The following is a 55,378-nucleotide window of genomic DNA, read 5'->3' as shown; positions in this document are numbered from 1 at the left end:
AGAGCGGTGAGAACGGAGGGTTCCGCTCGGTAACGGTTGGGCGCGGTGGATTTGTGAACAATGGCCATGAGGCCTCCAGAAACGGGACCTCAGGGAGAAGCCAGATGGATGGGAGTGGCGATTGGGGCGCCGGTTTCACGCGTCTCGCCACTGGGGCGCGGTGTGATGAGAGTCGACCCGAAGGAGAATATTTTTTCCCGTCGAAACACTCAGCCATCGCAACGTTACCTGAACGTGAGGGTTTAAGCCCCTTCGCGCACAAATAGGCCGGGCCCCGAAAGGAGGCAGAGCCCGACCCGGTTAGGCAAGGAAGTGGGATGGATTAGTGGCCCGAGCCCATATTTCCGGCGAGGCGGGCATGGAGCAGGCTGCTGGATTCGTTGAGTCCGTCGATGGTCACGACCTTGTCGTGCCGCTGGTACTTGTACTTGATGTCGTCGAGGGTAGCGACGGTGGAGGCATCCCAGATGTGCGAGTTCGTCATGTCGATGACGATGCGGTCAGGATCGTCGAGGTAGCTGAACTGCGTCTTCAGATCGTTGCTGGAGGCAAAGAATAGTGCGCCGGTGACGGTGTAGTAGGCGACCGGGCCCTGGTCATCCACGGTCAGGCTGCGTTCGACCTGTGCGAGGTGGGCGACGCGGCGGGCGAAAGCGACCATAGCGATGACGACACCGATCACGACGCCGACGGCGAGGTTGTGGGTGGCGACGACGGCGATGACCGTGGCTACCATGACCGTGGTCTCGCTCTTGGGCATTCGCTTCAGCGTGCTCAGACGGATGCTGTGCCAGTCGAAGGTCAGCACGGACACGATGATCATCACCGCGACCAGAGCAGCCATGGGCACGACGGACAGCACATCGCCGAGGCCGAGTACGAGAACGAGCAGAAAGGCGCCGGCGAGGAAGGTGGAGATGCGGGTGCGGGCCCCGGAAGCCTTGACGTTGATCATGGTCTGGCCGACCATCGCGCAGCCGCCCATGCCGCCGAAGAAGCCCGAGAGCATGTTGGCAACGCCCTGAGCCCAGGACTCACGGGTTTTGTTGGAGTGGGTGTCGGTGCTCTCGTCGACGATCTTGGCGGCCATCAGCGACTCGAGAATTCCGACCATCGCCATTCCGAAGGCGTAGGGAGCGATGATCGTCAACGTTTCCAGGTTGAGCGGGACGTTGGGGAAGAATAGCTGCGGAAGCGTCGTGGGCAGTTCGCCCTGGTCCCCAATGGTGGGGACATTGATCGACACCACGACGGTCAACACCGTGAGTACGACGATCGCGACGAGCGGCGCGGGAACCACCTTGGTGAAGCGCGGCATGACGACCATGATGATGATGCCGACCGCGACAAGCGGGTAGACCATGAACGGGACGCCCAGCAGCTGCGGCAGCTGCGAGGTGAAAATCAGGATACCGAGGGCGTTGACGAAACCGACCATGACGCTGCGGGGAATGAACCGCATGATTTTGGCAACGCCGATGAACGCGAAGACAATTTGGAAGACACCCGCCAGGATCACAGTAGCGATGAAGTAGTCGATGCCGTAATCCCGCGCGACCGGGGCGATTACAAGCGCGATGGCAGCGGTCGCACCGGTGATCATGGCGGGGCGGCCACCGAGAACTGCGATCGACACGGCCATGATGAAGGTCGAAAAGAGGCCGACACGCGGATCGACGCCGGCGATGATAGAGAATGCAATCGCCTCGGGAATGAGGGCCATGGCCACAACGAGGCCAGCGAGCACCTCCCGGGTGAGGATGCGCGGTGTGCGCAGAGCTTTCATCACGGTGGGATCGGCTTTGTACCGATTCTTCTCCGTGGTTTTTTCAATGATGGCCATGGGGCCTTCCTGGAGCGGGACACACGTTTGGTGTCGGATGAGTAGAAGAAGTGAGTGTGGGCGCCCCGTCGCGCACCTCCACCAGTCATCAGGGACAATGGTGGGAGAGTGGGCTCACATGACAATGTCAGCCAACTTCTGCAACACTACTCTAACGTTAGGGTTGATTGCGAATCCGTTCGAGAAAAGGTATCAACTATGACTTCCCCAGCCACCACGGCCACCACGGGCACCATGCACATTGGAGAGCTCGCCGAGAAGACCGGCCTCTCACTGCGCACCATTCGTCACTATGACGAAATCGGGCTACTGAAGGCCTCTGGTCGTACCGAGGGCGGTTTTCGCCTCTACACGCAGGAAGATCATTCTCGACTGATCTTGATTCGCCGCATGAAGCCGCTGGGGTTCTCTCTCGAAGAGATGATGGCGCTGTTGAAGATCATCGACACGCTGCAGGGCGGCGTGGCTGGTTCGGACAATCCGGATGTCCGCGCGGAGCTTGACACTTTCATTGCGCAAGCGGTTGAGCGTCGGCAAAAACTCCAGGACCAGCTGGGAATGGCCGACGAGTTTCTTGAGGTTCTGCGCACTCAGTAGAGCTGAGCGGTCGCGCTAGGCTCGCTGCGGCGGTCGCACGAAGAGGGCGACGCCGATGATGATGACGGGAATAAGTGCCAGCGCCAGCGCCGGTGTGGTGAAGCTGCCGGTCAGGTCGAACCCGAGCGAGAGCGCGACCGGGCCGAAAGCCGTCGACGCGAGGCCGATTGCCGTAGCTACTCCGCGGATATTGCCAATGTGTGCCAAGCCGTAATAGCGCACGTATGAGGCGGCTTCCATTCCGCGCAGGCTCCCTCCGGCGGCACCAAGAACGAGGCCGTAGACGATGGCCGCCATTCCGCTGGTCACCCACGGCAGCATAACGAGAGCCGCGGCCAGCGTCACCATGGAAAACACGATGAAAACCTTGGGGCTAACCCGGTCGACGAGGCTTCCCGTGAGCAGGGTGGCTAAGATCCCGGTAACGGTCTGCGGTAGAAAGTTCGCCGCCGCTTCTAACGGGGTCAGGCCTTGGGCGCCTAAAATGGCGATTTGGTGAAACGCCAGCGCCGTTGTCAGCATGCCCGAGGTTGCCAGGCTTGCGGCGATAACCCAGAACATGCCCGATCGGATGGCCTCCGGCAGCGTCCACGATTCCTTCTGAATAGTGAGCTGAGCCGTGGAGGGGGTCGACTCCGGATCGACGGCGGGGGCGCGCCTGGGAAAGACCAACGCCAACGGAATGACCACCACGGCCACAAGCACCGCTTCCCACCGCCACGCATCATAAATGCCAACAGACGCGATCAGCCGCTCTACAAAGATCGGTGCGAGTGAGATGCCGGCCGAGCCGATGGCACTCGCAATACCTAAGGCCAGCCCGCGCCGATGGTGGATGGCCCGGGCAACCGCGGTGGTCGCGGCCAGGGTGAGCGCACCCTGGCCGGCCATCCGAACACCGGTGAAGCCGGCGGTGAGCCCGATGATCTCACCAACGAAGCTGAAGGCTAGGAGGATGACGGCAAAGCTGAGGCCAATCACGACCGTGACGGACCGTGCTCCCCATCGGTCCAACGCCCGCCCAATAAACGGCTGCACGGACGCGCCAACGAGCGTGCCAATGAGGTAACTGAGCGAGACATCCGTTCGCGACAGTCCCAGGTCGACAATCAAGGGATCTGTAAAGACGGAGAGACCGGCAGTCTGGCCGGGGGCCGTCATGACCGAGATCAGTCCGGCGGCACCGATGAGGGCCAGCCAGGACCATGAGATTCGCGGACTCGGGCGCGGCGCTGTCCTTCGGTCGGACGGCGCGGGGGAGTGGGGGAAGTGTGGGGAGTGTGGTGTAGAAGACGACACGGAAGCTTTCACAAGAATGGGGCGGACGGCGCGCCAGCAGTGCGCTGGCTGCGACGTGCAAAAAGAGCGCATCTGGAAGGTTCGAACAGCTTTCGAATGGTGAGCGACACGCAAGCCCACCTACACTCTACTCTCACGTGAGAGGAAGGTGACCGATAGTGGATAGGAAATGGCCTTCAATTCATACTCTTCCCTTACGTTACGGTAGAGTTGCTGTAGGTGGTTGACAGAAAGCCGCTCACGCGGTCCCTGACCCGATCGCGGCCCCTACTTTTCCGTTCTAGGTTCCCGAGAGGAGCACTTCATGTTCGTTCATCCCCTCGCTCGTACCGACCAGCACCTGATTCAGGATTTCATGCTGACCAAGATCACCCTCCTGCTGGCCCGCCACGCGGAACATGCGGAGTGGGAGTTTGAACTCACAGCCATGGACGACAAGTCCCGCGAAGGATCGTCGCAGGGACACGCATTCCTCTTCATTTACACCGTCGCTCGGTATTACGTCGCGGTCACGCGCGCCTACGCGGAGTCCAACACCTCCGAGACCGGTTCCGATCGCGACGATTCAACATTCTTCGGCGACTTCATTGATGCTGTCGCCAGCAACGACCCCAAACGAGCGTCGACACGGTGGTTCTCCACCGAGATCAGCGCCGAAACCGATATCGCCGCTCCGGCAATCCGACAACTCGCCTTTGAATTTCTCGACCGGCTCATCATGCCGGCCTCGGATTTCATTGCCAGTGACGTGGCCGATTTCCTGCCCGACCCATACGAATCTGACCATTCCGTGGGCTGACGCCCGCGCCCCAAGAAAAGAGCTCAATGAGCACCCATCCACTGTCCCTTACTGCACCGCCCGTACTTCCGGCGCGCGGCCTGCGCATCATCCCGCTCGGCGGTCTCGGCGAAATCGGCCGTAATATGACCGTGTTTGAGCACAAAGGCAAACTGCTCGTCATCGACTGCGGGCTGCTGTTCCCGAAAGACATTCAGCCCGGCATCAACGTGATCCTGCCCGATTTCTCGATCTTGCGTGATCGGCTTGATGACATCGAAGCCATCGTCCTCACCCACGGCCACGAAGACCACATCGGCGCCGTGCCCTACCTGCTCAAGGAACGCGGTGACATTCCCGTCATCGCCTCCAAGCTGACCCTCGCCTTCGTCGGAGCAAAATTTCAGGAACACCGTCTGCATCCCCCGGTCGTTGAAGTTAAGGAAGGCGAACGCCGCTCTGTTGGTCCCTTCAACCTTGAATTCCTGGCCGTGAACCATTCCATCCCCGACGGCCTCGCCATCGGCATCCGCACAGAAGCCGGGCTGGTCGTGCACACCGGCGACTTCAAAATGGATCAGTTCCCCCTCGACAACCGACTCACCGACCTGCCCGGTTTCGCCCGGCTCGGCGACGAAGGCATCGACCTGCTGCTGATCGACTCGACCAACGCCGTTGTGCCCGGATTCACCACACCCGAAGCCGACATCGGCCCCGCCATCGACACCGTGTTTCGCACCGCGCCACGACGGATCATTGTCTCCAGCTTTGCCAGTCACGTCCATCGCATCCAACAGGTGATCGATGCGGCTGTACGCCACAACCGCAAGGTGGCCTTCGTCGGCCGATCCATGGTGCGCAACATGGGTATGGCCGCTGAGCTGGGGTATCTGCACGTCCCGAAGGGACTGCTCGTAGATGTCAAGGCCCTGGAGCGGATGCAAGACGACAAGGTCGTTCTTATCTGCACCGGTTCACAGGGAGAACCGATGGCGGCTCTGGCCCGTATGGCGAACCGTGAACACACCATTCGCATCGGGGAGGGCGACACCGTTCTCTTGGCCAGTTCGGTCATTCCGGGAAATGAGAACTCCATCTACCGGGTCATCAACGGACTGACCCGCTGGGGTGCCAACGTCGTGCACAAGGCCAATGCCAAAGTCCACGTGTCCGGGCACGCCAGCGCGGGCGAACTCGTCTACTGCTATAACGTGATGCGCCCAACCAACGTGATGCCCGTGCACGGTGAATGGCGCCACCTCACCGCCAACGCGGACCTGGCCGTGCGCACCGGAATCAGTAAAGACCACGTTCTCGTCGTCGAAGATGGCATCGTGGTCGACCTGGTCGACGGACGCGCCACCGTCGTCGGCCGAGTGCCAGCCGACTACGTCCTCGTCGACGGCATGACCGTCGGAGGAGATGCAGCGGAAGCGATGGAAGACCGTCGACTCCTCGCCGAGGACGGTGCCATTACCGTTCTGGGAATTCTCAACACCAAGACGGGACGCCTGGCCGAACCGGTGGAATTCATCTCCCGCGGCTTCACTCACGATGCCGACTGGGCAGCCAATGCCGCGCAGGTCATCGACAAGGCCATGGTTGCAGCAACCCAGAACAACGCGCTCGACGGAGCAGCCCTCGAGCGCATCTTCTCCGAGAGCGTGACCCGCTGGATGCAACGCAAGTATCGGCGCAACCCGGTGATCACGGCGGTCGTCGTTGACGCCTAGACGATAGCCAGCACAGCAGCGGCCCGGCGCATCATGTGTGCCGGGCCGCTGCTGTTCTCGCCGGTGACGCACCTTCAGCGGCGTTTATCGCCGCGGGCTGCGCCCTCGACGGACTCCGTCTCGACGGACGGGCTGAGGTCTTCCAGCACGATATCCGGGAACTCCCGAGCGACAGCCTGAAACCGCCAGGGGGTGCTGAACAAGGCCAAGAGGGTGTTGTCGGATCGAGTGAGCACTTCCACCTGGCGTAGCGACCCCAGTCTGCCCGCGCTTGCTCGATCGGTGCAGCGCGCGACTTGGTAGGGCAACGTTTCCATGCGGATATCAGCACCAAAATCGTGCGTCATGCGTTCCTCAACGACGTCGAACTGCATCGGACCCACCGCCCCGAGTGCTGGAGCCTGGTCGCCCCGCAGGTCAGACCGCATGACTTGAATGACCCCCTCATGGTCGAGTTGATCGATTCCGCGACGGAATTGCTTGTGCCTGCTGGTGTCGGCGGGGCGTACGGCACGAAAATACTCGGGGGCGAACACCGGCAGGGGCGGGTATTCAACGGGTTCGGAATCATAGAGTGAATCGCCCACCCGAAGAGAGGCTGCATTGATCAACCCCACGATGTCGCCGGGCCAGGCCTGCTCCGCCATGGTGCGTTCCCGTCCGAACATCTGTTGCGCATACTTCGTGGCAAACGGACGGCCGGTCGATGCCTGCGTCACAACCATCCCGCGGTGGAACATGCCCGAACACACCCGCACGAATGCGACGTGGTCACGGTGCGAGGCGTTCATGCCGGACTGAACCTTGAAGACAAATCCGGAGAAGTCACCGTTGACGGGCCGTTGTCGACCGGTGATATCTGCCCGGGCCAGAGCGGGCGGAGCGAATTCCACGAGAGCATCCAGCAGCTGGTGAACACCAAAATTGAGAACGGCAGCGCAAAACAGCACCGGCGTGGTCGTCGCGCGAAGAAAAAGTGCCTCGTCGTGGTCGTGCCCTTCGGCATGGAGCAGTGCTGATTCTTCGGCAGCATTAGTCCAATCCTGACCGAGTTCCGCGGCAGCGGCCGTCGCCGTGGTACGAGCTTCAATGGCGGCGGTCGCGCCTCCCGGGGTTCGAGTGAAACGCACAAATCCGGGGGATTGTCGATCTAGAACTCCGCGAAATTCGCCGGCGAGCCCGACAGGCCAGGTGAGCGGTGTGGGCACAAGCCCGGTGCGGTCATGGATCTCGTCCATGAGATCCAACGCGGACTTTCCAGGTCGATCCCATTTATTGATGACCGTGATCACAGGCAGGCCGTGTTGTCGGCACACCTCAAACAGCTTCATAGTTTCTGGTTCGAGGCCCTTGCTGGCATCGACGAGCATCACAGCGGCATCAACAGCGGAGAGGACCCGGAAGGTGTCTTCGGAGAAATCGGCGTGACCGGGGGTGTCAACGAGATTGATCACGGTGTCGCGATACTCAAACTGGATAGCGGCGGACGTCACGGATATGCCACGGGCCTGCTCCATGGCCATCCAGTCAGACACGGTGCCCCGCCGGCCAGCTTTGCCGTGTACCGCACCCGCCCGATCAATCGCGTGCGCGTGCAGCAAGAGTGCTTCGGTCAGCGTGGACTTGCCGGCATCAGGGTGAGAAATAACGGCAAAGGTGCGCCGTTTGTGGGCTTGGGCGAGGATATCGAGGTTAGAGACGGTAGGGGTGGTTTGATGCGTCACGGTATTCCTGTCTGAGCGTGATCACCAGGTGGGCGTGGTTGATTCACAGACTCCGCAGCAGGTCGATGAACCCGCTGGCTACGCGAACCTGTTCGCGCAGTGAGCATTCACGCGCTTCGACATCGCTGATCAGGATGGCGAGATCGCGCCGGATTGTTGACACCGTCGCGTCCGGGTCGGAGTCGACCAGATCAAGCGTCGCCAGGGCTTCCTTGATTTCCGGATGGGTGAGAGACAATGCTCGGAGGCTGCGGATGATGCGTGCCCGGTCGAGGTCGGCCGGGGCATAGAGCCGATAGCCAGATCCGCTGCGCCCCGACGCTTGCAACACTTGGATCTCGTCGTAGTGCCGCACTGTGCGCTGGGAGAGCCCAGTCCGTTCGGCGAACTCACCGATAAGCATGAATGCCACCTCGTTTCGTACGGGAATAATCGTACATCTCTACGCTAACGTAAGAGTAGAGTTAGTGGAAACAGGCATGAGCAAAGCGTGCGCTCTTCAGCGAGTAATTCAACGGCAGCGTCAGCGGCCAACAGAAATGACAACCGAGTTTCATTCACACTCATCGCTATGCCAGCAAGCGGCACGAAAACCTTCAATGATCACTGGACAGATCGCCGACTCAGGCCGGGTGAAGGACGACCGGAGTCTTCCAGTAGCGGGAATTACTCTCGATGCGTGCGCGATGGACCTGACAGCGAAACCCTGGACGCATCGCCGGAAATCACGATCACCGTTTCCGGTGATCCAATCCGGAAGATGTCAACCTATATGAGGTTCTCTTTCGAATGATGCTACGAATTCATCTCGCCGGGCGTCTTGACATGATTTCTGGGGCGGGGATACCGTGAAGACGGTTACCCACCGAGAGCATCTGCTGCGAGGATTACAACTGTGAGTTTATCAGGAAAGACACAACAACCGCCCTTGATTGCCAGCGCGCGGCCACAGCGTGAAATGTGGTCCGGGCGGAGAGTGTTCATTCTTGCCGCCATCGGGTCCGCCGTGGGACTGGGCAATATCTGGCGCTTCCCCTACGTTGCCTACGAAAACGGCGGCGGGGCATTCATTATCCCGTATCTGGTCGCCTTGCTTACTGCCGGAATACCGCTACTTTTCCTCGATTATGCCATCGGGCACCGATTCCGTGGTTCGCCTCCGCTGGCAATGCGGAGACTGCATCCCAAAGCCGAAGCCATTGGCTGGTGGCAAGTAGGAATCTGTTTCGTCATTGCCGTGTACTACGCGGTGATCATTGCCTGGGCGGGCATGTACTTCATATTCTCCTTCACCACCGCTTGGGGCGAGGACGCCGCGGGTTTCTTTACCGGCGAGTTCCTCCAGGTCAGCGATCAGGTGAACCTGGGCTTCGACTTCGTGCCCTCCGTGCTCATTCCGCTGATTCTCGTGTGGGGCGTGGTTATCGCCATCCTGGCTATGGGCGTGCACAAGGGGATTGCCCGATCCTCCATCGTGTTTATGCCGTTGCTGTTGATCATGTTTCTCATTCTGGTCGTCCAAGCGCTGTTCCTTGAGGGTGCCTGGACCGGACTGGACGCGTTCTTCACGCCGGACTGGACCCGGCTCGGTGACAGTTCTATCTGGGTGGCTGCCTATGGGCAGATCTTCTTCTCGCTGTCGGTGGCCTTCGGGATCATGATCACGTATTCCTCCTACCTGCGGCGGAAAACTGATCTGACCGGTTCCGGGTTCGTCGTCGGCTTCGCTAATTCCGGCTTCGAGCTGCTGGCCGGCATCGGGGTCTTCGCTGCCTTGGGATTCATGGCGGCATCGAGCGGGGTTGGTGTGGACGAAGTCGCTGTCAGCGGTATCGGTCTGGCATTCATTGCGTTCCCGACCATCATTGCGCAGGCGCCGGCGGGCGTTCTGTTGGGAGTGCTGTTCTTCGGTTCGCTTGTGTTCGCCGGTCTAACGTCGTTGATCAGTATCGTCGAAGTCATCATTGCCGCCGTTCAGGACAAGTTAGGCTGGCGGCGGGTGAAGGCAACGCTGGTCGTGGGCATCCCTATGGCCCTGATATCGATCGTGCTGTTTCCAACGACGACGGGTCTGAACCTGCTCGATGTGACCGATGCCTTTGTCAATAGCTTCGGAATTGTAGCCGTCGCACTGGTGGCCGTGGTGGCGATGTCTGCTGGGTTCAGCGCACTTCCCCGGCTGCGCGAACACATCAATGCAACGTCCTCGGTCAAGCTGGGGCGCAGTTGGCAGATTTTCATCGGCGGTGTCACTCCGGTGGTCCTGGGGTACATCCTGATCGACACCCTCACCACTAGGATCAGCGAGGGCTACGGCGGTTTGCCGGACTGGTTTGTCGGTGTCTTCGGCTGGGGCATGGTGATTGCCTTGGTACTGATCGCCTACCTGCTCTCGAAGATTCCGTGGAGCCATCGATCCGCCGCTTATGAGAAAAATGTCCATGGACCGATCCTGGACGCCGAGCTCGATGCGAATGAATCCGCCACGGATAAGACCAAGGGTGGCGAAACTGGCCTATCCGAAACCGCCGCATCAGGATCCGTAGCCGGGGAAAGGAAGAAGCCATGAGTACCTCCGCAGTTGTCATGATGATCATTGCTCTGTTGGCCGTATGGGGAGGTCTGGGGGTGGCCCTGCTCAATCTCAAGCGGCATCCGGAAGCGATCGACGACGAGGAAGCGGATGCCGTTTTGCACGACGGCGCATCCGTGACACCAGGACGATAAGGTCGTGAGCCTCAAAGTGACGTTGATTCGCCCGCGGCTGTGTCGGTTCGCCAGATCGGCTGTTCGCGGATAGGTCAAGCACGCCCTGCTGCCCGGAGCGGGCCACCTGTGCACGGGCAGGAGGATGCGCGCTCGCGCGACGACGGCCGCGAGCAGTAGATTTTCCGAGAGCGGCGACGCAGTGCCGGCGACGCAGTGCCGGCGACGCAGTGCCGGCGACGCAGTGCCGGCGTCGCAGTGCCGGCGTCGCCACCGCCGAGGTTCAGTACGCGAAGGCCAGCACCGCGGCCGCGGAGCTCTTCAGTGAATGCGAGCATGTTCTGCGTTGACCGGCCCAGCCGGTGTCGCGTCGTGATGACGCAGGTGTCCCGTCCTCGAGAGCGTCGAGCGCGCGATCGACGCGAGACTGTGACTCGCAAGCTTCACTGCCACCGACGTCATCGCGCTGGCTACATTTATCGTGGCCGGTCAGGCCATTCCACGTAACCTACGGACGGCCTCCGTAGCCGCCGAACGCGAGCTAATCTTCGCGATGGGAATGGACGGAAATATGGACGGCGACATGGGTGGGGGCATGATGTCGGCCACGATCAACGGCCTGGTATTCGATGCCACCCGGGTCGACACGACCGTGCAATTCGACAGCGTGGAGGACTGGTTGCTGACAAATACCAGCCCGCTCGATCACCCCATGCACCTGCACGTGTGGCCGATGCAGATCATCGAGCAGTCAGGCCAGCCCGTCGACACCATCATGTGGCAGGATGTCGTGAACATCCCGGCACGCAGCTCCATGCGCGTGCGTATCGCCTGTGACGACTTCAGCGGACGTATCGAATACCACTGCCACATCCTTGACCACGAAGACAGCGGAATGATGGGAAGCATCACCGCAAACTGACACCAGCCGCAACCATCAATTCACGAAAATGGATCAGGAGAAACCAATGAACTACGCACACACCATCACCGTCTCGCTGCCTTACGAAAAAGCCGTCTCCAGAGTGCGGGAAGAACTCGCCAACCAGGGATTTGGTGTTCTGACTGAAATCGACGTTCATGCGACCTTTGAAACGAAACTTGGCGTGGAAAGCGCGAATACACTGGGCAACTACCTGATCCTGGGCGCTTGCAACCCGGCCCTCGCCGAACAAGCACTCACCGCAGAGCCAGACATGGGCTTGCTGCTTCCGTGCAACGTCGTCATCCGACGAAGCTCATCAGCGAATACCACCACGGTTCAAGCTATCAACCCACAAACCATGGTCCAGCTCAGCAACTCCCGAGCTATACAGAACGTTGCTGATCAAGCCGATGAACGCCTTCTCGCCGCGCTAGCCGCTCTACAAGACGAAAACAGCAACACGTAACACGCGATCCGCTCTCCGCTCTCCGAAGGCACGGTCAGGACTTTGTCGCTGAATCTGTGCACCGCAACACTGAGCGGCGCTGCTCTTGTGGGTGGAGAGCGCTGTCAGGGTTTATGGCGCCAGCACCGCTCCGAAGTAACATACCGCCCCCACTTTACAGGCGATCGCCGTTCTAACCGGTTGCTGCCGGATCACCTGTCAGACACGTCAGGAATCAGCATCGAAACAGGGCCATCGCGTTGCGGCCGGCCGCAGGCGCTTCGGGCAAGCCTGAGAAGATGATGACGCGGATCGCGCCGTTAGCGTCCGAGCAGCCGGGACCAGAATGATCCGGTCGGTTTTTCCTTCACATGCCCGGCGCACTGTTGGTTGCGCGGCACACCGCGCATTACCTGATCAATGTGCTGACCGCAGCCCGCCCATGTTGTCTTTTGGCACACTTTGCACGTTACGGCACGACACATGAGGGATCTCCATTCGACGAGGTGAACTTTCGATATTAATTATACCCCAGGGAGTATTAAGGGTGAGGCGTGCACCGCACGTTCATTGAAGACGGGAATGTCGCTGACCTCCACTCGCTCACCCAAAGCGGGTGGCGCCGCCGGAGGTGGAGGAGATGAGCTCAGGGGGTAGGAGTTTTTAGTGGGCGGCGATGCTGGCGCGCACGTCGTCCATGTTGAGGTTCTCGACGCCGGCAATGAGTTCTTCCAAGCTGGCAGCGTTGAGAGCACCCGGCTGGGAAAAGACGAGCACGGAGTCCCGAAACGCCATCAGCGTGGGGATGGAGCGGATGCCCGCGGCTGCGGCCAGTCCCTGTTCGGCTTCGGTGTCAACTTTTCCGAAAGTGATTGCGGGGTGTTTTTCAGACGCCGCGGTGAATGTCGGGGCGAAACTGCGACACGGGCCGCACCATGCCGCCCAGAAATCAACCAGCACGATGGGACTCTGGGCAATGGTCGCGTCAAAGGTGGTCTCGGTGAGATCGGTAATAGCCATACCCGAAGACTATACCCTTAGGGGTATCTTGTATACGGTAGGGGGTATGTGCGAGACTGGGGCGCATACCCACTACACGCCCCAATTCGTGTCGGCGTGGTGGGCCCGATCTTTGGAGGCCACGATGATTTTGACCCAGTACTACCTCAACTGCTTATCCCATGGTTCGTACCTCGTCGGTGATGAGACGAGCGGTCAAGCCGTTGTCGTGGACCCTCGCCGCGACATCGACGACTACCTCGCCGATGCCCAAGCGAACAACCTGACCATCGTCGGCGTGATCAACACGCATTTCCACGCTGACTTCGTCGCCGGTCACCTTGAGCTGGCCGCAGCCACTGGCGCCTGGATCGGCTACGGTGCCCGCGCCGAGGCGGAGTACGAGATCCGTCACCTGGCCAATGGCGAGAAAATTTCGCTCGGTGAAGTGGAACTGCAAATTCTCGACACCCCCGGGCACACCTGGGAGTCCATCAGCATCGTCGTTCGTGAACACGCCGGCGACGCCGTACCTCATGCCGTCCTCACCGGCGATACTCTCTTCATCGGTGACGTGGGTCGTCCTGACCTGGCCGCATCCGTCGGCGCCGATCCCGACCAACTGGCCCGCGCCCTGTACGCGTCGATCCACACGACGCTTCTCGCCTTGCCTGATGCGGTGCGTGTTCTCCCCGCGCACGGTGCTGGTTCCGCTTGCGGCAAGAACCTCTCTGACGAGCTCGAATCCACCATCGGCAACCAGCGCCTGACGAACGCGTCTGTGCAGCCCATGAGTGAAAACGACTTCGTGACGATGATCCGCAGCGGCCAGCCCGCAATCCCCGGCTATTTCGCCGTTGACGCGATGATCAACCGCAGCGCGCACGAAATCATCGGTTCCACCCGTGAACTGGCACCGCTGAATCTGACGGATGTTCGCACATCCGTTGAACGCGGAGCCCGCGTTCTCGACACCCGCGGCCCCGAGGACTTCGCGCTCGGGCACCTGGCCGGGTCTATCAACGTGGGACTGGACGGTCGCTTCTCCGAGACGGCCGGAATGGTCATCCAGCACGACGACAGCATCGTGATCATCGCCGACTCCGGCCGCGAAACCGAGGCCGGAATGCGGCTGGCCCGCATCGGCTTCGACCGGGTCGCCGGATATCTGACAAACCCGGCGCAGGCGTTCACCGACCTCGGCCCACTGGCACAGGTCGGTACGCGGGTCGAGCTTGAGGACTTCGAGGCTGTGCGCCGGTACGTCGCCGCAACAATCCTCGACGTTCGTAACCCCGGCGAGGTCGAGCAGGGAGCGATCCCAGGCTCGCTGCGCATTCCTTTGGCCGAGCTGAGCGAGCGCCACGCCGAGGTGCCCGCCGGACCCGTGGTCATCCACTGTGCCAGCGGCTGGCGTTCAAGCGTCGCCGCGAGTGCCCTGCGCAGCCTTGGCCATTCGAACGTCACCGACCTCGTCGGCGGTTACAACGCATGGGCCGCGCAGCACGCCGTCGAAGTCTGAAGAGGCTCCCGCCGCGGCTGAACACCGGACCAATGCTGGCTTCACGTCAGACACGATCGTCGGCGGACTGCCTGAATGGCAGGTCGCAGCACTGCTCAACATTGCCACGCTCCCGCACCAAACTGAAACGGATCTACCATCTCTAACACCACGCGCACCATCAGCCCCATTCCGCCACCAATCGCGGCAGACGAGTTTCACCGGTGGGTTCTCAATCATGACGACCTGATGATCATCGATGTGAGGGAGGGCTTCGAGTTTGAAACCCAGCACATCCGGGGTTCGCATCACGTGCCTCTGCCCCTGCTCAAAGAACACACTGCAGAGTTTGCGCCCCTCATGGCGACCCGGGTTGTGTTGGTGTGCCAGTCGGGTCGACGCGCGGAGGAAGCGCGGAAAAAACTTGACGCAGCTGGTCTGACCGGTGCTCGCGTGTTGGCCGGTGGCGTGGCGAGCTATGCCGCGGCCGGCGGCGATATCGTCACCGGCCGCTCCATGTGGGCCATGGATCGACAGGTACGCATGACGGCCGGATCGCTAGTCTTGGCGAGCGTGCTGGCCGGAAGGTTCATCCATCCGCAGTTCCGACTTCTCGCCGGCGTCATTGGCGTCGGCCTCACGGTGTCGGCCGCCACCAACAGCTGCACGCTCGGCCGAATTCTGTCGTGGATGCCCTGGAACCGACCGGTTGCCGAACCCACGAAAAGTAAGATTCTCGCTCAGCTGGCGCCGCACGCATGATCCTGGCCTCGCTGCTTCTGGGGATGATCGTCGGTGCGCTCCTTGGCCTGGTCGGCGGGGGCGGGTCAATCTTGGCCGTTCCGGCATTGGTCTACGGTGTCGGGTTACCCCTCGAAGAGGCGATTCCCACCTCGCTGATCGTCGTGGGAGCGGCGTCGGCGGTCGCCATGCTTCCGCGGCTGCGCACCGGCGTGAACTGGCGTCTCGCCGGCATCATCGGTGCCGCCGGAATCCCCACGGCGTATCTTGGCACTCTCGTGAATCGACTGGTTGACCCTCAGCTTCTGCTCGTCGCTTTCAGCGTGATCATGGCCATCGCCGGTGTGCGGATGTTTTTTGCCACTCCCGTCGCAACTGGCCCCTGCGCCCCGGCCAGCAACGGGACCTGGTGGCGCAGTTGTCTGCCACGTGCGCTGGCCACGGGCACCGTCGTTGGGTTTTTGACCGGGCTGCTCGGCGTCGGCGGCGGGTTTCTGATCGTTCCGGCACTGGCTCTCGTGCTCGGACTCCCCATGGGCGTCACGATCGGCACGTCCCTCGTGATCATCGTCATCAATTCGGCCGCCGGCTTCATCGCTCACGTGAGCGACGTGCAGATCGACTGGGCCGTCACCGGCGCCTTTGCGGGAACGGCTATGCTGGCATCCCTGATCGCGGGCAGACTCAGCCGAGGGATCCCCGACCGCATTCTCAAAACAAGCTTCGCGATCCTCGTGCTCACCCTCGCCGTGTACGTCGCGCTCCGCGCCGTCGTGGGCTGGCTATCGTGAGCGGCGTCAGGCAAGGGAGAGAAAAAGCTTCTCAAGCTCATCGACGCTGAGCTTGTTGGTTTCTCCATTCGCGTCGTCATTAATGAAACACTCTTTCATCGCCGACGAGATGATAGTGAACCCCGCCCGGTCAATGGCGCTCGAGACGGCAGCCAGCTGGGTGACCACGGCACGGCAATCGGCGCCAGACTCAACGGCGGTGATGACGGCACCAAGCTGCCCCTGCGCGCGCTTGAGCCGATTGAGGGTCTTGCGCAGATCGTCGCTGGCGTGGGTCGCAAGTGCGCTAGTTCCCATGAGTGTGTGCTCCTGTGATAAGCGGATGCGCGGCTGGTTTTGTCTAAGATCATAATACCCCTTAGGGTATAAGTATCCTCAAAAATGGCAGCAAGCGTTTCACAATGAAAAGTAAATGAGGCTACTTAAATGCGTGACCAGTGCACCAGCAGAGACGAATCATCACGGCGTACTCCTTGGCGCGGCAAGCTGGCCGGGCTCGGCGCGGACCTGTGTCACTGGCCCTCACGTCGCTGGTGGGTTGCCGTGGCAACCGCACTATTTGCGGTGGTCTTCATCGCCATCCCGACGGACTTGATTGACACGCCATTGTTTTCGAGAGAGATCCCGCCAACCGTGTGGTCGTGGCCGGTGCTCAGCCTCAGCGCGGCTTTAGCGGGTCTGGTCACTGCCACCTACGTGGCGCACCCGGACGGCGCTACATCCAGTAGAGCAGCGGGCCGTGCCGGCATGGCCGGCTGGCTGGTGACGTTCTTCGCGGTGGGGTGCCCCGTCTGCAACAAATTGGTTCTTCTCGCTTTGGGGACAACCGGGGCAATGCGATTCTTCGAGCCCGTCCAGCCGTATCTGGCCGCCGCGTCCATTGTTTTGTTGATCTGGGCTCTGTACGCGCGCCTGACTCGAGAATATTCGTGTCGGCTGCCTGCTCGGGCCGATGCTGCGGCCGAAGTTCCCGTCCTTGTTCACTGACCTTCGAACCTGGACCCCGCGCCGCTGGCTGATCGCAACCGCCGTCGCCGTAGTCGTCTTGATAGTTCTCTCTATCGGCTACGTACCGAGTGCGGGCGGCGCAGGTATCGCGCTGTGGGGGACAGTCGCGGTCACTGCCCTCGGAGCGAGCTTGATCGGCTTGATCGTTGCCAGCTATATCGGCGCGCCTATTGGCGCCGACGCAACTCTCTGTGACACGCGATGGCCGGCACTGGGCCTAATTGCGCTTTATCTGACCACCGAAATACGCTCTCTCGACCCGGTCGTGAGCGGTGCTGCTCGGCCGGTCCTGGCCGCTGCCGCCCTCACCCTCTTGTTCTGGGCCCTGCGCGAGCGGCTGGCCAGCGAACGCCGAGCCACCACCCGCAACGAATCGTCAGGGTCCACTGAGGGTGAGGTCTGCGCCACCTGCACGCCCTTGTTCCCACGCTCCCGGAAAGTCGCCCCCGATCCGATCACTCTGCCGCCCACGTCACGCACCCGTCAGGACACCCAGCCATGAAGAAAAAACTCACCGCCATCACAATCGCGGTGGCGGCACTGCTCAGTACGGCCGCCTGCGCGAGCCCCGCGCCGGCGCCCTCCATCGCCGTCACCTCCGGTACGGTCATCATCGATGTGCGCACCGCACCAGAGTATGTCGGTGGACACCTTCAGGACGCCATCAATATTGACGTGCAATCCCCGGACTTCGACACGCTGATCGCGGCGCTGCCGATCGACGGGGACTACATCATCTACTGCGCCACCGGAAACCGATCGGCTGCAGCCGTCACACGCATGGCCGACATCGGATTCACCACGCTGACCGATGCTGACGGCATCACAGACGCGTCTGCCGCCACCGGACTGGCCATCGTGGTCGACAAATGAGCTGCACACAAACAGCACTGAAGTTATACCATACGGGGTATATTGAGGACTTCAGCTTGGCGAACTAAGGAGCGGTTCGGACTCTGCGTAGCGCTGTTCGCGATGACGGCGATTGGTCGGCGCTGTATTTGCCGGCAACGGCAGGCGGGGCTACGTTGGGTGGAGATGCAAGCGGCATCGGAGCTGGTTGAGGTACCGCCGGTCTGTACCGCTCATCACGAGGAGATTCAATGTCGAATCAGGGTCATGAACCGTGCGCAATGCGAGATCTCGAGGTCCGTAGTCTGTCCGATCATGAATGGCGTGTCGGCGATCGCCGCTGCCACGAAAGGTCGCCCGAGAAGGTGCTGGGCTACATCGAGAAACGTGGTTCCGCTTTTGAAGTCATGAACATAGAGGCACCGCGACGACATGTCATGTTCGCGCATTTCGAGTCGGCGGTCGCCTCGTTTGCGTCAGCCTTCGCGGCTTAGATTTTATCCACGGCGTTGGCGAACGTGCCGATTCGCGGCGTCCAGGGCGTAAGAATCCTGGTGCTGGACCCGCAGGTCAGCGACGAAGGGTTCGGGCACGGGCTGCCGGACCGCCGTGCCGACTCCATGACACGGCGATTTTGTCGCCCGACTTCCGGCAGACCTTCTGCACCTCAGGAGCATGCAACACGCTGGAGCAGGCCTTGCGTACGTCAGGGTTCCGCAGCAGAACTAAACCATCGGTGAGCACGATCCCGAGAGGAACGAGTGCGGTTCCATCGAGCGCCCGCCGGCGAGCGTGGACGCCCTCTGTTGAGGTATGAAGGTCGGCTCGATCAACTCGATCCCGGCCTCTGAATTCTGAGATCGTCACGCCGGGAATCGACCGCGCGTGGTTCTGAGAAAGGCTCTTTGCGTTCCTGCGCGAACACGCCGACCAGGTCGTGCTGCACAAGCTGCGCGCTGGGCGCCAGCTCACCGATCTCGACCTTCAGGCGCTGGCCGCCAGCTCACCGATCTCGACCTTCAGGAGCTGGAACGCATTCTCACCGAGTCGGGAGGTTTCACTCCGGCAGAGCTGGCGGGCGGAGCCGAGGAGGCACACGGTCTCGGTCTGCTGATCCGCTCGGTGGTGGGCATGGAGCGTAGCGCTGTCGCTGTCGCTGTCGCTGTCGCAGCCGCCCGTCGCAGCCGCCCGTCGCAGCCGCCCGTTGCAGCGACCGCCGCAGTGGCGTCCTAAGGCAGGGATCGGACTTCAAGAATTTCGATGGCTTCTCGTATGGAGTGACAAAAGGCGGGCAGGTTGGGGAAGTTTCTGCGGCCGACGATACTCGCACACCAGTGTCGCGCCAGCTGTGTCCTGTCTCCACAGGAAGCTCAGTGGGATCCTTGAAATTGCGGAGGCACAAAAAGCAGGCGCGGTATGAATGATTAAAGTCGTGATTACCTTGAGAACTGACAGGTGCTGAGGATCCCCGCGGGTGCGGAGCCCACCGGTCCAATGCACGCCAGCAGCCTGGGAGGCTGTGGATGAACCATGGTGCTAAAGCAGGAAGGCTTTTGCGGGGTGTTTTGTCCGAACTAGGTGGCAGAAGTCCGACTTAGCGTGGCACGTGGCGAGTGTGCCCCCAGGCAGATTCGAACTGCCGCCCCTGCCTCCGGAGGGCAGTGCTCTATCCCCTGAGCTATGGGGGCCAGGGTGGTTCAAGGTTAGCATCATGGGCCGGTTGCGATGAGCCATCCGGGCCGGGCTGCCAGCATCCGCTACCCGAGATGCGCGAGAATCACCGAGAGGAGACCCGCGGCGTCTCCGGGCTCACCGAACACCGGGGTGCTCAGGGTGATCCAATAGGTGCCGATGAACACCTGCGCCTGGCCGCTGCCACCGGAGTAGGTGAAGAACCCGTCCACCGTTGGCGGGGTGCCGTAGGTCGGCACGGCCTGGCTATCGGCATCTGCTTGCTGCTTGAGCGTGGTCATCAACACATCGTTGGGGGCCACGACCGAGACCTCGATGAGCTCGCCGCTGGTCTGGTTCGACCAGCCGCAGGTCAGCCCGTTGTAGGTTGCGGCGGTCGCGGCCAGGCCGTCAGCGGTCGGCGAATAATCCGGGGCAGAGCCGTAGTTCGGGTTGAAATCGTAGACATCCTGCAGGGTGAGAAGGTCACCACAGATCTGCGTGATCGGAGAGCCGGTCGCTTCCGGTGTCGGGGTCGGAGACGACGACGGTGGCTCAGCGCTCGTCGTCGGGTCAGCGGATGCCCCGCTCGTCGCGACCGCAGAATTCGTCGGCGTCGGTTCGCCTCCTGCGCTGCAGCCGGCCAAAAGGAGGGCAAACAGTGCTCCGCCGGCAAGCATCAGCCCGGCACGGCGGCGCGTGGACGCTCCGCCGGTGCGTGCAGCGGTACGAGCAAAAGAGGGGTAGACGCGTGTATCAGTCACGCGTCGACCTTACCAACAGGACGGGCCGGTACGATTATGCAGTGACTCCCGCCGAACTCTCCCAGTCCCTTTTCAACCTCATCCAGAGCGTCAGCGAACGCCGACGCGAGGCTGACACGGCAGGGGTAGACCTTGGACTCACCCTGGCCGACGTGGCTGTCGAACGACCACGCAACCGCGACCACGGCGATTGGGCCTCAAGCATCGCGCTGAAGATCGCCAAACCTCTCGGCACCAACCCGCGTGAAATCGCGGCCGAATTAGCTGCCGGTCTCGAACAGCTGGCGGATGTCTCATCCGTCGAAATCGCCGGCCCTGGCTTCATCAACATTCGTCTCGAAGCTGCGGCGGCCGGTGCGCTCGCCAAAACCATCGTCGACCAGGGAGCGGTCTACGGCACCGGCCACCTGTATGACGGTCTCAAAATCAACCTCGAATTCGTTTCGGCCAACCCCACCGGACCCATCCACATGGGCGGCGTGCGCTGGGCCGCGGTCGGCGACAGCCTGGCCCGCGTGCTGGCAGCCGAAGGCGCCGACGTGACCCGTGAGTACTACTTCAACGACCACGGTTCGCAGATCGACCGCTTCGCCCGCAGCGTGCTCGCCAGCTTCCTCGGCGAACCCACCCCGGAGGACGGCTACGGCGGAGCGTACATCGGCGACATTGCCGCCAACGTACTCGCCCGGTACGACGGTGATGTCTCGACCCTTTCCCGCGATGAACAGCAGGAAGTGTTTCGTTCGATCGGCGTCGACCTGATGTTCACCGAGATCAAAGACAAACTGCACGGTTTCGGCGTCGACTTCGACGTGTACTTTCACGAGGATTCCCTGCACGAATCTGGCGCCGTCGACCGCGCCATCGATCGCCTGCGCGAACAGGGCCACATCTTCGAAGCGGACGGCGCGATCTGGCTGCGCACGACCACCTTCGGTGATGATCGTGACCGGGTGATCATCCGCTCCAATGGCGAGCCCGCCTACATCTCCGGCGACCTCGGCTACTACCTCGACAAGCGCGAACGCGGATTCGACCAGTGCCTGATCATGCTCGGTGCCGACCACCACGGCTACGTCGGCCGCATGATGGCCATGGTCTCCGCCTTCGGCGACGAGGCCGGCGTGAACCTGCAGATTCTGATCGGTCAGATGGTCAACCTGCTCAAGGACGGCGAACCGGTGCGCATGAGTAAGCGGGCCGGCACCATCGTCACCCTCGACGACCTCGTCGACGCGGTCGGTGTCGATGCCGGCCGCTACGCCCTGGTGCGCTCGAACAGCGACTCGCAGCTCGACATCGACCTCGACCTGCTGGGCAAACGCACCAACGACAACCCCGTCTTCTACGTGCAGTACGCCCACGCCCGCACCTGCTCGGTCGCCAGCAATGCTGCCGCTAGCGGCGTCGAACGCTCCGTCTTTGCCCCGGAACTGCTCGTGCACGACAGCGAATCCGCTCTGCTGGGCGTGCTGCAGGAATTTCCGCGCGTCGTCGCGCAGGCCGCGCAACTGCGGGAGCCGCACCGCGTAGCCCGCTACATCGAGGAGGTCGCCGGCTACTACCACCGCTGGTACGACAACTGCCGCGTCATTCCGCTCGGTGAAGAACCGGTCACCGACCTGCACCGCACCCGTTTGTGGCTGAACGACGCGACCGGCCAAGTGATCCGCAACGGCCTGGGCCTGCTCGGCGTCACCGCGCCGGAGCGCATGTAATCATGGCAAAAACCAAGCGTCGCGGTCTCGTTCCGCTGATCATCGTCGGCGTACTCGCGATTCTGCTGGTCGTCGCCTATTTTCTCATCGACAGCGGCGTGCGTGCGTTCGCGCAGGACCGCGCCGAAGTCGAAATCAGCAACCGGATGCCCGCTTCCGTGACCGGCGACATCACCGTCACCATCGGCGGTACCTCCGTCATTGCGCAGTTCATCGCCGGCAGCTTCGATGAGATTGAGCTGACCGCGCCGAACCTGGCGGTCGACGGAGTGCCGGCATCCGTTCACGTGATCGCCCACGATGTGTCGACGAACACCGCCAAGGCCATTGGCTCGCTCACCGCTACGCTCGACCTCGATCAGGACGCGGTCAATCAGCTGGTGCGGGCTTCCGGCACCGCGCCCGCCGACGCTGTGATGACCCTCGGCGACGGCACGGTGGCGTACACCGGCACGGTGAAGTTGTTCGAGTTCAACGTCGGCTACAGCGCCACGGCCACGGCCAGCGCCGCCGGCGACACCCTGAACTTCACTCCCACCGAAGCCACCGTGACGAGCGGTGTCGGCGACATCGACGCGACACCCCTCGTGAACCTGATCCTGCAGCAGGCACCGATCGCGGTGTGTGTTGCGAGTTATCTGCCCGTAGGAGTCGAACTGAGTGGCGTCGATATTTCGCCCGAGCGGGCACGCGTTACGCTGGAGTCAAGCACTCTAATGCTCACCGCGCAGTCGCTGACCACCCTCGGCAGCTGCGCCGGCTAATTCGAACCTCGCCACTCGCGACGGTAGAGTCGTAGTCAGGTACGCTCGCTCACCCGGGCTGACCTATTTTCCGGCTTCAGGGACCAATCCGGGTTCGCTCGCTGAGACTCCCCTTCGACTCTCGTGAGGTACCTCCCGTGACATCTGCACCGAATCCGCTGGCGCCCGACTGGTTGCGCCTTCCCTCCGACGCCAATGCGCTCGCGTCCGGTCTCTGGCCCACGTCCGCTACCCGCACCAGCACCGGCGAACTCGTCGTCGGCGGGGTTAGTGCCACGGCCCTTGCCGCCGAATTCGGCACGCCCCTCTATGTCATCGACGAAGAAGATGCCCGCGCGAGCGCCGCCGAGTTGCTCGCCGTGTTCCAGGCCGAGTTCGCCCGTATCGGCACGAGCGCCAAGGTGTATTACGCGGGGAAGGCTTTTCTCTCGACCGAGGTGGTGCGTTGGATGATCGCTGCCGGCCTCAACATCGACGTGTGCAGTGGCGGAGAACTCGCCGTCGCACTGGCCGGCGGCGCCGATCCGGCCCGGCTCGGTTTTCACGGCAATAACAAGTCACTGGCCGAGCTCGACCAAGCCACCAGGGTCGGTGTCGGCACGATCGTGATCGACAGCGAGGTTGAAATCGGTCGCGTTGCCGAAGCCGCCACCCGCAACGGCCGGGTACAGAACGTGCGCCTGCGCGTGAACAGTGGTGTGCATGCCCACACCCACAATTTTTTGGCTACCTCGCACGAAGACCAGAAATTCGGCATCGTGCTCACCGACGCTCCGAAGCTTGTCGCACGTATTCGCGCCGAGCCAGCCCTCAATTTCGTCGGCCTGCACTGCCACATCGGCTCGCAGATCTTCGGCGCCGAGGGATTCGCCGAGTCGGCCGCACGGTTGCTCGATGTGCACGCCGCACTGCTCGCCGACGGCCCGATACCCGAGCTCAACCTCGGCGGCGGCTTCGGCATTGCCTACACGAGCGCCGACGAACCCACCCCGATTCGCGAACTGGCCGTCGCCCTGGCCGACATCGTCGCCACCGAGTGCGCGCGGCTGAACATTCCGCTGCCGGTCGTCGCGTTCGAACCCGGGCGCGTCATCATCGGTCGCGCCGGCATGAGCCTCTACCGCGTCGGCACGACCAAGGCCGTCGATATCTCCGGCAACTCGCGGCTCTACGTGAGCGTCGATGGGGGAATGAGCGATAACGTGCGCCCCGCCCTCTACGGCGCCGATTATGCTGTGCGCCTAGCCGATCGTGCGTCCACCGCCCCGCCGATGCTCGTGCGCATCGCCGGCAAACATTGCGAGAGCGGCGACATCGTGGTCGATGCCGACTATCTACCCGGTGATGTCGCCCCCGGCGACCTGCTCGCTGTGCCTGCCACCGGCGCTTACTGCTGGGCGCTCTCCAATAACTACAACTTTCAGGGTCGTGCGCCCGTCATCGCCGTACTCGGCGGTACAGCCCGCGTGCTCGTGCGCGGCGAGACGATTGCCGACCTGCTCGCGCGGGACACCGGGGCGCAGCAGCCCTCCAACGGAGGACAATCGTGAAGATCGAATACCGCAATCTGCGCGTAGCCCTCCTCGGCGGTGGATCCGTCGGCGCCCAGGTCGCCCGACTGCTGCTGGAACAGGGTCCCGAGCTGGCTAACCGCGTCGGGGCCACACTCGAACTGGTCGGTATCGCGGTGCGCGATATCAACGCGGAGCGCTCTGTCGACCTGCCCCGCGAACTGTTCACGACCAACGCTGAGGAACTCATTCTCAGCGCCGACATCGTCATCGAACTGATGGGCGGCATCGAGCCGGCCCGCAGCCACATTCTGCTCGCGATCAGCAGTGGAGCGGATGTCGTCACCGCCAACAAGGCGCTCCTCGCCCTTCACGGATCCGAACTGTTCGCGGCCGCGAACCAGGTCGGCGCCCAGATCAACTACGAGGCCGCCGTCGCCGGGGCCATTCCCATCGTGCGCCCGCTGCGGGAAAGCCTCGCTGGAGACCAGATCAAGCGAATCCTTGGCATCGTCAACGGCACCACCAACTTTATTCTCGACCGGATGGACACCGAAGGGTCCAGTCTCGAAGACGCGCTGGCCGAGGCGACCGCGCTCGGTTACGCAGAGGCCGATCCAACCGCCGACATCGGGGGCTACGACGCGGCGCAGAAAGCGGCCATTCTAGCGAGTCTGGCGTTTCACACGACGGTTCCGCTGGCATCCGTCTATCGCGAGGGCATCACTTCGGTCACCTCCGCGCAGATCGAGTCGGCGCGCAAGGCCGGCTATGTCGTGAAGCTGCTGGCCATCTGTGAACGCGTCACAGACGACAATGGCGTGGACGGGGTGTCGGCACGGGTCTACCCGGCGATGGTGCCGCGCAGCCATCCGCTCGCCGCGGTTCACGGCGCGAACAATGCCGTCTTCGTCGAAGCGGAATCCGCCGGCAGCCTCATGTTCTACGGAGCTGGCGCTGGGGGAGTGGAGACGGCCTCGGCCGTGCTCGGCGACGTCGTCTCCATTGCCAGGCGTCATGTCGCCGGAGGGCCGGGAGTCGCCGCATCGAGCTACGCTACGCTGCCCGTGTTCGACATCGGCCGGGTCACCACACGCTATGCGGTCACCCTCGAGGTCACCGACGAACCCGGTGTGCTCGCGACCATTGCGAGTGTGTTCAGCAAACGCAAGGTCTCGTTGGCGCTGGTGGAACAATCCATGACACCGGCCGTGGTGGCGACGAAGAGTCGCGCAGCCCGCTCAGCCACGGCTACCCTAGTAATCGGGACCCATGACGCAACGGAGGCCGCACTCGCCGCCACCGTGCATGATCTGGCCACCAATAGTGTCGTCAGCGAAGTCGCATCCGTTTTGAGAGTTGAAGGAGTCTGATGTTTAGCCCAAGTGAGACCAGTGCCAACCTGACCAAGCCCGGCGCGATTGTCAGCCGCCAATGGCGCGGGGTGCTGAACGAATACTCCGACCGGCTGAATATCTCGGCCGCGACCCCGATCATCACTATGGGTGAGGGCGGAACACCGCTGATTCCAGCCGCAGCACTCTCTGCCCGCACCGGCGCCAAGGTCTGGATCAAGTTTGAGGGTATGAACCCGACCGGTTCGTTTAAAGACCGTGGCATGACCATGGCCATTTCCAAAGCCATGGAAGACGGCGCGAAAGCGGTCATCTGCGCGTCGACCGGCAACACCAGCGCCTCCGCTGCCGCCTATGCCGCCCACGCTGGTATCACCGCCGCAGTGCTCGTGCCGGAGGGCAAGATCGCCATGGGCAAGCTCAGCCAGGCCGTCGCGCACAACGCGCAGCTGCTGCAAGTGCAGGGCAACTTCGACGACTGCCTCGATATCGCCCGCGACCTCGCCACCAACTACCCGGTGCACCTGGTCAACTCGGTCAACCCCGATCGCATCGAGGGCCAGAAGACGGCCGCGTTCGAGGTCGTCGAGGTGCTCGGTGACGCTCCCGACTTTCAATTCGTTCCGGTCGGCAACGCCGGCAACTACACGGCCTATTTTCGTGGTTACAGCGAAGAGGTAGCGCGCGGCGCCACCACGAAGCTGCCGCGCATGTTCGGCTTCCAGGCCTCTGGCAGCGCCCCGATCGTGCTCGGCCACCGCGTTGATCACCCCGACACCATTGCGAGCGCCATCCGCATCGGCAACCCGGCGTCCTGGGACCTCGCGCTGAGCGCACGTGAGCAGAGCGACGGCTACTTCGGTGCCATAACCGACGCGAAAATTCTCGAAGCACACCGCATCCTCTCGGCGGAGGTCGGAATTTTCGTGGAACCGGCATCCGCTATCGGTGTCGCCGGCCTGCTGGAGCGTGCCGAAGCTGGATTTATTCCCCGGGGTTCGACCGTGGTCATCACCGTGACCGGCCACGGTTTGAAGGACCCGCAGTGGGCGCTGCGTACCGCCGACGGCTCCGACGTTGCACCGACCATTGTTCCGGTCGACACCGCCGAAATCGCCAGCGTGCTTGGCCTGGCTAAGGCATGAGCAGCCCGGTCTCGTTGATCGGCCGCGCAGTTTCGGTGCAGGTGCCGGCTACAACGGCCAACCTCGGCCCCGGCTTCGACACTCTCGGCTTGGCGCTGGCTAAATATGACCAGCTCGAGGTGACCGTGCGAAGCGTTCCCGGCGTATCCGTCGAGGTGCACGGTGTCGGCGCTGGTGTGGTTCCCACCGACGAGAGCAACCTTGTCGTGCGCGCCATCGCGCACGCCTTCGCCGCCGTCGGCCAGCCCATGCCCGGGCTCAACATCGTCGCGCACAACGTCATCCCGCACGGGCGTGGCTTGGGCTCATCGGGTGCCGCGATCGTGTCGGGCATCATGGCGGCGAAAGGCCTGCTCGAGGGCATCGTCGACATCGATGCCGAAATGTTGCTCGTGCTCGCCACCGAAATGGAAGGTCACCCCGACAACGTCGCGCCGGCGCTGTTCGGCGGCCTGACCATTGCCTGGACCACCCCGGAGGGGCCGCGTCACAAGAAGCTCATGGTGCATCGCGGCGTCAAGCCGCTGGTTTTCGTGCCCGAGCAGGAGATGTCGACCGCGCTTGCGCGTAGCCTGCAGCCGGCCTCGGTGCCGCACGAGGATGCCGTCTTCAACCTGTCGCGTTCCGCTCTACTCATCGCCGCGCTGATCCAGAGTCCCGAATTGTTGCTCGCTGCGACCGAGGACAAGCTGCACCAGAGCTACCGCGCAGCCGCCATGCCGGAGACGAACAAACTCATCACCCTGCTGCGCGCCGCCGGCTTCGCCGCCGTCGTGTCCGGTGCCGGGCCATCCATTCTCGTGCTGGCGAGCGACCCGGGCCAGCGCCTGGTGGCGGCCGAACTCGTTGCGAGCAAGTCCGATACCCCGTGGCGTTCCCTGATGCTGGCCGTCGACGTTCAGGGTGCTACCGTGCATCCGCTCACCGCGGAGAACGCCGCGTAACGAGCATTCTGATCGGGTCGACCTGCCGCGTGCACGTCGGCCCGACTGGTGCAGGAGTGCTATGGTTGTAGCGCACCCGATAGAAACCGCCCACGGCGACATCTTCTCCGGTGCATTCCCTGTACCTCACTGCTACTGCGATTTCGTGCGTAGCTGTGCGTGTTTACACCAATCCCCTCCACTGTCGGATTGGATCACCCGCAGCGCATTCGTCGCTGCATACATCTCTCCTGGCCTGAATTTTTGTTCGGCAGGGGAAAGGAACCCCTTTCGTGACTGATGTCAACCTCCGCGCCACCGGCTCGGATCTTCCCCGCCTGAGCACCCTTCGCGTGTCTGAGCTTCAGGCTCTGGCCCTCGAACTGAAAATCCCCGGCGCTTCCAAACTTCGTAAAGGCGAACTCGTCGCTGCAATCGAAACGGCCCAGGCCGGCACGAGCGGCGCTGCTCCGGTTGAGCCTGCACCGGTAGTCGAGCCTGCACCGGTAGTCGAGCCTGCACCGGTAGTTGAGCCTGCACCGGTTGAGCCTGCACCGGTTGAGCCTGCACCGGTTGACTCTGCTTCGGTAGTTGAGCCTGCTTCGGTCGAGGCTGATCCCGAGAGCGCACCGATCGCGAGTCTCGCTGAGGCACTCGAGACGGTTCCGCGCAAGCGTGCGCCCCGTCGTGCCAGTACCTCGACCGCCGCTCCCGCCAAGTCCCACGTCAATGCCGACGCCAGCACCGGATTCGGTATCATCCTGCCTGATGCTCCGGCAGCCGGCTCGCGGATCGCACGCAATGCCCGTGGCGCGGTGGCATCCAACGCCCTCGCTCCCGCCGTTGACGAAGCTGCAACCGCCACACCGGACACCGCCACACCGGACACCGCCACACCGGACACCGACAAGCCGGTTCGGCAGACACGCAAGCGCGTGCAGGTCTCACCCGTTCACCGCGATGACGCGGCCGCTGTCGTCGTCGACTCCTCCGATGCGCCGGCTGATGCGCCGGTCGAAGCATCCGTCGAGAATACGCCGCCCGCTCGACGTCCATCCCGGCGTGCTTCGTCGCAGCGCGCAGCCGCTGAGTCGCCCGCTGAGTCGCCCGCCGAGCCAACCGATGTCGTCGTCGAAGCTCCCGAAGCTGGCGATTTCACCGATTCAGCCGACGAGGTAAACGATCAGGCAAACGATTCCGCGGCACCCCGTCAAGGGCGAAGCCGCAGCCGGAGCCGTGGTGGTGACCGTGCGCAGGGTGCTGATCGCAACCAGGCTGACCAGAACACCCAGAACCAGAACACCCAGAACCAGAACGACCGCGGCCAGAACGACCGCAACCAGAACGGCACGAATGACGAGGGAATGACCCGGGCGCAGAGCCAGCGTCAGGCCCGAAACGAGCGCAATCAGGAACGCAACCAGGAGCGCGCCCAGGCGCAGGCCGACCGCAACCAGGGTCAGAATGACCGTGGTCAGGATCGCAACCAGGGGCAGAACGATCGTGGTCAGGACCGCAACCAGGGGCAGAACGATCGTGGTCAGGACCGCAACCAGGGTCCCGATCGGCTCGACGACGATCTGAACGGCCGCGGCAACCGCAACCGGTACCGTGACCGCAAGCGCCGCGGCCCGAACCAGGGTGACGACTTCGAACCCGAGGTCAACGACGACGACGTTCTCATTCCCGTTGCCGGCATCCTCGACGTGCTCGACAATTACGCGTTCGTGCGCACCTCAGGCTATCTGCCCGGTGCGAGCGACGTCTACGTCTCGCTCGGTCAGGTCAAAAAGTACAACCTGCGCAAGGGTGACGCCGTCGTCGGATCCATCCGCCAGCCGCACGAGGGCGACCAGTCCGGCCGCCAGAAGTACAACGCCATCGTCAAGGTCGACTCGATCAACGGCCAGACCGTTGAGGAGGCCGCCACCCGCGTCGACTTCCACAAGCTCACCCCGCTGTACCCGACGGAACGCCTGCGCCTCGAAACCGAGCCGGGCAAACTCACGCAGCGCATCATCGACCTCGTCGCTCCGATCGGCAAGGGCCAGCGTGGCCTGATCGTCGCACCGCCCAAGGCCGGCAAGACCATCGTCATGCAGCAGATCGCCAACGCCATCGCCACCAACAACCCCGAGGTTCACCTCATGGTCGTTCTGGTCGATGAGCGCCCCGAAGAGGTCACCGACATGCAGCGCACGGTGAAGGGTGAGGTCATCGCCTCCACCTTCGACCGTCCTGCCGAAGACCACACCACCGTCGCCGAACTCGCCATCGAGCGTGCCAAGCGTCTGGTCGAGCTGGGCCACGATGTCGTCGTGCTGCTTGACTCGATCACCCGCCTCGGCCGCGCCTACAACCTCGTGGCCCCGGCCTCGGGTCGAATCCTGTCTGGCGGCGTCGACGCATCCGCTCTGTATCCGCCGAAGCGATTCTTCGGTGCAGCGCGCAACATCGAAAACGGTGGCTCGCTCACCATTCTCGCCTCCGCGCTCGTGGAGACCGGCTCCAAAATGGACGAGGTCATCTTCGAGGAATTCAAGGGTACGGGCAACATGGAACTGCGTCTGTCGCGCCAGCTGGCCGACAAGCGTATTTTCCCCGCCGTGGATGTGAACGCATCGGGCACCCGTCGTGAAGAAATGCTGATGAGCCCCGATGAAGTGAAGGTCACCTGGAAGCTACGTCGCGCCCTCGCCGGGCTCGAGCAGCAGCAAGCTCTCGAGCTCATCCTCGGCCGTCTCAAGGAGACGTCGTCGAACGTTGAATTCCTCATGCAGGTTCAGAAGTCGATGCCGACTCTGAACGGGTCAGACAAGGACAAGTAATGTTCGAATCCGTCCTCACGCTGCTGGCCGAGCACGACGACCTGCAGTCGCAGTTGGCGGATCCGGAGCTGCACGCGAATCCGGCCCGTTCGAAGAAGGTCAACCGGCGCTATGCCGAGTTGAGCCGCATCATTGCGGCGTATCACGAGTGGAAAGAGGTTGACGATAACCTCGAGGCCGCTCGTGAGCTCGCCGATGAAGATGCTGCCTTCGCCGAAGAAATTCCGGATCTGGTGGAACAGCTTGTCGTCACGGCTGAGAAGTTGCGACGCCTGCTGATTCCGCGTGACGAACTCGACGCCCGCGACGTGATCATGGAGATCAAGATGGGGGAGGGCGGTGCCGAATCGGCGCTGTTCGCCGCCGATCTTCTGCGCATGTACCTGCACTACGCCGAGTCGAATCGCTGGAAGACCGAGATTATCGAGCAGACCTCGAGCGACCTCGGCGGCATCAAAGATATTCAGCTCGCGATCAAGGGCAATTCGAGTGACCCGGCCGAGGGCGTGTGGGCGCACCTGAAGTATGAGGGCGGCGTGCACCGCGTGCAGCGGGTGCCGGCGACGGAGTCTCAGGGACGTATCCACACCTCTGCGGCCGGCGTCCTCGTCTTTCCCGAGGTCGACGAACCTGAAGAGGTCGAGCTGCACCCGAACGATCTCAAGATCGACGTGTATCGCTCGAGTGGCCCTGGTGGACAGTCGGTCAACACGACCGACTCGGCCGTGCGGATCACCCACCTCCCGACCGGAATCGTCGTCGCGATGCAGAACGAGAAGTCGCAGCTGCAAAACAAGGAAGCCGGCATGCGCGTTCTGCGGGCCCGGGTTCTGGCGCGCCAGCAGGAAGAGATCGATGCGGCGGCGAGCCTCGTGCGCAAGGGTCAGATTCGCACTATGGATCGTTCCGAGCGCATCCGCACATATAACTTTCCGGAGAATCGCATCGCGGACCACCGCACCGGCTACAAGGCATACAACCTCGACGCCGTCATGAACGGCGCCCTCGGCCCCGTCATCGACTCCTGCATCCACGCCGACGAGGAGACCCGTCTGGCCGAGCTCGGAGACCCCGAGTAGTACCCCACTGCACGAACTGGGCCCAGACCCAAAACGTCGGCCCAGTCTGCAAACTGGGCCGACGTTTTTGACCTGGGCCCGGTGCACTGCGAGGACTGGCGCAGACTAGAGGTAGTACTCCGGCTCGAGGTTGCCTCCGCGGGCTGATTCGACCGTTGCTGGGGTTTGCGGGCGAATCGTTGCCGGTATGCCCACTAAGAGCGACCGAGGAGGAGAATTCTTGGTCACGACGGCGTTGGACCCGATCGTGCTCCAGGCCCCGATGGTGATCGGTCCGAGCACCTTGGCGCCGGCCCCAACAGTGACGCCGTCATCGAGAAACGGATGCCGCCGCACCCCCCGCGCATGCCCGTGACGGCTCTTGCCGCCGAGCGTTACCGCGTGGTACAGCATCACGTCATCGCCGAGCACCGCCGTCTCCCCGATCACGACTCCCATACCGTGGTCGATGAACAGGCGGCGCCCGATCGTCGCGCCGGGGTGAATCTCAATCCCGGTCAGAAACCGGCTCACCTGGGACAGCAAACGGGCGGGAAGATGCAACCCGGCACGCCACAAGCGGTTCGCGACCCGATACGACCAGACCGCGTGCAACCCACTGTAGGCAAGGAATACCTCGGTGTTGCTGCGCGCGGCGGGGTCGTGGGTGCGCGCTGCCTGGATGTCTTCGCGCAGGCGCAGGAAAGGATTCATTGAGGGGCAGACGACGTCCGCTTAGTCCAGCAGGTCTTCGTACAGCACGGTCGAGATGTACCGTTCGCCAAAGCCGGGAATGATGACGACGATCGTCTTGCCCGCGTTCTCAGGCAGTTTGGCCTGCTCGAGCGCTGCCCAGACGGCGGCGCCGCCGGAGATTCCACCGAGGATGCCCTCGTCTGTGCCGAGTATGCGGGCCGTGGAGAGCGAGTCGGCCAGGGTCACATCGGTGATCGAATCGTAGATGCTGCGGTTGAGGGTTTCCGGCACGAAGTTGGCGCCGAGACCCTGAATCTTGTGCGGGCCAGGCTTGCCGCCCGTGAGAATGGGGGAGTCGATCGGCTCGACACCGACGACCTTGAGACCCGGCTTCCGCTCCTTGAGATAGCCGCCAGTGCCCGAGAGGGTACCGCCGGTACCGATGCCAGCGACGAGGATGTCGACTGCGCCCTCGGTGTCGTCCCAGATCTCGACCCCGGTGGTCGCTCGGTGAATGGCCGGGTTGGCCGGGTTCGTGAACTGGCTGGCCAGTACGGCGCCCGGCGTGTTTGCGACGATCTCGGCGGCCTTTTCGACTGCTCCGCGCATGCCATCGGCACCGGAGGTCAGTACGATCTCGGCGCCGTACGCCCGCATCATGACACGACGTTCCTTGCTCATCGTTTCGGGCATGGCCAGAATGACGGTGTAACCGCGGGCCGCGCCGACCATGGCGAGAGCGATGCCCGTGTTGCCACTGGTCGCTTCAACGATGGTCCCACCCGGCTTGAGCGAACCGTCCTTCTCCGCTGCGTTGATGATTGCAACGCCGATGCGGTCCTTCACGCTGCTGGACGGGTTGTAAAACTCGAGCTTCGCAAGCACGGTTGCACCGAGGCCGGCGGTCAAACGGTTCAGTTTGACGAGGGGAGTCCGGCCAACGGCTTCGGTGATGTCGGAGTAGATCTTGGGCACGAGGGCAACTTTCATTCGGTTTTCATTCGGTGAAATTCGGTGTGAGGGCCATCTCCAGCCTAGGTCTCTCGACCGAAAACCTATTGGTGCGTTACATTTCACTACGTGCCTTCTTCAGATTCTGCCCTGCCAGCCACCGTGACTTCCCTGCGAAACCGAGCGATCAGCCTGCTCGCCGCGGCCGGAATCACCGACGCCGAGGTTGACGCCGATCTGCTGATCGGTCACGTACTCGGCCAGAGCCGCGGCGAAGTTCAGGCTGGCAGCATCCTCAATCGACCGATCAGCCGAGTGGATGCCGCCACCATCGAGACCCTGCTGGCCCGTCGCAGCACGCGCGAACCACTGCAGCACATCACGGGGCGGGCCCCGTTCCGGTCGCTGTCGTTGAACGTGGGTCCCGGCGTCTTCGTGCCACGGCCCGAAACCGAACAGGTCGCCCAGTTCGCCATCGACGCCCTGCGGTCCATGCCCGATCCGCAGCCGATCGGTATCGACCTGGGCACCGGGAGCGGCGCGATCGCGTTGGCCCTGGCCACCGAGGTGCCCCACGCACGCATTTTCGCGATTGAGAACTCGCCGGAGGCCTTTCCCTGGACCACTCGAAATTTCGAAGAGGTGGCCGCCGAAAACGCCATCCTCACCTTCGGTGACCTCGCGGACGCCTTCGCGGAACTCGACGGCACGGTTGCCGTCGTCATCTCCAATCCGCCGTATATCCCAGCCGATGCGATTCCCCGCGACCCCGAGGTGCGTCTGTTCGACCCCGCCCACGCCCTGTTCGGCGGCCCAGACGGCCTCGATGTGGTCCGCAGCGTGTCGGCGACAGGTCTTCGGCTTCTGCGCCCCGGCGGGGTGCTCGTGATCGAGCACGGCGAGCTGCAGGGTGCGGCGATTAGGGAATTGCTGGCGATCGATGGCTGGCGCGCCCCGGCTACCCACCGCGACTACACCAGCCGAGACCGGGCCACGACAGCACTTCGACCCTGATCAATACGCGCCATGCGCCGTTACGATGGATGGCCTGCGCATCCGTTCTTCACAACTACACTGGGCTAGGATTGCCGGAAATGACACGCATATACGATTGCACGAGTGACTCGCACGCGAACGACACAGACACGAGCGAAAACTACCAGGCGCACATCGCGCTGGCTCGCACAGCCATCGGACGCGGGGCGCTCGTCGTCATCCCCACCGACACGGTCTATGGCGTTGCTGCTGACGCATTCAACGCCGAAGCAGTTCAGCTGCTCCTCGACGCAAAGGGCCGAAGCCGGCAGTCTCCGCCGCCGGTGCTCATCCCCGGCATCGCCGCCCTCGACGCCCTCGCCGTGGACGTGCCGCAGCCGGTACGCGACCTGGTCGCGGCCTTCTGGCCCGGCGGACTCACCGTTATTGTCAATGCCCAGCCCTCGCTGGTCTGGGATCTCGGCGAAACCCGGGGCACCGTGGCGCTTCGCATGCCGAGCAACCAGGTCGCGCTCGACCTGCTCGCGCAGACCGGCCCGCTCGCCGTATCCAGCGCAAACCTCAGCGGCATGGCTGCCACCATCGACGTCCAGGCCGCCGCAGCCGCGCTCGGCGAGAGCGTCGACGTGTACCTCGACGGTGGGACCGCCGGCAGCACCTATGAAAGCGTGTTTAGTCAGACCAGCGATGGGTCGTCCACGATAGTGGACGCCGCCGGTTTCGAGGTCAACGGTGGTTTTCTGCACATCGTGCGCAGCGGCGTCATTTCCCGCGAGGCGATCGCGGCCGTCGTGGGAGACGTGCTCGCGGCCGTTCCGCCTATCCCCGGTACACCGGCTGAAGTGACTGAAACGGATGCTGCGCCATCCGTCGCTGCCCCGTCCCAGAATGACAATACGGAAGACGCGCACGACGGTACGGAGGCCAGCCGGTAGCCCATGACCCTTTTTCTTCTCCTCGCGCTCGTTTCAGCGATCGTGACTTTTGTGCTGTCGATCGTGGTTTACAAGCTCAGTCACAAGTACCACCTGTACCCGAAAATTCGCGAACGCGACGTACACACCCGGCCCACTCCGCGCCTCGGCGGCATCGCCATGTTCCTCGGAATTCTCGTGGCTTTCGGTGTCGCCTATCTCATCTCGGCTCCCTTTGCCCCGCTGCGCATGGTTTTTGCCGACCCACAGCAGATTCTGGCCATCCTCGGCGCTGCCCTCCTGATCGTTCTCGTCGGCGTTGCCGACGATATTTGGGATCTCGACTGGATGACGAAGCTCGCTGGGCAATTCATTGCCGCCGGGCTCGTTGCCTGGCAAGGCGTACAGATCTATTCCCTGCCGATCGGTGGACTGACGGTCTGGAGCGGCTGGACATCGATTGTCGTCACGATCGTTGCCATTGTCGTCGTCATGAACATGATCAACTTCATCGATGGCCTCGACGGCCTCGTCACCGGCGTTGCCCTGATCGCCAACGGTGTTTTCTTTCTCTACAGCTACCTTCTCGTGCGAGATACGTCACCGACCAACTACTTCAACCTTGCCTCCCTCATCGCCGCCATCCTCGTGGGTGCCTGTGTGGGGTTCCTGCCCTTGAATTGGCATCCGGCCAAGATGTTCATGGGTGATGCCGGCGCACTCCTGGTCGGGCTGCTCATGGCCACGAGCGCGATCGCCATCACCGGCCAGATCGACCCCACCGCCATCAACCGCTCAGAACTCTTCCCAGCGTTCATCCCCATTCTGTTGCCGGTGGCGATCATGATCATTCCGCTGCTCGACTTCGGACTGGCCGTGTTCCGGCGGGTGCGGGCCGGCAAATCGCCTTTCAGCGCCGACCGAAAACACCTGCACCACCGCCTGCTCGATATGGGACACTCCCACCTGCACGCCGTATTGATCTTCTACGGGTGGACAGCAGCAGCATCTATCGGGTGCCTGCTCTATTACATTCTTCCCGTGTATTTTGCCCTCCCGACCTGGTACGCGACCATCTTCCTGATCACGTCGTTGCTGATCTGCACCATCGTCACGCTCGCCCCGCTCGGACGCCGCAAGACTCGTGAATGGGTCAGTCAGTCAGCACCGGCGCAGATAGCAGTACTGCACCAATTCGACCCGCTTGACGAGGCCGCTGCGCCCACAACAGCACTATCAGTCCCAACAACGACACGAGCGACCGCCTCCGCGGCGGCGCCTGCCGAGGAGAACGTATGACCAGCGCCACCCCACCCGTAGCTACCACGCCCACCTCGATCCCTGTGCTGCGTCGTATCCTGATCTACGGGGGATATGTCGCCCTCGCCATTGCCGTGGTGGGTTCGGTCATCGGCTACCTCATCGATGGCGGCACCGGTGTGATCAGCGCCCTGATCGGAACGCTCATGTCCGTTGCTTTCATGGGCATCACGGCCGGCAGCATTCTGCTGGCCAATCGCGTCGCCGGAAACGAATCAGCCATTGGTGCCTTTTTCGGCATCATCATGGGAGGCTGGTTGCTCAAGTTTGTGGTGTTCCTGGTATTGCTCGTGGTGTTGCAGGATCGCGAATGGATTCAACCGATGGTGCTGTTCTTCTGCATTATCGCCGGCGTTGTAGGTTCCCTCGTCGTCGACGCTGTCGTGGTGTTGAAAAGCCGGATGCCCTACGTCAGCGACGTCGCCCTGCCCCCCGCTCCGGTCGACGACTAACCCTTCGACCCATTCACCCACGGATCCTGCTCTCGATTCGGCTACGCGCCTGATCTTTGCTACAGTAAATACAATCCCACCCCGGCTTACGCATGCTTTCTAGCGTCGTAAACCTGCCCACATTCGTCGTTGCGCGAGCAGAGCTCACCGCCCCGAAACAGGAGAAAGCGCTGCTAGAAATCGCCGTAAACCTGATGGTCCCGTCTGCCACCGGCGACGGTGAATTCCACGGTCCCTCCATCAATGAGTTCTTCCCCGACGTAATATTTTTTGCCGATACTCCGTTTGAGATCAACCGCATCATCTTGATCCGCTTCCTGGCGGTCGCGGTACTGATGTTGGTCTTCTGGCTTGGTACTCGTCGCATGAAGATCATCCCGACCCGCGGCCAGAGCCTGGCCGAAATGGGTCTCGACTTCGTTCGTGTCAACATCGCCGAAGACCTGCTGGGCAAGAAAGACGGCAAACGTTTTCTGCCGCTTCTGACCACCATTTTCTTCATGGTGTTGTTCATGAACATCACGGGAATCATCCCATTCCTCAACATCGCCGGTACTTCGGTGATCGGGGTTCCGCTGCTTCTCGGTGTCATTTCCTACGGCACGTTCATTTATGCAGGTGTGAAGAAGAGTCCGGCGAAGTTCTTCCGCAACTCGCTCTTCCCGCCCGGAGTGCCGCCAGCCCTGTACATTATCGTGACGCCGATCGAATTCATCTCGACGTTCTTGGTGCGACCGGTCACCCTCACGCTTCGACTGATGATGAACATGATCGTCGGGCACCTTCTGCTCGTGCTGTTTTTCAGTGCTACCCAGTTCTTCTTCTTCACCGCGGATGGCGGGTTCAAGCTCTTCGGCGCTGGCACTCTTGTCTTCGGCTTCGCCTTCACGCTCTTCGAAGTGCTGATTGCGCTCCTCCAGGCTTACATTTTTGCCCTACTCACCGCCGTCTACATCCAGCTCGCGCTGGCTGAGGAACACTAGACACTTTAGGAATCCGGCATTCGCCGAATTCACCACTACGGAAGGAAACACACGTGGACGCAACAACCGTTCTCGCGGAAATCAGCGGAAACATCGCGACTGTCGGTTATGGCCTCGCAGCCATCGGCCCGGCAATCGGTGTTGGTATCGTCGTTGGCAAGACCATCGAGGGTGTCGCTCGTCAGCCTGAACTGGCCGGCCGCCTGCAGGTGCTGATGTACATCGGTATCGCCTTCACCGAGGCGCTCGCCTTCATCGGCATCGCCACCTACTTCATCTTCACGAACTAGTCCTCTTCACTACTTAGTTAGGAGGCATGATGCTTCACGCAGTAATTGCAGCCGCGACTGAAGAAGCGGCGAAGAACCCGCTCATTCCCGAGTGGTACGACATCATCTGGTCGGCGGTCTGCTTTGTCGTGATTTTGTTCTTCTTCTGGAAGCTTGTGCTGCCCAGAATGCAGAAGCTTCTTGACGACCGTGCAGAAGCCATCGAGGGCAACATCGCCAAGGCCGACGACGCCCAGCGCAAGGCCGAAGCTGCACTCGTGCAGTACACGGCCCAGTTGGCTGACGCCCGTGCCGAAGCCGGTGCGATTCGTGACCAGGCCCGCACTGACGGCCAGCGCATTGTCGCTGAGCACAAGGAGCAGGCTGCGGCCGAGGCCAGTCGCATCGCGGCCAGTGCCAAGACGCAGATCGAAGCCGAACGTCAGGCCGCCGTCGTGTCCCTTCGCAGCGAGGTCGGCACCCTTGCCATCGACCTCGCTTCGGGTGTCATCGGTGAAAGCCTGTCCGACGACGCGAAGGCCAGTGCCATCGTCGATCGTTTCCTGGCAGAACTCGAAGCCAGCGAAGTACCAGCTCAAGCAGCAGCTCCAGCAGCAGGAAAGATCTAGCCCATGGGAAGCGCCACCAGAGAAGCACTCGCAACGTCGAGGGCGGCACTGTCCGTTCCCGGCGGCACGACTGATCTGGCGACGGGCGAGAGCCTGTTCGGCGCCGGTCGCGTAATCGGTTCGTCGTCCCAGCTGTTGTCAGCGCTCGGTGATGCGTCAGCGGATGCTGCGGCCAAGGTCACCCTCGTGCGCGCCGTTTTCGGCGCGAGTGTGACGCCGCGGGCTCTGGACCTGCTCGCCGCCGCTGTGTCCGAACGATGGTCCAACCACGACGACTTGCTCGCCGGGATCGAAGAACTGGGCCTGCGGGCACTGGCACTGTCTGTTTCGGCCGGTGGAGCGTCACCCGCCGAAACGTCGATCGAGGGGGAACTATTCGCCTTCGGTAAGACGGTGTCCTCCGACGCTGAGCTCGAGCTGGCCCTGGCCAGCAAGCTAGGCAAGATTGACGCCAAAGCGGCCCTGGTTGAAAAACTTTTAGTCGGCAAAGTATCCGGTGAGACGCTCGCCATTGTTCGTCACCTGGTGCAGCAGCCTCGCGGCCGCCGCATTGGCGAACTGCTGCGACACGCAGCAGCCGTCGTTGCGGACGAGTCTGGCACGTCGATCGCCACGATCACGTCGGCCAGTGTTCTCACAGCCGACCAGCTCGCCCGCTTGCAGAAGAACCTTCAGTTGCGCCACGGACGGGCACTCACCACCAACTTGGTCGTTGACCCGGAACTGGTCGGTGGAGTGCGCGTACAAATCGGTGATTTGGTCATCGACGGCAGCATTGCAACCCGCTTGGCGGATCTGAGACTCCAGCTCGTTCGCTGAGTCACTTCCGTGACACCATAAACCCAGCAGTACCAGATGACTCAGGGCGGCAGCGTCCTCGAACAGACAAAACCTGTACAGCCGTACAGAAAAGGGAAGATGATGGCAGAACTAACGATCAGCCCCGATGAGATCCGTGGCGCTCTCCAGGACTTCGTGAAGTCCTATGAGCCGAACAAGACGTCAACGACCGAGGTCGGCTACGTCACCACGGCCGGCGACGGTATCGCCCACGTTGAGGGCTTGCCCGGTGTGATGGCCAACGAGCTCATCAAATTCGCCGACGGCACCCTGGGCCTGGCCCAGAACCTCGATGAAGATGAGATCGGCGTCGTCGTGCTCGGCGAGTTCGGCGGCATCGTTGAGGGCATGGAGGTGCACCGCACCGGCGAGGTTCTCTCCGTTCCCGTCGGCGACGGTTACCTCGGCCGTGTCGTCGACCCGCTCGGCGCGCCCATTGACGGACTCGGAGACATCGCGACCGAAGGCCGTCGTGCCCTCGAGCTGCAGGCTCCCGGCGTCATGAGCCGCAAGTCGGTTCACGAACCGATGCAGACCGGTATCAAGGCGATCGACGCCATGATCCCGATCGGCCGCGGCCAGCGTCAGCTGATCATCGGTGACCGCCAGACCGGTAAGACCGCGATCGCGATCGACACCATCATCAACCAGAAGGCCAACTGGGCGTCGGGTGACAGCAACAAGCAGGTTCGTTGCATCTACGTCGCCATCGGCCAGAAGGGTTCCACCATCGCTTCGGTGAAGGGTGCACTCGAGGATGCCGGAGCGATGGAGTACACCACCATCGTTGCGGCTCCCGCCTCTGACCCGGCCGGCTTCAAGTACCTCGCCCCGTACACCGGTTCCGCCATCGGTCAGCACTGGATGTACGCCGGTAAGCACGTTCTCATCGTCTTCGATGACCTCTCCAAGCAGGCCGAGGCCTATCGTGCCGTATCGCTGCTTCTTCGTCGTCCGCCGGGGCGCGAAGCGTACCCCGGAGACGTCTTCTACCTGCACTCCCGCCTGCTCGAGCGTTGTGCCAAGCTCTCCGACGAGCTCGGTGCCGGATCGATGACCGGTCTTCCGATCATTGAAACCAAGGCCAACGACGTCGCGGCTTACATTCCGACCAACGTGATTTCGATCACCGACGGCCAGATCTTCTTGCAGTCCGACCTGTTCAACGCCAACCAGCGTCCCGCTGTCGACGTTGGTATCTCGGTCTCTCGCGTCGGTGGCGACGCGCAGGTCAAGTCGATCAAGAAGGTTTCCGGCACGCTCAAGCTTGAGTTGGCCCAGTATCGTTCACTCGAAGCTTTCGCCATGTTCGCGTCCGACCTCGACGCGGCCAGCCGTCGTCAGCTCGCCCGGGGAGCGCGCCTGACCGAACTGCTGCGTCAGCCGCAGTACTCGCCGTACCCCGTCGAAGACCAGGTCGTCTCGATCTGGGCCGGCATCAACGGCAAGCTCGATGAGGTCCCTGTTGCCGACGTGTTGCGCTTCGAGCGCGAGCTGCTCGACTTCCTCGGCCGCAGCACCGACGTCCTGAAGACCCTGCGCGAGACCAACGTTCTCTCCGATGAGACCGTTACAGCCCTCACCGCCGGCGTCGACAAGTTCAAACTGGAATTCCAGACCGGTGAGGGCAAGCCGCTCGCCTCGGTGGGCAAGGAAAAGTTTGAGGCTATTGCCGTTGAAGACGTCAACCAGGAAAAGATCGTCAAGCACCGCCGCTAGTTTCGTCGATTTCGACGAGGCAGTAACACTGACGATGCTGTAACACTGACGACGACAAACTGAAAGACAAGGAAGCAGACACATGGGAGCGCAACTTCGGGTCTACCGGCAGAAGATCAAGTCTGCCCAGACGACCAAGAAGATCACTCGGGCCATGGAGCTGATCTCCGCCTCGCGCATCCAGAAAGCGCAGGCGCGAGTAGCTGCGTCAACCCCGTACTCGCGCGCGGTAACGCGTGCCGTTTCAGCGGTAGCCACGTACTCGAACGTCGAGCACGTACTCACAACGGAGCCCGAGAAGATCGAGCGTGCAGCGGTCGTCATCTTCGCGTCCGACCGCGGCTTGGCCGGTGCCTTCAGCTCGCAGGTACTGCGGGAAGCGGAGTCGTTGAGTGAACTGCTCCGCGGCCAGGGTAAAGAGATCGTCTATTTCCTGGTGGGCCGAAAGGCCATCGCGTACTTCAACTTTCGAAACCGCGCTTCGGAGCGAATTTGGACGGGCGGAACCGACCAGCCGCAGTTCGAAACAGCCAAGGAAATCGGCGAGGCCCTTCTGGAAACGTTCCTGACGGACTATTCCGATGGTGGCGTCGACGAGATCCACATCGTGTACAACCGTTTCGTCAGCATGGTCACCCAGGTGCCCGAAGTCGTTCGGCTGCTTCCCCTCGAGGTCGTTGAGGGAGTGGAAGAACCCGGCGACAACAAGGTCCTTCCGCTTTACGAGTTCGAACCCGACGTGGAAACCGTTCTCGACAGCCTCCTCCCGGTATATATCGAGAGTCGTCTGTTCAACGCTATGTTGCAGTCGGCGGCGTCGGAGCACGCGAGTCGTCAGAAGGCGATGAAGTCGGCCAGCGACAATGCCGACAAGTTGATTACGGACTACACACGCCTGTCGAACAACGCGCGCCAGTCCGAGATTACCCAGCAGATTTCCGAGATCGTGGGTGGAGCCGACGCGCTCTCATCCGCTAAGAAGTAGTTCACATGTCCCATGGGCAGAGAAGAGAGAGCAATGACTGACACCGCAATCGCGCCAGTCCGGGCGGAGGACACGGCCGGCTCGGTTGGCCGCATCGCGCGCGTCACCGGCCCCGTTGTCGACATCGAGTTTCCGCATGACTCGATCCCCGGCATCTACAACGCCCTGAAGACCACAATCACCATCGGTGACGAGTCGAACGAGATCACGCTCGAGGTCGCCCTGCACCTCGGTGACGACCTCGTTCGTGCTATCGCGCTCAACCCGACCGACGGACTCGTCCGCGGTCAGGAAGTACGCGACACCGGCAGCCCCATCACGGTTCCTGTGGGAAACGTCACCAAGGGCAAGGTCTTCAACGTTATTGGCGATGTCCTCAACGCCAAGCCCGGCGAGAAGATCGAAATCACCGAGCGCTGGCCCATCCACCGCAAGCCGCCGGCCTTCGACCAGCTCGAGTCCAAGACTCAGCTGTTCGAAACCGGAATCAAGGTCATCGACCTTCTGACGCCGTACGTTCTCGGTGGAAAGATCGGCCTGTTCGGTGGTGCCGGAGTCGGCAAGACCGTCCTCATTCAGGAAATGATCCAGCGCGTAGCGCAGGACCACGGTGGAGTATCGGTGTTCGCCGGAGTCGGTGAGCGTACCCGTGAGGGCAACGACCTCATCGCCGAAATGGAAGAAGCCGGCGTCTTCGACAAGACCGCCCTAGTCTTCGGCCAAATGGACGAGCCGCCGGGAACGCGTCTGCGCGTCGCCCTCTCCGCCCTCACCATGGCTGAGTACTTTCGCGACGTGGAGAAGCAAGACGTCTTGCTCTTCATCGACAACATCTTCCGTTTCACCCAGGCTGGTTCCGAGGTGTCGACCCTGCTGGGGCGTATGCCTTCGGCCGTGGGCTACCAGCCCAACCTGGCCGACGAGATGGGCATCCTGCAGGAGCGCATCACGTCGACCCGCGGCCACTCGATCACCTCCCTCCAGGCGATCTACGTTCCCGCCGACGACTACACCGACCCGGCACCGGCGACCACCTTTGCCCACCTGGACGCTACGACCGAGCTGTCCCGGGCGATCGCATCGAAGGGCCTGTACCCGGCCGTTGACCCGCTCACCTCGACCAGCCGCATCCTCGACCCCCGCTACCTGGGTGCCGATCACTACAACACGGCCGTTCGCGTCAAGGCCATCCTGCAGAAGAACAAAGAACTCCAGGAGATCATCGCGATCCTCGGTGTCGACGAACTCTCGGAGGAAGACAAGGTCACGGTTTCCCGCGCCCGCCGCATCGAGCAGTTCCTGTCGCAGAACACCTACATGGCGAAGAAGTTCACCGGTGTAGAGGGCTCAACGGTTCCGCTCAAGGACACCATCGAGTCGTTCACGGCAATTGCCAACGGTGACTTCGACCACGTGGCCGAGCAGGCTTTCTTCAACGTCGGTGGCATCAACGACGTCGAAGAGAAGTGGGCTCAGATTCAGAAGGAGAACGACTAAGCATGGCGAAGTCGCTGTCCGTCAGCGTCGTTTCGGCCGACCAGCAGGTGTGGGCCGGCGAGGTGACCATGGTTGTCGCCAAGACCGTCGAGGGCGAAATCGGCATCCTGGCCGGTCACGAGCCGATGCTGGCGATCCTGGCCGCGGGTGACGTGCGTCTCACCCTGCCAGACGGCTCCAAGGTTCTGGCCCAGGCTGAAGATGGATTCTTGTCGGTCGACAATGACACGATCACCATCGTGGCCCGCAAGGCTGAACTCGTGGGTTCCAAATAGCCCGTCTGACACACCAGTGCTGATACTGCTTCCGCCGTCGGAGACGAAACGCTCCGGCGGCGAAGCTGTACCCCTGGACTGGGAAAAACTGGCCTACCCGACCCTGAACGTGAAGCGTCGGGCGCTAGCGCGGGCGCTCGTAGCGCTGACACGGCATCCCGAAGCTGCCCGCACCGCCCTCAAACTGGGCCGCACACAGCTGTTCGAGATTGACCGCAACCGGGAGTTGCTTGAATCTGCGACCCTGGCGGTAATGGATCGCTATACCGGGGTGCTCTTCGACGGTCTGGATGCTGCCACCCTCGCAGGTTCGCAGCGCGAGTTCGCTCACGCTCACCTGGTCGTACACTCCGCGCTGCTCGGGCCGCTCGCGGCACTTGATCCGATACCGGCCTACCGGCTGTCCCACGATTCGCGCGTTCCGGGCGTCACGCTGGCCAACCACACTCTCAAACAGCACTGGAGCAGCGATATTCAGCGGCTCCTCGGCCGGACCGAAGGACTGCTGCTCGACCTGAGGTCCGAGGCCTATGTTGGCCTCGGCGCCCGACCCGTGCGGGCGGACTCACTCTACCTGCGGGTGGTCTCCGACGGCGCAGACGGTCAGAAGCGTGCCCTGAACCACTTCAATAAGAAGTCGAAGGGTGAGTTCACCCGGGCTCTGCTCGAACACGAACACAATTTCACGAGCGCGGCCGAACTTATCCACTGGGCGCAATCGGTCGGAATTCGACTCGGCCATGGAGCACCCGGCGAACTCGAGCTCGTCGTTGAGCAGCACCTCGCCGCCCCGGGACGCGCAGCCTCATCGACGATCTTTACCGGGGCTAGGCTGGGTGCGTGAGTACAGACACCAGCACCTTCCCCGCAGCGGTCAATGTTCCCATCCTTCGGCAACCGGTCAATGTGACCGTCACCGGGGCAGGCGGGCAGATCGGTTATGCCTTGCTCTTTCGCATTGCCGCCGGCGCGCTGCTGGGGCCGATGACGCCGATCCGTCTCACCTTGCTGGAGATACCCCAGGGGGTGAAAGCAGCTGAAGGCACTGCGCTCGAGCTCGAGGACTGTGCCTTCGGCCTGCTGCGCGGTGTGACGGTCACCGATGACCCCACAGTCGCATTCGACGGGGTGAATATCGCCCTACTCGTTGGATCTCGCCCGCGTGGGCCGGGGATGGAACGTGCCGATCTGCTGGGGGCCAACGGCCGCATTTTCGCACCCCAGGGGGCAGCCATCAATGCGGGCGCAGCCGATGACGTGCGCGTGTTGGTGGTGGGCAATCCAGCCAATACAAATGCCCTCATCGCCGCCGCTCACGCGCCGGATGTGCCGAGTGACCGCTTCACTGCCATGACCCGGCTTGACCACAACCGGGCCGTCGGGCAATTGGCCAGCCACCTGGACGTCTCAGTAGGGGCGATTCACGGGCTGACCGTGTGGGGAAACCATTCGGCCAGTCAGTACCCGGATATCTTCCACGCCACCGCAGAGGGCCGAGCGGTTCGCGATCTCGTCGACGAGCAGTGGCTGGCGCAGACCTTCATCCCGAGAGTCGCCCAGCGTGGGTCCGAGATTATTGCCGTGCGGGGAGGCTCCTCGGTCGCTTCCGCCGCCAACGCAGCCATCGATCATGTGGGCGACTGGGTCACCGGCCACGGCGTCGACTGGACCAGCGCCGGGGTCGTTTCCGATGGCTCCTACGATGTTCCACCTGGCTTGGTGTGCTCTTTCCCGGTGCGATCGGTTGACGGGAATTGGCGCATCGTGAACGGGTTGCAGCAGAACGAATTCTCGCGCAGTCGAATCGCGGCATCTGTTGCAGAGCTCGTGGAGGAACGAGACGCAGTGCGGGCCCTCGGCCTGCTGCCATTGGGGCGTCGCTGAGTTTCACGGTCATGCTGCCCAGCTACCGGTGCGCGATGCCCTCGTGGTTGAGCAGCCAAGCTTTGGTGGGGATGCCCTGCCCGGCGCTGTAGCCGGTGATCTGCCCGCTCGTCGCGAGTACGCGGTGACAGCCGATGATGATCGGCACCGGATTGGCGCCGACGGCCCCGCCGATGGCGCGGGCCGAACCCGGCCGGCCGACGTCAGTGCCGAGCGCCCCGTAAGAGATGACATCGCCGAAGTTGAGGCTGGCCAGCCGAGCCCACACGCTGCGCTGAAACTCGGTGCCGCGCGTGAGGTGTACGGGAAGATCAAACGACTGCCGCGTTCCGGCGAAGTACTCGTCGAGCTGTTCGGCCGCCCGTCTCAGCACGGGAGAGGGCGTTTCCGCGGTCGCGTCGAGCGGTAGTTGACCGTCGGTTTCGATGGAAAGAGAGAGGATGCCCTCATCGTCGGCGGTGAGTTCCAGCCGACCGACGGGGCTGAGGAGGCGGAGGAGCGCGTTTGTCGTTGTGGGGTGCTGGGCGACGTGCGCCGGGATGCTGTCCATGATTCGACTGTAGCCCTCGCTTCGGCCGAGACCTCGCGGGTTTCAGACGGGGGTGCACAGGTGCCCGGCACGCGCGCCTGTGCAGGAGATGGCTGCGCCCCTAGTCTGTAGTGATGGCTCAAATTGAATATCGCAGACTTGGCTCCTCCGGGCTGACTGTCTCGACGATCGGGCTCGGGTGCAACAATTTTGGTCGCGCCGGGACCGCATCAGAGAGTCAGAAAGGCACGACGGCGGTGATCGACGCCGCTATCGAAGCAGGGGTGACGCTCTTCGACACCGCCGATATTTACGGTGCGGAGCGAGGATTGAGCGAAACGCTCATGGGACACTCGCTGAGCGGCAAGCGCGACCAAATCGTGCTGGCTTCGAAATTCGGCATGGACATGGGTGGGTCGAACGGTCCGGACTGGGGCGCGCGGGGCTCACGCCGGTACATCCGCTTGGCCGTCGAGGCGTCCCTCCGTCGGCTGCAGACCGACTGGATCGACCTATACCAGCTGCACGTTCCCGACCCGTCGACACCGATCGAAGAGACCCTGTCAACCCTGCACGACCTCATTACCGAGGGCAAGATTCGTTACATCGGTCACTCCAACCTAGCCGGATGGCAGATCGCCGAAGCCGAGTTCACCGCCCGGATGAACGGTCACCCCGCGTTCATCTCCAGCCAGAACGAATACAGCCTGCTCGTGCGTGATGTCGAAGACGAGGTGCTGCCGGCTGTGAACGCCTACGGTCTCGGGTTTCTGCCCTTCTTCCCGCTCTACAACGGCCTGTTCACCGGCAAGTTCTCGCGCACGGGAGGGCCAGCCGACAGCCGCATCATGATGATCAGGCGCCATCTCGCCGACGATGCCCCGTGGGACGCGATTGAGCAGTATCAGCAATGGTGTGATGCGCGCGGGGTGAGTATGCTGACCTCGACGTTCGCGTGGTTGCTGGCGCAGCCGGGACTGACCAGCGTCATCGCCGGCGCTACCAGGCCCGAGCAAATCGTTCAAAACGCGAATGCCGCGACGTCCTGGCAGCCGTCGGCTGACGAGGTTGCCTACATTTCCAACCTTTTCGCCTGACCTCACCCGAGGAGAAATTCGTGCTGCAGTCTTGCTCGTGCGTCACCTGCGTCCGCACTGACAGCCGCTGCTGGGGGTGATTGTCTTTCACCTGGCCCAATCGATCGCCTCCTCCCCAACGGGTCGTCTATCCGAATCAAACCCAGATTCGCCTGGGGCGCAGATCCGGGGCGCGGCAGGCGGGCACAGTGGCAGCATGCATCCCACCATTGTCAAAGCCCAGAAGGCCCAGGACTTTCTGGCACTCGTTCCCCAGCTGCTCGGTTTTGCTCCCGAGACCAGCGCCGTGCTCGTGGCGTTTCGTGGCAACCGCACCTGCGGCGCGCTGCGTTTCAACCTGCCGAACGACGACTTACCCCACAAGGTGTACACACGCATCGCGACGACCCTCGCCGGGATGCTGTGCAAGATTCCCGGAGTAGACGCCGTCGTTCCGGTCATCTACACCGATGATTCCTTTATCAATACCGTTGGTATCCCGCGCGAACAGTTTGCCGAGATTTTAAACCGGCGACTCGAATGGAGCGGTTTTCTGCTGCGCGATTCCCTATGCGTGGCAGCGGATGCGTGGGGAAGTTACCTCGATCCCACGTGCCCCGCTGGCGGGCATCCACTCAACGATATTGCCGAGTCACCGGTGAACACGGCGGCGAACGAGGAGTCGGGGACCAAGATCGTACGCCCGCTCGGCACCCTACAGAACGGCGCCGACCCGGTCGGTGTCAACCCGGCGACCCAGGAACGCCTGGCCCGGATCTACCGGCGGTACCGCCACCTGCTCGCGCGCGCCGAGAACTCTCCACCACTGTTCGACGCCCTCGGCGTTGCACTCGACCCGGTAGTGATCGCCGAGGAAGCACTCACCTGGCCGAATCCGCCCACCGAGGAAAACGTCGCCGCGCTTCTCGTGCTCGTGCAGTCCCCGCCCAACCGCGATCAGATCATGGTGCAGTTCGCCTTTGGGCGCGATGAAGGGGTGCGCGCCCACGCTATCAACGGGCGGTACGCTCGGCTCCAGCACGAGACCGGGCGAAGCCTCGACGACCTCGTAGCCGAGGAGATCGACATCGGTGACCCGACCGCCGAGCACACCGGCGACATCATGCTCGGCCTGCAGCGCGAACGGCCCGACATCGACCGGATCCGTGTCGCGATCACCCTGCTACGCACCGTCGTTGCTATGGCGCCTCGATCGGCCAGACCGGCGCCGCTCTGCATGCTGGCTTGGCTGTCGTGGGCACTCGGCAGCGGGTCCGTAGCCGGATTCTTCGTGGACCAAGCTCTTGCCATCGAGTCGCAGTACAGCATGGCGATCCTGCTGAAACTCCTGCTCGATTCGGGGCACCTGCCGGAGTGGGCGTTTGCGGTCCCGCAAGACGATGACAAGGATAATGACGACGAGGATGAAAAGAGCGAGGGCTACGAACTCGACGACGACTTTGATCAAAACTGGGGTGAAGACTTCGACGCGCGTGAAGCCGGTCGCTGAACCCTGTTCGCCGTCAGCTACATGTACTTCGGCGCCTCCGACAGCACCCCGTGCAGAATCTCTCCCATCTCAGCGAATTCCTTCGGGCCCACGGTCAGTGGGGGAGCGAGCTGGATGACCGGGTCGCCACGGTCATCGGCGCGGCAGTACAGCCCGGCCGTGAACAGCGCCTTCGACAGGTAACCGCGCAGCAGACGCTCAGACTCCTCGTCGTTGAAAGTTTCCTTGGTGCCCTTGTCCTTGACCAGCTCGATACCGAAGAAATACCCGTCACCGCGCACGTCGCCGACGATGGGCAGGTCGAGTAACTTCTCCAGTTCCTTGCGGAACAGCGGTGAATTCTCGCGAACGTTCTCGTTGAGTTTTTCCTCTTCGAAGATATCGAGGTTGGCCAGCGCCACCGCCGAGGAGACCGGGTGGCCACCAAACGTATAGCCGTGGTAGAACGTCGTGTCGCCGTGTTTGAACGGTTCGTAGATGCGGTCGCTGATGATGGTCGCGCCGATTGGCGAGTATCCGCTCGTCATGCCCTTGGCACAGGTGATCATGTCGGGTTGAATGTCATAGGTCGTCGAGGCGAAAACGTTTCCGATGCGACCGAACGCGGTGATGACCTCGTCGGCGACCAGGAGCACGTCGTACTTGTCGCAAATCTCGCGCACTCGCTTGAAGTAGCCGGGGGGCGGCGGGAAGCAGCCGCCGGAGTTCTGTACCGGCTCGAGGAAGACGGCGGCGACGGTTTCGGGGCCCTCGAACTCGATCATTTCCTCGATGCGGTTCGCGGCCCACTGACCGAACATTTCGAGGTTGTCACCGAGGCCGAGGCCGGGGCTCATCTCGTCGGCTCGATAGAAGTTCGTGTTGGGAACGCGGAAACCACCGGGGGTGACCGGCTCGAACATCTCCTTCATCGCTGGGATACCGGTGATGGCCAGGGCGCCCTGCGGGGTCCCATGGTAGGCGACATTGCGAGAGATGACCTTGTGCTTGGTCGGGCGGCCCATCAGCTTCCAGTAATACTTGGCGAGCTTGAACGCGGTCTCGACCGCCTCGCCGCCTCCGGTGGAGTAGAACACGCGGTTGAGGTCGCCGGGAGCATAGGAGGCGAGCCGATCGGCGAGTTCAATTGCGTTCGGGTGGGCGTATGACCAGATCGGGAAGAAGGCGAGTTCCTCGGCCTGCTTGGCAGCTACTTCGGCCAAGCGTTTACGTCCGTGGCCCGCGTTGACGGTGAACAGGCCGCTGAGGCCGTCGATGTACTGCTTACCCGTGGAATCCCAGATGTGGTGTCCATGGCCTTTGACGATGATGGGCACTCCAGCGCCGGATTCCATTACGGACTGACGCGAGAAGTGCATCCAGAGGTGATCCTTGGCCTTTTGCTGCAGCTCGGCGTTGTGGGCGTCGCTGAAGGCGAAAGGCGTCTGAGTGGGCGTCGTGAGAGTCATTTTTTTACCGTGTTCCCCAGTTATAAAACTGTTTATGGAGTTTGAGATAAACGAACGTCTCGGTGGAGAGAACTCCCTCGAGATTGCGGATCTTAGAGTTGAGTAGTTCGAGCAGTTGGTCGTCGTCTTCGCAGACGACCTCGGCGAGAATGTCGAAGCTGCCGGCTGTGAGTACGACGTAGTCCACGGCATCGATCTCGGCGAGCTGCTCGGCGAGTACGCGGGTGTCGGACGAGGCACGAATACCGATCATGGCCTGACGGAAGAAACCCAGCTGCATCGGGTCCGTTACGGCTACCACTTGCATGACACCGGAGTCAGTGAGTTTCTGGACCCGTTGGCGCACGGCCGCTTCGCTGAGGCCGACGGCTTTGCCGATCTCCGCGTACGACCGTCGCCCGTCGGCTTGAAGCTGTTCGATGATTTTTTTCGACACATCGTCGAGCTGGGCCGGCTTGGGCGACTGACCGCGCTTTTGTCCATTCATGCATCGATTCTGTCAGTCTAAATACGCTTCGGCAAGCGAATCCGTCGCGTCTTGAGCGAAATACTGCGCATTTCATTCGTGAATCTCGACGCAACTCGTTGCGATGGATACACTGGGCCGCATGGGCGCCCCCGAACTACGCAACTTCATCAACGGCCAGTACGTCGACTCCACCGCTACGGACCGGTTCGACCTCATCGATCCCGCGACCGAAACGGTCTACGGCAGTAGCCCGGTATCGAATGCAGCCGATGTTGACTCGGCCTACCGAGCTGCAGCAGCCGCTTTCGAAATTTGGGGCGAGACAACGCCGGCTGTGCGGCAGCTGGCACTGTTTCGCATAGCGGATGCGATCGAGGCGCGCGCCGCGGAATTCGCCGACGCCGAATCGCTCGACACCGGCAAGCCTCGCTCCAACCTGATTGACGATGAGATTTTGCTCTCGGTCGACCAGGTTCGATTCTTTGCCGGTGCCGCCCGCACCCTCGAGGGTCGCGCGGCCGGCGAGTATATGACCGACCACACCTCATTCATCCGGCGCGAACCGATCGGCGTCGTCGGCCAGGTCACGCCGTGGAATTATCCCTTGAACATGGCGGTGTGGAAGTTTGCGCCCGCGCTCGCCGCCGGTAACACCACGGTGCTGAAGCCCTCGGACACCACCCCGAGCACGACCCTGCTGCTCGCCGAGGTCGCGGCGGAATTTCTTCCCGCCGGTGTGCTGAACGTGCTCGTCGGTGACCGCACGACCGGTGCGGCCATGATTGATCACAAGAGCCCGCAGCTTGTCTCAATCACCGGTTCGGTGCGGGCGGGAATGGCTGTGGCCGAGGCTGCGTCACACGACCTCAAGCGAGTGCATTTGGAATTGGGCGGGAAAGCGCCGGTGATCGTGTTTGACGACGCCAACATTGAGCTCGCCGTAGCCGGGATCGTCGCCGCCGGCTTCTTCAACGCCGGCCAGGACTGCACCGCGGCTACCAGGCTGCTCGTGCAGGGTGGCATTCACGACGAATTCGTCGCCGCGCTCGCCGCGTATTCCCGGGACAACGCCCGCACGGGGACTCCTCGCGAAGCGGGCATTCTGTTTGGACCGGTCAACAACGCGCACCAGCTTGCTCAGGTAATCGGCTTCGTAGACCGGCTGCCCGACCACGCCGTGCTCGAACTCGGCGGACATCGGGTTGGCCGTACCGGATATTTTCACGAAGCGACCATCGTGAGCGGGCTTGTACAGACCGATGAGGCAGTGCAGCAGGAGATCTTCGGGCCGATGATGACCGTGCAGCGCTTCACCGACGAGGCCGAGGTGCTTCGCTGGGCGAACGACGTGCAATACGGCCTGGCGTCGTCGGTGTGGACCCGCGACCACGGCCGCGCGATGCGCTTCGCCAAGCACCTTGACTTCGGTTGTGTCTGGATCAACACGCATATTCCCATCGTTGCCGAGATGCCGCATGGCGGTTTCAAGCACTCCGGCTATGGCAAGGATCTGTCGATGTATGGGTTCGAGGATTACACCCGGATCAAGCACGTGATGAGCTACATCGGGCACTAGCCGGTGCAATGGCCGTGAGCGGTGACGTTATTATGATTCAAGTCCTTCGGTGAACGTTGGAACGGCGGGGACGAATTCGTACCCACACTCGGAAGGCACCACCCGTGACCCAGATTGGTCAAGGTTCGACCGAATTTCGCGTCGAACTGCCCAGCATTGGCACGACGCTGACGCTGGCGTGGGCAGGCCTGACCGATGTCGGCCATCGCCGCGAGGTCAACGAGGACAGCCTCCTCGCCGCGCCGCCCCTGTTCGCCGTCGCCGACGGCATGGGCGGCCACTCAGCGGGCGATGTCGCAAGTGCCGCCGTGGTGACCAGGCTTGCCGAGCTTTCCGGAACACTCGTGGCGGAGGCCGGTTCGATCGATCGGGCGCTCGCTCTCGCCGTGGAGGACATGGCGCAGGGTGTCGGCGTCACCGACCAAGGCACCGGAACGACTGTGACCGGCGTGGCGCTGGCACTCGTCTCGGACGCCGTCAGCTGGATCGTCTATAACATCGGCGATTCCCGGGTCTACCAGCTGACCGGCGGTGTCCTCGAGCAGGTCACCAATGACCATTCGGTCGTGCAGGAACTCGTCGACGCCGGTCGCATCACCCGCGAAGAGGCGGACGTCCACCCGCACGGCAACATCATTACTCGCGCCGTCGGCTTTCACGAACCGCCGATTCCCGACTATCGCATCCTGCCGATCCAGGCCGGTATGCGCATCCTGATCTGTTCCGACGGGCTCACCAAAGAACTCACCTCCTACGGAATCCGTCATTTTCTGCTTGAACAGAAGCTCGCAGCGGATGCCGTCGCAGCGATGGTCACAGCCGCCCTGGAAAACGGTGGTCGCGACAACGTCACCGTAATCGTGGTCGATGTGCTCGCCGTCGAACCATACGAGGCGCCCAACACCTGACCTGGCCCGTAGTGGCTAGTACTCACAGCTATTAGGTATCACCGACGACGGCGCGGTGGCCCTCGCCTTCGCCTTCACCGCTGGCATGTTGTCAGCCCCAATGGACAGCGGAACAGAGTCGGCCGCGTCATACTTTCTCGAACTGTCGGTATCGGCTTTCAACCGTGATTCCGGAATCGGGATCGGCTGGGAAGCATCCTCTTTCATCGCCTACATTCCGCTGATGGTCGTGGTCATCGCGGCCATCATTGCCGGCCGGCTCTGGCGCGTGTTGACCCGCCGCCGCTAGCACGCCCGTGTCGGCGAGTCCAGTCGCGTATTGTGGATCGAGTGAACGAGACCCTGCCCCCGTGCCCTGAATGTTCCAGTGACCTGGCCTACGAGATGGGTTCCTTGCTGGTGTGCCCGCTCTGCGCCCACGAATGGTCGAACGAACCGGTCGAAGAAGATCAGGAAGTCCAGGTCAAAGACGCCTTCGGAACCGTTTTGACCGACGGGGACACCGTCTCGATCATCAAGGACCTCAAGGTCAAGGGCCAGGCGTTGTCGATCAAGGTCGGCACCAAGGTTCGCAATATTCGCGTCGTCGATCCGGTCGACGGCCATGACATCGACTGCAAGGTCGATGGTTTTGGATTCATTCAGCTCAAGTCCAGTCTGGTCAAAAAGGTCTAGGCCCGGCCGATCGTGACGTGTCAGATTTGCGGGGCATGGTTGCCGGCCTTGGCCATGTTCTGTGGCGAATGCGGCAGCTCTCGCACCGCTACCGTGGAGTCGCGCCAGCGCCCGGACCCTCGTCCCAACGACACGACGATCATTGCGCGCCTGCCGCGCACCACCGTCGTCATCTCGGTACCGATTCCCGCGGAGGTGCCGGCGCCAGTGCGGGCCATCGCTGTCGTGACCGCCGCGCCAGCCGCAGCACCGCCCGCACTCCCCGCCGCCGTGCTGCCGACCCGGGCGACCTTCGTGTTGACCTTCAGCACCGGTCAGGTGGTCTCCGTGCGAGGCTCCGGCCTGATCGGGCGCAAACCCCTGGCCCAACCCGACGAGATTTTTGATGACCTCATTCGGGTAGCGGATGCCGACCGCTCGGTCTCGAAGACTCACCTCGAGTTCGGCCAGCATGACGACGAGTTCTGGGTCAGCGACCGAGTCTCGGGTAACGGTACTGTGATTCGCCGCCCGGGCGAAACGGCCGAGGCACTCGAACCGGGCCGACGGTACGTTCTGCCGCGCGGTGCCCGGGTCGAAATCGCCGACCACTCGTTCAGCGTCGCGTGAGGACGTCCTCCACCGCCCACTGGAACGCTGATTGTGCACCGATCCTCACGTCACGAGTGTTCCTCGACCGATAATCTGATCTGCTGGCTGGGTGTCCACCGTCGATGAAACCCTCGCTCTGCCGCCCGCGCCGGCCGCTCTGCCGCCGGCAGGGTTTCCCCTACTCGCCACAGTGGCACCCCTGGTCGCCGCCGGATTGATCTGGCTGATCACCGGCTCGGCCTTCGCATTGATTTTCGCCGTTCTCAGCCCGATCATCGCGGTAGCCAGCATGTTCGACTCGAAACGTTCCGGCCGCAAACGCCGCCGGGCCGAGACGGCCTCGCACAGCGAGGCTGTGACGGTGCTCTGTTCGATGATCACCGAACGTCATACCCGCTGGCGCGACGAAGCCTGGCGGCACACGCCTTCGGCGAGAAATATTGTGCTCGGGCGTGCGGCGGCCGCGCGTTGGCGACAAACGGATGGCACGCTCGTCTCGCTGGGCGT

At 62.5% G+C, this 55,378-nt stretch carries 56 protein-coding genes, 1 tRNA gene and 1 pseudogene (1 of these 58 running past the window's edge); 44 read left to right on the top strand and 14 right to left on the bottom strand.

Annotation, left to right across the window (positions count from 1 at the left end):
- Positions 1-322 precede the first annotated feature (322 nt).
- The gene (locus CXY74_RS09075) at positions 323-1,843 is read right to left on the bottom strand and encodes a SulP family inorganic anion transporter (RefSeq protein ID WP_104200130.1); all 1,521 of its coding nucleotides are present in this window, start codon (positions 1,841-1,843) and stop codon (positions 323-325) included.
- 198 nt (positions 1,844-2,041) lie between these two features.
- On the opposite strand from CXY74_RS09075, the gene CXY74_RS09070 reads away from it, so the two are divergent.
- On the top strand, positions 2,042-2,440 hold the full coding sequence (locus CXY74_RS09070) for a MerR family DNA-binding transcriptional regulator (protein ID WP_104200129.1): 399 nt from the start codon (positions 2,042-2,044) through the stop codon (positions 2,438-2,440).
- 15 nt (positions 2,441-2,455) lie between these two features.
- On the opposite strand, the gene CXY74_RS09065 is transcribed toward CXY74_RS09070, so the two are convergent.
- A complete protein-coding gene (locus CXY74_RS09065) occupies positions 2,456-3,601 on the bottom strand; it encodes an MFS transporter (RefSeq protein WP_104200128.1) in 1,146 nt (381 codons plus the stop codon).
- A gap of 442 nt (positions 3,602-4,043) precedes the next feature.
- On the opposite strand from CXY74_RS09065, the gene CXY74_RS09055 reads away from it, so the two are divergent.
- Together CXY74_RS09055 and CXY74_RS09050 are read left to right on the top strand one after the other, a co-directional pair.
- Positions 4,044-4,538, top strand: a complete 495-nt coding sequence (locus tag CXY74_RS09055) for a hypothetical protein (protein ID WP_104200126.1) — start codon at positions 4,044-4,046, stop codon at positions 4,536-4,538.
- A 26-nt stretch (positions 4,539-4,564) separates the two neighbouring features.
- The gene (locus tag CXY74_RS09050) at positions 4,565-6,250 is read left to right on the top strand and encodes a ribonuclease J (RefSeq protein WP_104200125.1); all 1,686 of its coding nucleotides are present in this window, start codon (positions 4,565-4,567) and stop codon (positions 6,248-6,250) included.
- A 74-nt stretch (positions 6,251-6,324) separates the two neighbouring features.
- Here CXY74_RS09050 and CXY74_RS09045 read toward each other — a convergent pair whose 3' ends face one another.
- Positions 6,325-7,974: a peptide chain release factor 3 gene (locus CXY74_RS09045; protein ID WP_104200124.1), complete on the bottom strand. Its 1,650-nt coding sequence runs from the start codon at positions 7,972-7,974 to the stop codon at positions 6,325-6,327.
- A gap of 43 nt (positions 7,975-8,017) precedes the next feature.
- A complete protein-coding gene (locus CXY74_RS09040; protein ID WP_146070103.1) occupies positions 8,018-8,377 on the bottom strand; it encodes a MerR family transcriptional regulator in 360 nt (119 codons plus the stop codon).
- A gap of 555 nt (positions 8,378-8,932) precedes the next feature.
- On the opposite strand from CXY74_RS09040, the gene CXY74_RS09035 reads away from it, so the two are divergent.
- Together CXY74_RS09035 and CXY74_RS09030 are read left to right on the top strand one after the other, a co-directional pair.
- A complete protein-coding gene (locus CXY74_RS09035; RefSeq protein ID WP_104200122.1) occupies positions 8,933-10,543 on the top strand; it encodes a sodium-dependent transporter in 1,611 nt (536 codons plus the stop codon).
- Entirely contained in the window at positions 10,540-10,701 is a 162-nt protein-coding gene (locus tag CXY74_RS09030) for a methionine/alanine import family NSS transporter small subunit (RefSeq protein WP_104200121.1), read from the top strand. Before CXY74_RS09035 ends, CXY74_RS09030 begins: the two co-directional genes overlap by 4 nt.
- A 227-nt stretch (positions 10,702-10,928) precedes the next feature.
- On the opposite strand, the pseudogene CXY74_RS17955 reads toward CXY74_RS09030, so the two are convergent.
- Positions 10,929-11,137, bottom strand: a pseudogene (locus CXY74_RS17955) (recombinase family protein); the annotation flags it as partial.
- A 114-nt stretch (positions 11,138-11,251) separates the two neighbouring features.
- On the opposite strand from CXY74_RS17955, the gene CXY74_RS09020 reads away from it, so the two are divergent.
- Together CXY74_RS09020 and CXY74_RS09015 are read left to right on the top strand one after the other, a co-directional pair.
- Positions 11,252-11,602, top strand: a complete 351-nt coding sequence (locus CXY74_RS09020; protein WP_233193298.1) for a multicopper oxidase domain-containing protein — start codon at positions 11,252-11,254, stop codon at positions 11,600-11,602.
- Between the two features lie 46 nt (positions 11,603-11,648).
- Positions 11,649-12,071: a DUF302 domain-containing protein gene (locus tag CXY74_RS09015; protein WP_104200119.1), complete on the top strand. Its 423-nt coding sequence runs from the start codon at positions 11,649-11,651 to the stop codon at positions 12,069-12,071.
- Between the two features lie 642 nt (positions 12,072-12,713).
- On the opposite strand, the gene CXY74_RS09010 is transcribed toward CXY74_RS09015, so the two are convergent.
- On the bottom strand, positions 12,714-13,070 hold the full coding sequence (locus CXY74_RS09010; RefSeq protein ID WP_104200118.1) for a co-chaperone YbbN: 357 nt from the start codon (positions 13,068-13,070) through the stop codon (positions 12,714-12,716).
- A 124-nt stretch (positions 13,071-13,194) separates the two neighbouring features.
- On the opposite strand from CXY74_RS09010, the gene CXY74_RS09005 reads away from it, so the two are divergent.
- The 3 genes from CXY74_RS09005 to CXY74_RS08995 all read left to right on the top strand — a co-directional run bounded on the left by CXY74_RS09005 (position 13,195) and on the right by CXY74_RS08995 (position 16,082).
- Positions 13,195-14,571 (top strand): rhodanese-like domain-containing protein, encoded by a 1,377-nt coding sequence (locus CXY74_RS09005; protein WP_104200117.1) that lies wholly within the window; start codon positions 13,195-13,197, stop codon positions 14,569-14,571.
- 138 nt (positions 14,572-14,709) lie between these two features.
- Positions 14,710-15,312 (top strand): rhodanese-like domain-containing protein, encoded by a 603-nt coding sequence (locus CXY74_RS09000; protein WP_370446138.1) that lies wholly within the window; start codon positions 14,710-14,712, stop codon positions 15,310-15,312.
- Positions 15,309-16,082, top strand: a complete 774-nt coding sequence (locus tag CXY74_RS08995) for a sulfite exporter TauE/SafE family protein (protein WP_104200115.1) — start codon at positions 15,309-15,311, stop codon at positions 16,080-16,082. Before CXY74_RS09000 ends, CXY74_RS08995 begins: the two co-directional genes overlap by 4 nt.
- Positions 16,083-16,088: 6 nt before the next feature.
- Here the strand turns inward: CXY74_RS08995 and CXY74_RS08990 are convergent, their stop codons facing one another.
- Positions 16,089-16,379 carry a metal-sensitive transcriptional regulator gene (locus CXY74_RS08990; RefSeq protein ID WP_104200114.1) on the bottom strand — a complete coding sequence of 97 codons (291 nt, stop codon included), beginning with the start codon at positions 16,377-16,379 and terminating at the stop codon, positions 16,089-16,091.
- Positions 16,380-16,625: 246 nt separating this feature from the next.
- On the opposite strand from CXY74_RS08990, the gene CXY74_RS08985 reads away from it, so the two are divergent.
- The 4 genes from CXY74_RS08985 to CXY74_RS17300 all read left to right on the top strand — a co-directional run bounded on the left by CXY74_RS08985 (position 16,626) and on the right by CXY74_RS17300 (position 18,436).
- A complete protein-coding gene (locus CXY74_RS08985; protein ID WP_199183182.1) occupies positions 16,626-17,069 on the top strand; it encodes a hypothetical protein in 444 nt (147 codons plus the stop codon).
- A complete protein-coding gene (locus tag CXY74_RS08980; protein ID WP_146070102.1) occupies positions 17,059-17,592 on the top strand; it encodes a hypothetical protein in 534 nt (177 codons plus the stop codon). Before CXY74_RS08985 ends, CXY74_RS08980 begins: the two co-directional genes overlap by 11 nt.
- On the top strand, positions 17,589-17,963 hold the full coding sequence (locus CXY74_RS08975; protein WP_104200112.1) for a rhodanese-like domain-containing protein: 375 nt from the start codon (positions 17,589-17,591) through the stop codon (positions 17,961-17,963). The genes CXY74_RS08980 and CXY74_RS08975 overlap by 4 nt, the downstream gene beginning before the upstream one ends.
- 230 nt (positions 17,964-18,193) lie before the next feature.
- On the top strand, positions 18,194-18,436 hold the full coding sequence (locus CXY74_RS17300; RefSeq protein ID WP_146070101.1) for a hypothetical protein: 243 nt from the start codon (positions 18,194-18,196) through the stop codon (positions 18,434-18,436).
- A gap of 1,122 nt (positions 18,437-19,558) precedes the next feature.
- Here CXY74_RS17300 and CXY74_RS08965 read toward each other — a convergent pair.
- Positions 19,559-19,630, bottom strand: a tRNA-Arg gene (locus CXY74_RS08965).
- Positions 19,631-19,699: 69 nt separating this feature from the next.
- A complete protein-coding gene (locus CXY74_RS08960; protein ID WP_146070100.1) occupies positions 19,700-20,377 on the bottom strand; it encodes an iron ABC transporter ATP-binding protein in 678 nt (225 codons plus the stop codon).
- A gap of 41 nt (positions 20,378-20,418) precedes the next feature.
- On the opposite strand from CXY74_RS08960, the gene argS reads away from it, so the two are divergent.
- The 8 genes from argS (at position 20,419) to prfA (ending at position 31,700) form a co-directional block, all read left to right on the top strand.
- Positions 20,419-22,095 (top strand): arginine--tRNA ligase, encoded by a 1,677-nt coding sequence (gene argS / locus CXY74_RS08955; protein WP_104200109.1) that lies wholly within the window; start codon positions 20,419-20,421, stop codon positions 22,093-22,095.
- 2 nt (positions 22,096-22,097) lie between these two features.
- A complete protein-coding gene (locus CXY74_RS08950) occupies positions 22,098-22,859 on the top strand; it encodes a DUF2993 domain-containing protein (protein WP_104200108.1) in 762 nt (253 codons plus the stop codon).
- A gap of 137 nt (positions 22,860-22,996) precedes the next feature.
- The gene (gene lysA / locus CXY74_RS08945; protein WP_104200107.1) at positions 22,997-24,409 is read left to right on the top strand and encodes a diaminopimelate decarboxylase; all 1,413 of its coding nucleotides are present in this window, start codon (positions 22,997-22,999) and stop codon (positions 24,407-24,409) included.
- Positions 24,406-25,743 (top strand): homoserine dehydrogenase, encoded by a 1,338-nt coding sequence (locus CXY74_RS08940; protein WP_233193297.1) that lies wholly within the window; start codon positions 24,406-24,408, stop codon positions 25,741-25,743. The genes lysA and CXY74_RS08940 overlap by 4 nt, the downstream gene beginning before the upstream one ends.
- Positions 25,743-26,870 (top strand): threonine synthase, encoded by a 1,128-nt coding sequence (gene thrC, locus CXY74_RS08935; protein ID WP_104197099.1) that lies wholly within the window; start codon positions 25,743-25,745, stop codon positions 26,868-26,870. The genes CXY74_RS08940 and thrC overlap by 1 nt, the downstream gene beginning before the upstream one ends.
- The gene (gene thrB / locus CXY74_RS08930) at positions 26,867-27,814 is read left to right on the top strand and encodes a homoserine kinase (RefSeq protein WP_104197098.1); all 948 of its coding nucleotides are present in this window, start codon (positions 26,867-26,869) and stop codon (positions 27,812-27,814) included. Before thrC ends, thrB begins: the two co-directional genes overlap by 4 nt.
- 272 nt (positions 27,815-28,086) lie before the next feature.
- Positions 28,087-30,621: a transcription termination factor Rho gene (rho, locus tag CXY74_RS08925; protein ID WP_104200106.1), complete on the top strand. Its 2,535-nt coding sequence runs from the start codon at positions 28,087-28,089 to the stop codon at positions 30,619-30,621.
- Entirely contained in the window at positions 30,621-31,700 is a 1,080-nt protein-coding gene (prfA, locus tag CXY74_RS08920; protein ID WP_104200105.1) for a peptide chain release factor 1, read from the top strand. Before rho ends, prfA begins: the two co-directional genes overlap by 1 nt.
- A gap of 105 nt (positions 31,701-31,805) precedes the next feature.
- On the opposite strand, the gene epsC is transcribed toward prfA, so the two are convergent.
- Complete coding sequence (epsC, locus tag CXY74_RS08915) at positions 31,806-32,393, bottom strand: serine O-acetyltransferase EpsC (RefSeq protein ID WP_104200104.1); 588 nt, start codon at positions 32,391-32,393, stop codon at positions 31,806-31,808.
- A 21-nt stretch (positions 32,394-32,414) separates the two neighbouring features.
- Positions 32,415-33,365, bottom strand: a complete 951-nt coding sequence (gene cysK, locus CXY74_RS08910; protein ID WP_199183181.1) for a cysteine synthase A — start codon at positions 33,363-33,365, stop codon at positions 32,415-32,417.
- Between the two features lie 90 nt (positions 33,366-33,455).
- Here cysK and prmC point away from each other — a divergent pair, with 90 nt between their 5' ends.
- From prmC to CXY74_RS08840, 14 genes are all read left to right on the top strand, one after another.
- Positions 33,456-34,340 carry a peptide chain release factor N(5)-glutamine methyltransferase gene (gene prmC / locus CXY74_RS08905; protein WP_370446137.1) on the top strand — a complete coding sequence of 295 codons (885 nt, stop codon included), beginning with the start codon at positions 33,456-33,458 and terminating at the stop codon, positions 34,338-34,340.
- Between the two features lie 80 nt (positions 34,341-34,420).
- The gene (locus tag CXY74_RS08900; RefSeq protein WP_104200103.1) at positions 34,421-35,257 is read left to right on the top strand and encodes an L-threonylcarbamoyladenylate synthase; all 837 of its coding nucleotides are present in this window, start codon (positions 34,421-34,423) and stop codon (positions 35,255-35,257) included.
- A gap of 3 nt (positions 35,258-35,260) precedes the next feature.
- On the top strand, positions 35,261-36,535 hold the full coding sequence (locus tag CXY74_RS08895) for an MraY family glycosyltransferase (protein ID WP_104200102.1): 1,275 nt from the start codon (positions 35,261-35,263) through the stop codon (positions 36,533-36,535).
- A complete protein-coding gene (locus CXY74_RS08890; protein WP_104200101.1) occupies positions 36,532-37,008 on the top strand; it encodes a hypothetical protein in 477 nt (158 codons plus the stop codon). The genes CXY74_RS08895 and CXY74_RS08890 overlap by 4 nt, the downstream gene beginning before the upstream one ends.
- A gap of 194 nt (positions 37,009-37,202) precedes the next feature.
- Positions 37,203-37,991: a F0F1 ATP synthase subunit A gene (gene atpB, locus CXY74_RS08885; protein WP_233193304.1), complete on the top strand. Its 789-nt coding sequence runs from the start codon at positions 37,203-37,205 to the stop codon at positions 37,989-37,991.
- 53 nt (positions 37,992-38,044) lie between these two features.
- Positions 38,045-38,281 (top strand): ATP synthase F0 subunit C, encoded by a 237-nt coding sequence (gene atpE / locus CXY74_RS08880; RefSeq protein ID WP_092448748.1) that lies wholly within the window; start codon positions 38,045-38,047, stop codon positions 38,279-38,281.
- Positions 38,282-38,310: 29 nt separating this feature from the next.
- Positions 38,311-38,889, top strand: a complete 579-nt coding sequence (locus CXY74_RS08875) for a F0F1 ATP synthase subunit B (RefSeq protein WP_104200149.1) — start codon at positions 38,311-38,313, stop codon at positions 38,887-38,889.
- A gap of 3 nt (positions 38,890-38,892) precedes the next feature.
- Entirely contained in the window at positions 38,893-39,708 is an 816-nt protein-coding gene (locus CXY74_RS08870; protein ID WP_104200099.1) for a F0F1 ATP synthase subunit delta, read from the top strand.
- Between the two features lie 102 nt (positions 39,709-39,810).
- Positions 39,811-41,448, top strand: a complete 1,638-nt coding sequence (gene atpA / locus CXY74_RS08865; RefSeq protein ID WP_104200148.1) for a F0F1 ATP synthase subunit alpha — start codon at positions 39,811-39,813, stop codon at positions 41,446-41,448.
- Between the two features lie 82 nt (positions 41,449-41,530).
- A complete protein-coding gene (locus CXY74_RS08860; protein ID WP_104200098.1) occupies positions 41,531-42,433 on the top strand; it encodes a F0F1 ATP synthase subunit gamma in 903 nt (300 codons plus the stop codon).
- A gap of 33 nt (positions 42,434-42,466) precedes the next feature.
- The gene (gene atpD / locus CXY74_RS08855) at positions 42,467-43,930 is read left to right on the top strand and encodes a F0F1 ATP synthase subunit beta (RefSeq protein WP_104126470.1); all 1,464 of its coding nucleotides are present in this window, start codon (positions 42,467-42,469) and stop codon (positions 43,928-43,930) included.
- Between the two features lie 2 nt (positions 43,931-43,932).
- The gene (locus CXY74_RS08850) at positions 43,933-44,205 is read left to right on the top strand and encodes a F0F1 ATP synthase subunit epsilon (RefSeq protein ID WP_104126471.1); all 273 of its coding nucleotides are present in this window, start codon (positions 43,933-43,935) and stop codon (positions 44,203-44,205) included.
- A gap of 16 nt (positions 44,206-44,221) precedes the next feature.
- Positions 44,222-45,049, top strand: a complete 828-nt coding sequence (locus tag CXY74_RS08845; protein WP_104200097.1) for a YaaA family protein — start codon at positions 44,222-44,224, stop codon at positions 45,047-45,049.
- A gap of 41 nt (positions 45,050-45,090) precedes the next feature.
- The gene (locus CXY74_RS08840) at positions 45,091-46,089 is read left to right on the top strand and encodes a malate dehydrogenase (protein WP_104200147.1); all 999 of its coding nucleotides are present in this window, start codon (positions 45,091-45,093) and stop codon (positions 46,087-46,089) included.
- Between the two features lie 22 nt (positions 46,090-46,111).
- On the opposite strand, the gene CXY74_RS08835 is transcribed toward CXY74_RS08840, so the two are convergent.
- A complete protein-coding gene (locus CXY74_RS08835) occupies positions 46,112-46,639 on the bottom strand; it encodes a methylated-DNA--[protein]-cysteine S-methyltransferase (RefSeq protein ID WP_104200096.1) in 528 nt (175 codons plus the stop codon).
- Positions 46,640-46,752: 113 nt separating this feature from the next.
- Here CXY74_RS08835 and CXY74_RS08830 point away from each other — a divergent pair, with 113 nt between their 5' ends.
- The gene (locus CXY74_RS08830) at positions 46,753-47,715 is read left to right on the top strand and encodes an aldo/keto reductase (RefSeq protein ID WP_104200095.1); all 963 of its coding nucleotides are present in this window, start codon (positions 46,753-46,755) and stop codon (positions 47,713-47,715) included.
- 196 nt (positions 47,716-47,911) lie between these two features.
- Positions 47,912-49,204 (top strand): DUF4192 domain-containing protein, encoded by a 1,293-nt coding sequence (locus CXY74_RS08825; protein WP_104200094.1) that lies wholly within the window; start codon positions 47,912-47,914, stop codon positions 49,202-49,204.
- 17 nt (positions 49,205-49,221) lie between these two features.
- Here CXY74_RS08825 and CXY74_RS08820 read toward each other — a convergent pair whose 3' ends face one another.
- Together CXY74_RS08820 and CXY74_RS08815 are read right to left on the bottom strand one after the other, a co-directional pair.
- The gene (locus CXY74_RS08820; RefSeq protein WP_104200093.1) at positions 49,222-50,652 is read right to left on the bottom strand and encodes an aspartate aminotransferase family protein; all 1,431 of its coding nucleotides are present in this window, start codon (positions 50,650-50,652) and stop codon (positions 49,222-49,224) included.
- A 4-nt stretch (positions 50,653-50,656) separates the two neighbouring features.
- Positions 50,657-51,139 carry an Lrp/AsnC family transcriptional regulator gene (locus CXY74_RS08815; RefSeq protein WP_104200092.1) on the bottom strand — a complete coding sequence of 161 codons (483 nt, stop codon included), beginning with the start codon at positions 51,137-51,139 and terminating at the stop codon, positions 50,657-50,659.
- Positions 51,140-51,260: 121 nt separating this feature from the next.
- On the opposite strand from CXY74_RS08815, the gene CXY74_RS08810 reads away from it, so the two are divergent.
- The 6 genes from CXY74_RS08810 to CXY74_RS08785 all read left to right on the top strand — a co-directional run.
- Entirely contained in the window at positions 51,261-52,697 is a 1,437-nt protein-coding gene (locus CXY74_RS08810; protein WP_104200091.1) for a gamma-aminobutyraldehyde dehydrogenase, read from the top strand.
- A 104-nt stretch (positions 52,698-52,801) separates the two neighbouring features.
- Complete coding sequence (locus tag CXY74_RS08805; protein WP_104200090.1) at positions 52,802-53,605, top strand: protein phosphatase 2C domain-containing protein; 804 nt, start codon at positions 52,802-52,804, stop codon at positions 53,603-53,605.
- Positions 53,606-53,705: 100 nt separating this feature from the next.
- Entirely contained in the window at positions 53,706-53,894 is a 189-nt protein-coding gene (locus CXY74_RS08800; RefSeq protein WP_146070099.1) for a hypothetical protein, read from the top strand.
- 41 nt (positions 53,895-53,935) lie between these two features.
- On the top strand, positions 53,936-54,280 hold the full coding sequence (locus tag CXY74_RS08795) for a zinc ribbon domain-containing protein YjdM (protein ID WP_104200088.1): 345 nt from the start codon (positions 53,936-53,938) through the stop codon (positions 54,278-54,280).
- A 93-nt stretch (positions 54,281-54,373) separates the two neighbouring features.
- A complete protein-coding gene (locus CXY74_RS08790; protein ID WP_233193296.1) occupies positions 54,374-54,889 on the top strand; it encodes an FHA domain-containing protein in 516 nt (171 codons plus the stop codon).
- 91 nt (positions 54,890-54,980) lie between these two features.
- On the top strand, positions 54,981-55,378 hold the 5' portion of the coding sequence (locus CXY74_RS08785; RefSeq protein ID WP_104200087.1) for an FtsK/SpoIIIE domain-containing protein. It continues 2,533 nt past the right edge of the window; the window shows 398 of its 2,931 coding nt (coding positions 1-398); it begins with the start codon at positions 54,981-54,983; its stop codon lies off the right edge, out of view.

This window comes from Cryobacterium sp. Y29 (assembly GCF_002929825.1).
Lineage (GTDB): Bacteria > Actinomycetota > Actinomycetes > Actinomycetales > Microbacteriaceae > Cryobacterium.
The sequence above is the reverse complement of the archived record's forward strand: the minus strand, read 5'-3'. Positions and strand labels throughout refer to the sequence as shown.

Bases quoted from the DNA above. Each gene is read 5' to 3' on its own strand.
- CXY74_RS09075 (WP_104200130.1), bottom strand. From the start codon at position 1,843: ATGGCCATCATTGAAAAAACCACGGAGAAGAATCGGTACAAAGCCGAT.
- CXY74_RS09070 (WP_104200129.1), top strand. From the start codon at position 2,042: ATGACTTCCCCAGCCACCACGGCCACCACGGGCACCATGCACATTGGA.
- CXY74_RS09065 (WP_104200128.1), bottom strand. From the start codon at position 3,601: ATGACGGCCCCCGGCCAGACTGCCGGTCTCTCCGTCTTTACAGATCCC.
- CXY74_RS09055 (WP_104200126.1), top strand. From the start codon at position 4,044: ATGTTCGTTCATCCCCTCGCTCGTACCGACCAGCACCTGATTCAGGAT.
- CXY74_RS09050 (WP_104200125.1), top strand. From the start codon at position 4,565: ATGAGCACCCATCCACTGTCCCTTACTGCACCGCCCGTACTTCCGGCG.
- CXY74_RS09040 (WP_146070103.1), bottom strand. From the start codon at position 8,377: ATGCTTATCGGTGAGTTCGCCGAACGGACTGGGCTCTCCCAGCGCACA.
- CXY74_RS09035 (WP_104200122.1), top strand. From the start codon at position 8,933: ATGTGGTCCGGGCGGAGAGTGTTCATTCTTGCCGCCATCGGGTCCGCC.
- CXY74_RS09030 (WP_104200121.1), top strand. From the start codon at position 10,540: ATGAGTACCTCCGCAGTTGTCATGATGATCATTGCTCTGTTGGCCGTA.
- CXY74_RS09020 (WP_233193298.1), top strand. From the start codon at position 11,252: ATGGACGGCGACATGGGTGGGGGCATGATGTCGGCCACGATCAACGGC.
- CXY74_RS09015 (WP_104200119.1), top strand. From the start codon at position 11,649: ATGAACTACGCACACACCATCACCGTCTCGCTGCCTTACGAAAAAGCC.
- CXY74_RS09010 (WP_104200118.1), bottom strand. From the start codon at position 13,070: ATGGCTATTACCGATCTCACCGAGACCACCTTTGACGCGACCATTGCC.
- CXY74_RS09005 (WP_104200117.1), top strand. From the start codon at position 13,195: ATGATTTTGACCCAGTACTACCTCAACTGCTTATCCCATGGTTCGTAC.
- CXY74_RS08995 (WP_104200115.1), top strand. From the start codon at position 15,309: ATGATCCTGGCCTCGCTGCTTCTGGGGATGATCGTCGGTGCGCTCCTT.
- CXY74_RS08990 (WP_104200114.1), bottom strand. From the start codon at position 16,379: ATGGGAACTAGCGCACTTGCGACCCACGCCAGCGACGATCTGCGCAAG.
- CXY74_RS08975 (WP_104200112.1), top strand. From the start codon at position 17,589: ATGAAGAAAAAACTCACCGCCATCACAATCGCGGTGGCGGCACTGCTC.
- CXY74_RS17300 (WP_146070101.1), top strand. From the start codon at position 18,194: ATGTCGAATCAGGGTCATGAACCGTGCGCAATGCGAGATCTCGAGGTC.
- CXY74_RS08950 (WP_104200108.1), top strand. From the start codon at position 22,098: ATGGCAAAAACCAAGCGTCGCGGTCTCGTTCCGCTGATCATCGTCGGC.
- thrC (WP_104197099.1), top strand. From the start codon at position 25,743: ATGTTTAGCCCAAGTGAGACCAGTGCCAACCTGACCAAGCCCGGCGCG.
- thrB (WP_104197098.1), top strand. From the start codon at position 26,867: ATGAGCAGCCCGGTCTCGTTGATCGGCCGCGCAGTTTCGGTGCAGGTG.
- prfA (WP_104200105.1), top strand. From the start codon at position 30,621: ATGTTCGAATCCGTCCTCACGCTGCTGGCCGAGCACGACGACCTGCAG.
- epsC (WP_104200104.1), bottom strand. From the start codon at position 32,393: ATGAATCCTTTCCTGCGCCTGCGCGAAGACATCCAGGCAGCGCGCACC.
- cysK (WP_199183181.1), bottom strand. From the start codon at position 33,365: ATGAAAGTTGCCCTCGTGCCCAAGATCTACTCCGACATCACCGAAGCC.
- CXY74_RS08900 (WP_104200103.1), top strand. From the start codon at position 34,421: ATGACACGCATATACGATTGCACGAGTGACTCGCACGCGAACGACACA.
- CXY74_RS08895 (WP_104200102.1), top strand. From the start codon at position 35,261: ATGACCCTTTTTCTTCTCCTCGCGCTCGTTTCAGCGATCGTGACTTTT.
- CXY74_RS08890 (WP_104200101.1), top strand. From the start codon at position 36,532: ATGACCAGCGCCACCCCACCCGTAGCTACCACGCCCACCTCGATCCCT.
- atpB (WP_233193304.1), top strand. From the start codon at position 37,203: ATGGTCCCGTCTGCCACCGGCGACGGTGAATTCCACGGTCCCTCCATC.
- CXY74_RS08875 (WP_104200149.1), top strand. From the start codon at position 38,311: ATGCTTCACGCAGTAATTGCAGCCGCGACTGAAGAAGCGGCGAAGAAC.
- CXY74_RS08870 (WP_104200099.1), top strand. From the start codon at position 38,893: ATGGGAAGCGCCACCAGAGAAGCACTCGCAACGTCGAGGGCGGCACTG.
- atpA (WP_104200148.1), top strand. From the start codon at position 39,811: ATGGCAGAACTAACGATCAGCCCCGATGAGATCCGTGGCGCTCTCCAG.
- CXY74_RS08860 (WP_104200098.1), top strand. From the start codon at position 41,531: ATGGGAGCGCAACTTCGGGTCTACCGGCAGAAGATCAAGTCTGCCCAG.
- atpD (WP_104126470.1), top strand. From the start codon at position 42,467: ATGACTGACACCGCAATCGCGCCAGTCCGGGCGGAGGACACGGCCGGC.
- CXY74_RS08850 (WP_104126471.1), top strand. From the start codon at position 43,933: ATGGCGAAGTCGCTGTCCGTCAGCGTCGTTTCGGCCGACCAGCAGGTG.
- CXY74_RS08835 (WP_104200096.1), bottom strand. From the start codon at position 46,639: ATGGACAGCATCCCGGCGCACGTCGCCCAGCACCCCACAACGACAAAC.
- CXY74_RS08830 (WP_104200095.1), top strand. From the start codon at position 46,753: ATGGCTCAAATTGAATATCGCAGACTTGGCTCCTCCGGGCTGACTGTC.
- CXY74_RS08825 (WP_104200094.1), top strand. From the start codon at position 47,912: ATGCATCCCACCATTGTCAAAGCCCAGAAGGCCCAGGACTTTCTGGCA.
- CXY74_RS08820 (WP_104200093.1), bottom strand. From the start codon at position 50,652: ATGACTCTCACGACGCCCACTCAGACGCCTTTCGCCTTCAGCGACGCC.
- CXY74_RS08815 (WP_104200092.1), bottom strand. From the start codon at position 51,139: ATGAATGGACAAAAGCGCGGTCAGTCGCCCAAGCCGGCCCAGCTCGAC.
- CXY74_RS08810 (WP_104200091.1), top strand. From the start codon at position 51,261: ATGGGCGCCCCCGAACTACGCAACTTCATCAACGGCCAGTACGTCGAC.
- CXY74_RS08800 (WP_146070099.1), top strand. From the start codon at position 53,706: ATGGACAGCGGAACAGAGTCGGCCGCGTCATACTTTCTCGAACTGTCG.